Below are 57671 nucleotides of genomic sequence, written 5' to 3' on the forward strand. Positions count from 1 at the left end.
GCAGCGGCCGCGATCGGCATTGCGGTTCTTGGCCGCCGTGGGGACCGCACCCCCCGACCCTCAGACTTTACCCCGCAGGAACTTGCAAACCTTGTGAACGGTTTCAGCAAATGGCCGGAACAGGCAGAGTGTCAGGAGGTTATAGCCACGGTCGCCGGTGAGGTTCTGCGCCGTGCCGACAAGCTCCCTGGCTTTAATCTGCAGGAGATGTCGAACCTGGTGAACGGCTTTAGCAAGTGGCCGGAAGCGGCGGCTTGTCGCGAGGCTACAGCCACGATCGCTGGTGAGATGCTTCGCCGCGCCGACGGGCTATCTAATAATCTTATCCCTCAGGACTTAGGCAACTTGATGAATGGGTTCAGCAAGTGGCCGGAAGAAGGGGCGTGTCATCAGGCGACCATAGACCTCGCGCACCGACTCGGCTCGGCAAACCTCCGCTTCGGGGCCTTCACCACACCTTCGCTCAGCATGATCGCCAATGGTCTGGCGCGGGAATGCCAGAGGGGAGAGGAGGCCGGAGAGATCAACGAGACCGCTCTGCTGAAGGACCGGCTGCACAAGCTCGCCCACCACCTTCACTATGCCACTGATCGCCTGGAGCAGGCCAACGCTCTGACGATCGTCAACATTTTCAAGGCGCTGGCCAAAGCCCGGCTGTTTGACGATCTCGGATTGCTCGCACGCACGGGGTTGGATCGCCTTCAGGAACTGCATCGTGCGCCTGGATTTGCCGCCGAGAATAACCTGGAAACCGCGGGCAATCTGTGCGCCGCTCTGCTGCCGCTGGCGCGCAGCACGCACAAGCAGCTGCGCTGGCATCGCAGGCAGGCGCTCAACCTGCTCAACGATATCCAACCCGTCGTGGAACAAAAGATCCAGGCGCACCTCAACGCAAGCGATGCCGAGCGGCGCCGTGGACCGTGCTCGACCCGTTGTCCCGCCCTGTCGATCTATCAAGTGTTGAAGACCCGTGCGGTCCTCAAGAGGCTCTACAGACGCCCCTATGTCGAGGGCAACAGGTTCGGTTTGCGGAACAGGCAGCAGGAGTTGCAGCGGGAGACCAGAGGCATCCTGGAACGCACCCGCGATCTTATCGAGCGCGATCTTTCCAATATGAGCTGGAACGTGATCGCGGATATCGAGGCCGATAACCCGCTGGATGCGATAGATTCATTCCTGGAGCAGAATGCAGCAACCGTCCAAGCCCAACATCCTGCATCGGTATTCGACGTGCATCAGGTGCTGCGAACCATGGATCACGAGCCCAGACCGCCGCAGGGCGATGCCGGACTGATGCGGTTGCCGGTCGTTGATATGCGGGGGCAGCGCCTCGCCACGGAGGCCGAGACACGATATTCGGTTTTTCATCGCCTGACCTCGGGGGCGGTGAAGGTGGTGGCGGTGCAACTGCCGGGAAAGCCCAGCACCTTCTTGCTGACGCGCACGCTCACCGTCGAGGGTGTGCCGTACCGCATGGACCTGTTCGGCGGCAGCAAGTTGAAGCCGCCGAGATTGACACTGGCGCAGATCGCGTCACGTCCGCCAGGTGGGCGACTCGAGCCGTCCGGAGGGAAGCTGCTGGCCATTCCCTATAGTGACACGGCAGCGGGCACCGACTTCGAGAGGCTGTCGCGCGCCTGGGCTCCGTTCAAAGAGGCCTATTATTACACGCAGCGCCGGGGGTTCGCCGCGCCACCGGCCATTCAGGGTCTGGGGCCGCACGACTACGCCCTGGAAGGCGCCTTCAAACTGTTGCTGCTGCCGGACCGCCCGGTGGGCGAGGCGCATCCTTTCCAGCTGACTGGGCCGAAGGGACCGATCGCCCTGCAGCCGCATGACGGCTGCGGCTTCATCAAGGCCTCGCTGGCCGCGCTGATGCCGGCTGTTCGCCGGGCCGTTTCGCAAGACGGCCCCGATCGGATGACCGCCTTTGCCGAGGGAAGGAGGTCGTCCGTTCCGGCCTCGGCACTGCAACATTATCCGCGCAGCGAACTGGTGGCGGAGGAGACGTGCGAGAAGGCCAGGACCTGGCTTGAGAGCCAGCAAGGGCGCGCGTTGACGTCCGAAGAGCTGTTTCGAACCGTGACGACCGGACATATCGACGGTCCCGGTGCGGTTGCCGTACCGTCCAGTGATGGCCGCGTCCATGTGCCGAAGCTCAAGAGCGAGACGTTGACGGGCAGGGATGGCGTGCTGATCGGCCGCTCGCCCTATGACAAGCCCAACCTGCGCCCGTTTGCCGCCGGGCAAGTCAGGTCGGCGGCGGATGCGGACCCGACCGCGGCGTTCCTGGATCAGTGCGTGGCCATCCAATACAGTTTGAATGTCGCCGAGAAGCCCGGCAAGGACCTGACGGCCGACGCTCCGACCTTCTTTGCCAAGGGCATTCTGATCGTGGTGCCGGACGCGATGTGGCCGGCCGACTTCGCCGACCGTGGGCTGGTGATGTCTGCCGAGGACGTCAAGTGCCATTCGAACTGGACCACGGGCAAGGACCGCGCCAAGGCGGACACGCCGCTCGACTGCGTCGGCGTCCTGCAGGCGACGGAGGTGTTCGCTCCCGGCTCGCTGGTTGCCGTGCCGACCGGTGAACAGAAGAAGCTCGATGGCGATTTCGACGGCGACACGGTCATTATCGTCGGCGACCGGCCGCAGCTTTATGAGCATGTGCGTCAGTTCGATCAAAAGGAGCAAGCGCGCGGCGTGCGCTCACTCAAGCCGCCCAAGTCGCACACTCCTGCCATCGACGGCGAGCGTTACCAGTTCAGCCGCGCCAGCCAGATCCTCGCCGCCACGCAGAACGTCCTGGAAACCTATACCGGCCTGCAGCGAAGCTTTCTGGCTCAATCGCATGAAGGCCGACACTGGTTTGCCGAGCGGGCCATCTTTGGCGCCTACGAGGGCGTCAACCACGGGCTCAGGCTCGGCCTTCGTGGGCTGTTGGACCAGGACCAGGCGAGCCGGCAGGATATCCAGGACAAGCTCGACACTGCCAGGCACGAGATCGAGGTCGCCAGGCATCCGGTCGCCCGCGAAATGGCCGCTCTGCTCATTTCCGCCCTGGAGGCGTGGGCGGTCGAGCCGGATGCGCAACGCCGGCCCGAACCAGTCGAAAGCGTCAACGACGCTAACCCGGGGCTCAGCGCGGCACTGTGCGCGCTGTTCCCGGATCTGGCCGAGGCCTATGCGGCGACTGCCCAGCCACGCGAGCGCGTCCAGCTCTTGCTCAACCACTATCCCGCGCGCATCGATCCGCGCCCGGATGGTTACAATCCCGACGACCTCGTCGAAAGCGCAAACAATCTCCTGAGCCTCGGCGTCAAGGTCGGCACCGACGCCTATAAATCCGATACTGGCGCCCGCCTCTTCATGAAGAAGAGCGCAGAGCTGCAGCGGCTGCTGCATCAGACGCCGGGCTTGAGGGCCGTTCCCTACGTCAAGGGTCTGGCGGCAACCCTCAACCAGGGCTGGTTCGATGTCGATGCCACTTTGGGAGACCTGAAGGGCAATCCCACCCTGGCGGCTTCAATCATGGAAGCCTCCATCAAACTCGTTGCGCAGCAGGGCATCTTGCCCAAACCGTCTGCGCCGCACCTTGGCAGCGCGGACGGCGCGACGATGACGCTGAGCCGCGAGCAGGCATCGCAGCGCGCCACCATCGAGGCTGCCCGCGCCAGGGAGGAAGAAGAGGAAATCACCGCGGCAGCGCTCGCCGTGGCCGCCAGCCTGGCGACAGCCGGCATCCAGGTGAACATGCCTCATATGAAGCGCCGCTTGAAATCGGAAGCCTCCATGACAGATCATCTGACCGGCATGAGCGCCGCGAGCGGCAGCGATGTGCAGCTGCTCAGCAGCGCCGTGCGCCATGTCTTCGAAATCCCCGACAAGGATTTTACGCGCGCCTTCAAGACCGCCATGCTGGCCTTCGAGGAGCGCGGCTACACCGAGCTCCAGACAACCAACTGGTTCAGATTGCGCGATCCGAGCTTCGTCGGCATCCAGAGCGTGCTCAGCACGCCGGATGGGTACCGCTTCCAGCTGGAGTTCCACACGCCAGGCAGCTACAAGGCCAAGATCGACAATCACGACACCTACAAGGAGCTTTTCGAGCTGCAGCAGCAAGCCGGCGCCGATGGGCTGGAGAAGGCCAAGGAACTGGTCGAGCGCGTGCGGGGAACCTGCAGGCAAGTCGCGATCCCCGATGCTGTCATGGACATCCCCCACTGGGGAGGCGAAGAGGGGACAACGGGCAGAACCAGACTCGCCAGCTTTGGGGTGCGCAGCGTTGAACAGCGAAATCCCCAGACCGCCAGGTCACCGGTCGCAAAAGAGATCTTTGCCGCCCTCAATGGACGGCCGGTCGTGCTGGTTGGCATGCCGGGCGCCGGCAAATCAAGCATCGGTCCCATTTTCGCCAGGCGCCTGGGGCTACCCTTCGTCGATACCGACAAAATAATCCAGACCCAGGCTGGCAAATCGATCACGGAGATTTTTAAGACCGACGGCGAGGCGCGTTTCAGGGAGCTGGAGGCAAGTGTGATCGCGCGTCTGCTCGAGGCCGGCCCCGCCGTGATCGCCACCGGGGGCGGCTCGTTCAACGATGCGCAGAGCCGCAGCCTCATCAAGGAGAAAGCGGTCTCGATCTGGCTCAATACCAAACTCGAAGTGATCGAGGAACGCACCAGGAAAGATACCAGCCGCCCGCTGCTGCAAGGCCCCAACCCGCAGGATAAGATCGCCAGACTGTTGAGCGAGCGCCAGCAATTCTACAAAGAAGCCGATATCGAATTCATTCCACCCGAGAAACAGGATAGAAAGAACGCCAAGCCATGCGTGGAGAGTCTGCACGCCCACCTGTGCTCACAGGCGGGCGCCGCCCCTGGCCCTGGCGTAGAGGACGCCGATCGGCTGCCTGGGCCCGCAGCGCAACCCACCGCCCCGGCGGGACGGGAGCCGGACGGGCGCTTTCTCCCCACCCGTCACGCCCAGGTTGCGCAGACGCATGAAGCCGCTTCTGGCTCGGGCAGCGCACTGCAGGGTCGGCTGGCGCTTGGCCCCACAGATTGGCTGATCGACGACCATATCAACGCGGATTACAGGCTCCTGGACCAGGAGTTGCAGGCACGCTCTCCGGATCTGGCCGCGCGGACGCGTTTCGTGAATCCCATCGTAGCTCATCATCTGCGCTTGGCCGCTGACCGCGATGCGCCAGGCGCATTCCAAGGCATCGTCCACAATCACAATGGCGAGGATACCGCCGACTTCCTGTTCCTGCCAGTCAACGATGCCAATGCCGCCGATCCTGATAGCGGCAGGCACTGGTCGCTGCTGCTGGTTGATCGCCGCGAGCGGGCAAGGCTCGTCGCCTATCACTACGACTCCCTGGGAGAATACCACCGCGCCATTGCGACGCAGTTCGCGGCAAGGCTGGGCGCCGACCCGCAGCCGGTGCGCATGGCGCGGCAGCGCAACGGTTATGATTGCGGCGTCTATGTGGTGGCGGCCACGCGGGAACTGGCTCGGCGGTTGGCGCAAGAACCGCGGCGCGAGTCCCTGCACCTCGACAATCTGGTCGCCGATCGGCAGGCCCTCCAGGGGCGACTGCGGCAGGGCAAGAGGGTCATCAGCGAATCCAAACCTTGAATATGGGCCGATGTTTGCTCAAAAGAGAAAGAAAGCCGAACCAACGGGAGCCCCCGGCGTTTCGATCGCCGGGGAACTTGGTAAAGCTGGGAGGCGTTGTCACGTTGTTTACAATGTGGGCGCGTGAGACCGACACTTCACTTTTCAGGCAGGCCGTGCGCTTACTTTGGGACGGGGCGCGATCAAATTGCTGTATCTGGCTCCCGAGCGTTTTTTTGTCCGGAGCGAGGACGAGCGGGCACGGCTAAAGCAGACGAAGCCATCATGTCGTCGACGAAGCCCATTGCGTCGATCAGTTGGGCCGGGACTTCCGGCGCGAATGCGGCTGCCTCAAGGAAGTCCGCGAAAAGCTGGGCGGGCCGCCGGTCTTGGCATTCACTGCTACCGCGGTGCGGGAGATGCAGCAGCGCATCTTGGCATCGCTGGGCTCCTCTGCACGTTTTTCGACCGAGCATCGCCACCGGAGCAACGCGATATTCGGTCTGTCGACGTTCTAATACCGCGAAACCGACGCTCCGCTATTGAAAAGGCCTTGGAGGGAAGGGTGCCCCTCATCCGAGGTCCGGGGTAGCAACTGCAAGAGGGTGTTGGCGCGGGCGTTGGCGGAGCCGAGGCTCGGCCCTCTTGTTGGCGCGAGGGGCGGCTCCTCTTACTGATCCTGGCGTGGCGCAGGCGTCTGCCGCTTAGCTGTTCTCCGGAGCCTCTCTCGCAACATAGGGGTTTCCAGATTCCCGGAACTCGTAAGATAGGGTTTCCACTGTAAAAGGCTGGCAGCCCAATAGCTCGGCTACTCTGGTATCGAAAAAGGCGATGTTGTAGCCGTCCTCGCCGAATGAGCTTTTGTAAGCAATACCATCGTAACCCTCCGTGAGGGATGCAGGGCGTGATGCCGCGTTCGACGAGCGCCTGGCGGAAGGCAGCGGAACTGTAGGCCCGATCCGCAGGCCGCACTCAAAGGCCGAATACATGCCTGCGCCCGACCGACCTGTCATCAATGTCACAAAGCCCTTGCCACGCGGAGGCCGTCCATACATGCCACTGAACTGCCAGCGGCGATTAGAGCCCCGACCGCTACTGCGCAGACGCGGCGTGACCTTGGCTCGTCTATGCTTTTGCCAGCATGGCCTCTTCCTTATGTTGCATCGAAATTGTGGTGCTGTAATACGGCCAAATGTAAGGTCCACCCGCACCTTGATTCAGGTCTTGATTGATTGCCTCATATCCGGCGATAGCTGGCGGTGTGGACTGGTTGGTTACAAGCAGTTGGAGGGCTGTGACGGGCTGATTGCCTGTTTCGCCGTTTTTCCAGACCATGTAAATGTATTTCCCGCCTGCTCCTTGTTTGAGGTCTTGGCCGGTCCATTGCCAACCAGAAGGCGGATTCGATTGCGCTTCGTTGTATGCAACGAAGCTGATCGATGTCACTGGATTGCTGTTGCCAAGAATATAGCCGATGTAGATGTACTTTCCCCCGACGCCTGTATTTGTGTCGGTTGGCAGGAACTCCCAAGGCGGCTGGTATTTTGGTCCAGAATTGTCATCGACTTGATTCGTCAACTGCTGTATCGGCGTGGTCATTTTGGCACTCCATTTTGTTATGAATAACGACGCCATTTCACTCTTCCGCCAGAGCATCACGAGATCTTTTGTTCGCGCCAGAGCGGTAAGAGCGACTGTCGACCCGCAAGTCTCGCGCCAATTGAAACTATGATGCTGGGACAATGCGCTAACTCTGAGCGCGATGTATCTCGTTTCGGACATTGTCGAAGTTACGACAGCAAGCCTTTGCTGCCCGATCGATACGCTGCGCGCGCTCTAATCTCCTAGGAGTTGCAGACGTGGGATCGTGGGAGACAGCCACGGCGTCTTTCTCTGCGATCACCTGGCGCGCCGGCGATCGGCGTCGTAGGCCGCGTCGCCCATGACGACTTTGGCGGGCAAGCCGCCGCTCAGGGCATAGGCCTGGGGGCAATCACCCTGTTGGCCGGCTGTCAGGGTGAAGCGCACCGGGCAGCCAAGACCTCTGAAGGCCGCATGTTTCTTGGTGGGTCCGCCGCAGGAACGGCCAAGGGCCTGATCTCAGCCCCCTTTAGCGCCCGATGCATATTGATCGCGAGGATGATTGTGGAATCGACAATCAGCTACTCGAAGTCCGGGTCGCCCGACATCGACGCAAAGATGCGCCTTCATGGTTCCCCGGCGGAAGCGAGTTGTTGTTCATCGAAGCGCCCATCGTTCGCTCGCTGGACAAGGCTGAATGATAGTTCAGGCGCCATAATTGTACTCCGGTAGTTGAAGAACGGACCACTGCAAGACGAAGCCTTTGCAGAAGTACTTCCCGCGACGTTGAACCAATCAACAAAGAAGGATGTCCGACAGAGGTGCAACTTGCTGCAGCGGGCGCAGTCCGGATCAACGACCTTCGGGTTCGCGCGCGAAGGACAGCAAACGCCATTCGGTCAAGGAGGATTTTCCCGAAACCGACAGTGATTGAGAAGCCACGCGGGCTGCGCCTGTGATAACTGCAGAGTGAAAGGGTGCCAAGCGACTGCAACGGCCATCCCGACGGCGATGTATTTTATGAAAAAGTGCGCGCCGGGTCTATCGACCCAAGCATCAGTTTTTGGCCACTAGAACGCGCTGAACCTGGCACGCTTTACGATCGGCAGTCCCTTGTCTGTCTTGCCGACAATAAGGTGGGTGGCCCCCGGAGGCAAAGAGCCGTCGGGATTGGCCTCCACGGCTTCGCCTCGTTCGATCAAACCTCGCACGAACGCCGCTTTCTCCGCGTCGTCCGGGACTATTGGTTTGGCCTCCCTTTTAGATGCCACGTTCACTCTCTCAACCATTTTGCACTATCATATTGTCCAGTTTATCATTGGCATCCACAGTTGCAATCGAATAGCAGCCTATCCAAGCGCGCACCACCGGGGGTCGTTACCAGCCGATGTGACTTTAGCTTACGTCCGTGGTCCAGCCGAGCCTCAGGCAAGACAATATCGCCATAGTCCACACGACCTCGGCTAAATAGATCGTCGACGAACATCTGAGCCGCGGTCGCTGCGCCCAGAGGTTGTGCCGACGACAAGTCACCGGCGGCGCTTAATGCGACAAAATGGCGTCTCTGTGATGGCGTCCTGACGAAGAGCACCCCTTTGATGCCGTAGTCATCTGCCGGCAACGCTGTCTCAGACAGGTCTTCGTGTGAGTCAGCAGGGGCAGGGACAGCAGCTCGTTCCGGTGGGACAAAGGCAATACTCGCTGCGGAGTGCAGAGAGAGGATCAAGCGACGCACGTAGATTGCCTTGATGATCGGCGGATATCTGGCGTCCACCGAGCCAGCTGCGATCACCATATTCGCGGCCACTTGCGCGTACCAGTTGGACACCACCGGCGAAGCTTTGATCGCGCTTATGAGAATGCCGGCCAGATCGCTTGCAACTGATAGCAATTCAGCCTCCGTCGGCATCGCTGGATTTTGTGCCCTGGCGGAAAGGGCCGTACCGAGCGACTCGAAGAACGCGCCTGTGAAAACTCGCGAGAACGAGTGCGGCTCGGAGGAAAGGTGTGCTGCCGGAGCCGAAATGGGGAGCGTGCTCGGATCTTGGTAAGCAAAGGAATTTACTGCATTGCGCAGGCAGTCTGCATCTACAGCGTCTGGATGCTGCGCGCGGATGCCCGCACCGAGCTGCTCAGCGAGGCGTGAAAGCCGCGAGTTCCTGTACAGGCGACCGCCTGTATCCTCCAGTACGCTGGTGCGGAGCGACGGTAACTGGATGGCCGACAAGATGGCGCTGATGTCCGCGAAAGATTCATGGAATGCCGCGACTTCCTGGCTGCCTACGTCCCACAACTCCGGCTTGAAGGAGTCCAATACCGCGTGTCCCATCTCGTGGCAAACCACATCGGGGCTCTCTCCCGAATAGACGGTGCCTGTTGGAGAGGGGCCGTGGAAGAAGTTAAGGGCCGTGCGATCATAATAGGCGTTGAGATCGACTCCTTCGTCGAGATTGACCTTCAGGGTCGCGCCGACCTGCCACTTCGTCAGCGGAACGCACGCCGACCAGAAGTCTGCGCCCCTTCGCAATGCTTCCGCTGCAGTCCAATACCTGAAATCGGCCCCTCCGGGAGGGTATCCGCCAGGTTTTGGAGCAGGCTTGGGAAATCCAAAGGCAAGAGGCTTCTTGGAAAGGTCTGGAATGGGTCGGCTAACCAGTATCCCCGTTCCGGGATCGTCCTCCCATACGGAAACCGAATTGCTTGCCTCCGCTTTGGCGTTCTTCGCCGAACCTTTCGCCTTCGCCACTGTCGTCTCCTCTTTGGTTTCGATTGAATGGAACTTCGAACTGTTCGCCACTGGCGGCGCCAAATTAGGATTGCCCGCCTCGGGTGGCAAAGCGGACACGCTCTGGCAGCAATCTGGCTACAAGACGCGATGGAGCATCAACCGTGCCGAGCCTCGCGCGACGCCGATTTTCTTCATGACCATCCATGACATCAAACGCGCGGTTTGCTTCGTCGCCACCAGGCCGCAGGGCGTAACGGAGGGGGCAGCGCAAACCGAAACGGTTGCCGTACGGCTTCGGTCCTCGGGCTCTTGACTTAATCGGCGGCGATATACAGGGATTCGCGAGAGCTTGATGATAACCGCGCAAGGACCTGCTACGGCTGATGGGAGGGGAGGGCCTTTGGACGAGAACGATCCGAAGGAAGAGCTGATCGAGACGATTATCCGAACACCGTCGTGGAGATCTTGCTTGCCTTTTTCGCTCGGCTTCGTCACGCATTGGGCTGCCAACGCCATGCCATGGGGATTTTACGACCTGGTTGCCGTTGTGCCGATCCTGTTCGGCATCGCGTTGCAGATGCGGGCGCTGTCCATGCTGCTCGACATCAGTTCGCTGCGCCGGCCCATCTGCATGGTTAACTCGTCGCCGCGTCCGAAGCACATAGTGGGGCGTCGATGGTTCGCTCTTACCGGCGCCTGAAGCGGATACGGCACAGCAGACGGCCGCCAAAGGCCTTCCTATTCTCTGGAGCAGCAGCAAGGACTCCTTGCTGGCCGTTTCGACCGTATTCGCACGGTTCTGAGCGGCGTCGCCGAGCAGGGGCGGCTTACATCGGACGCCTCCGCTATTGCGATGAATGCCTGAGGCTATGTCGAAATCTCTTCTCATTCGTGGAGATAGGTGGTCAGCCCTTGAATTCGGCCCTGAAAGAACATATATTTTCATATACAGCCATTCATGAGAAACCTTACGTTTATGTCAAAGAGTTCCACATCGCTTGAAATCCTCACTGATGCAACGGTAGTCGCGCTGGAAACGCTTGGCTCTCATCTGCGCATCGCCCGCGAGCGTAGGGGGGACAGCCTGAAGACCATGGCCGCGAGGATGGGGACTTCGATCCCTACGCTGCGCAGGATGGAGGCGGGCGACGCAAAGGTGTCGATAGGTGTTTATGCCGCGGCGCTCTGGATATTTGGTAAGTCCGAAAATCTCGCTGAAATCCTCAAACCGGGAGAGGACGAGTACGCGACAATGCTCGATGTGAACCGAGCAAGCCGAAAGAGAGGGTAACATGGGCGACTTCCGGGGAAATTGGCTTGCGGTCTGGTATCTTGAAAACCCGCTCGAGCCGAGCTTGGTTGGGCGGGTAAAGCTCGAGACTAGCAATCGGAGATGCCTTCTTGAACTGGATGACGAGTGGAGGCGTTCGGGATTCCCTCTCTCTCCGGATCTCGCCCATGACAAGAAGGTGCATGCTCCCTTGAAGGACATGGTGGCTCCTGGCGCAATCGAAGACGCTATGCCGGATCGCTGGGGGGAACGTATGATCAGGGTCGTCTCTCGCCCCCCGCGCATGAGCCCACTCGACAAGCTCTGGTATGCGGGCGACCGCCGTTTCGGTGCGCTTGGGATGTCTTCCAGCTTCGATGAATATCGTCCCGTCGACGAACAGCCACTCATGAGTGTGGATTCACTTCAGGAAGCGGAGGCGCTGATTGCACGCGTCCTCGAGCGTGGACCTCTCAGCGAGCGAGAAAGACAGCTCATCGCCAGCGCCGGCAGCATGGGCGGCGCCCACCCCAAGATGCTGATCGAAGCTGACGGAGAAGAGTGGATCGCCAAGTTTCCGCGCGGCAGCAACGTGGATCAACTCCTTGTCGAGCATGCCTGCATGGAACTGGGGCGCCGAGCCGGATTATACGTCGCATCGTCACGGGTCATGCCCGGCGGTATCGATCATATTCTGACGGTCCGTCGTTTTGACCGTGTTGGGGGTCTGCGCGTCCACGCTGTTTCAGCACGCACGATGCTGGCCTCGGAGACCGACGACAGCTATGCCACCATCGCGGCGATTATCCGACGCCATGGAGTCGCCGACTGCATCCAGTCGATGCAACGAGAACTATTCCGCAGAATGGCGTTCAATATCATGATAGACAACACTGACGATCACACGAAGAACCACGCCTTTCTCCATACCGAGGACGGATGGCTGCTTTCGCCGGCTTTCGACATTCCGACTCAAATGAACGGTCTCGGACAACAGGCGATCCAAATCTCTCCGAGCCCCAGGTTTCTGAACGATTTCAGCATCACACACGCCATGGCGGCGGCGGCTCACTTCGGCATGTCAAAAGAGGATGCTCAGCACGAATGGAACCAGGTGGCCGGATGGATCGGAAGATGGCGGGACATCTTTTCAGAATGCGGTGTCGCTGCGGTCGACATCGACTACCTCGGCGACATCTTGGATTCGCCGGCGATGCTCGAGCATCGCCGGGAGGCTATAGGACCGTCTGATATCGGTTCACCTGACGCGCTGAACGGCAGATGTAGCCCCTAAGCTGGCACGTTCGCGGGGGGCTGAACTTGGTGTCAGTTGCAAACCTAACAATAATGCCGATGCGGAGCACGCCCTGGAGGCGGGCCTGCGCCTTCGCACGAAGACGGCCAGGCATCTCCAGTCGCTAAGCCAGAACCAGGGAATATTTCGTCACCCGTTACCGCCCGGAACTGGCGGCGACCGCCTCGCAGATAAACCGCCTCACCGCCACCCTTGAAGAGGTGGCGGCAAAGGTCACGGCATTGATCGCGCTGCCCGCCAGGTCGCAGCAGGCAGACCCAGCTGCCGCCGGCTAGGTTCAAGGCCGGGATTCAGCGGCCTCCTTGCAGGCGTTGCGGTAGAGCTCCTCGACCTGATTGACGTACATCTCTGCTCGGCACTCAATCTCGTTACCCATGCCGGAGTGAAAGGCCCAAAGGCAATGGTCCAGCGCGCTGCGCGCCACATAAGCTTGGCTGATGGCCTGATCCAGTTCGAAGTCGAATGTATGCATGAAAAGCGAGATCCGACGCGCGTGCAATTGCAGGCGACGTCTGGAGGAGACGCAATCGCAAGGAGTCTGGCTGCGTTAAGCGGCGATGACCGTACCAAATTGATGGCCGTTTCAGTTGTTCTGAACACTGAATGACAATGCGCTTCGCAGCGAAGACAATCGTTGCTCCTTGGCATGCCCCGCGAATGCGCGGACCCTTGGGTCGTTCGACTTCCTGAACCTTCGGCAGCGCACTATGTCCGCATTTCCGAACGTCGCGGACATCCGGCGATGGGTTCCTTTTTTCCAATGAAATCGGCGGTTTTTTCGGTTGGCACAGGCGTTGCAAGCCCTTTGCGACGAGATTCGCCAAATGGGAGGAACGCATGGATCGCTGCAACAAGTTGGCCGACGTCGGTCGCCGCCAAATTTCTGAGGGGAGGAGCGTTTGCCGCCGCAGGGATGGCCACAGCTGTGGCATTGCCAGTGCAGGCACAGGCCAAGGCTGCCCCCGGCTTGGCACTCGCGGAATATCCGTCGAACAGGCTGGCCAATGCCGCTGACAAGAGGGCCAACGAGCCCCTCGACGTCATCGTATGGAAAAAACGGAGAGTTCCCACATGAAATACCTGTTCGTCGGCGCCACAATGGTTTTGGCGTTACTGCCTCCGGCCGCCCAGGCCCAGGATATCGAGGCCGGAAAGACCGTCTTCAAAAAGTGTGCGGCCTGCCACAACGCTGATACCGACGCGAACAACTTCGGGCCAACCTTGAAAGGCGTTGTAGGCCGGACAGCGGGAACCGTCCCTCGCTATTGGTATTCGAAAGCCATGAAGGATGCCGGTGCTGCGGCACTCGTCTGGGATGAGCCGAACCTGACGGAATATCTGGCCAATCCCAAAGCGAAAGTGCCGAAGAATAGAATGGGGTTCCCTGGCCTCAAGAATCCCGACGACATCAAAAACGTCATCGTCTATCTCAAGAGTGTGTCAGGTTAGAAAAACCTTAGGCCGTTGCGTTTCGAGAACAACGCAAGGGAGGAGCGCTCGTGTTTCACGCCGCGAAGCCCGTTTTGAAAGCCGACTGTTCTGCCGGGCAGGGTGGCGAAGCTATCCCGTTCGAGACGGCGGTAGCCAAAGCCGTCGCGCTCGCCAAACCTGTTCGATACAGGGAAACAGTCTCGCTTGCCGGAGCATTGGGGCGGGTTTGCGCGGCCGATATACACTCGCCTATTTCGCTGCCTCCGTTCGACAATTCGGCGATGGACGGGTTTGCCGTTCGAACGGCGGATTTCGATGGGGAGGAGCCTTGGACCTTTCGCGTGGCTGGGCGGGTGGTCGCCGGCGATGTGCGCGCTCTCGAGAACCTCGACCCACGAAATGCACTTCGAATATTCACGGGAGCACCCGTTCCGTCGAGCTTCGATGCGGTGGTCATGCAAGAGCATTGCGAGCGAATTGGCGACACCGTGACGGTGTACGAGCGGCCCCGTCGTGGCCGTCACATTCGTCTCGCTGGCGAGGACGTCAGCGTCGACATGGAACTGGTAAGGCGGGGTAAGGGCCTGTCTGCCAGGGATCTAACCTTGTTGGCAGCGGTGGGGATCGTCGAAGTCCAGGTGCTTCGAAAGATCCGGATAGGGCTGCTCTCGACCGGAACCGAATTGAAGGAACGAGGTGAACCCCTCGAACACGGTCAGATTTACAATTCCAATCGGATCATGTTGCGCTCGTTGCTGGCGACTTGTCCATGGGCGGAAATCGTCGACTTCGGCATGGTCCCTGACAGCCTGGGTCTCCTCGCAGACGTTGTCGCTCGCGCCGTCGCGTCCTGTGACGCCTTGGTTACCACAGGCGGGGTCTCGGCAGGCGAGGAAGACCATATGGTGGCGGCTGTTCAATCTCATGGCGCCGACCTTGATGTCCTCATGGTCGCGATGCGGCCGGGCAAGCCGCTGAAAGTCGGAAGGATTAGGAACACGGTCTTTGCTGGGTTGCCGGGCAATCCCAACGCGGCCCTGATAGCGTTTCGGCAGATTGTCCTGCCTGCCTTGCGAAGGCTGGCCGGCCTTGCGGAGATTCAGCCGCAATGGTTCTCGGCGGTGGCTGGCTTCAACTGCAAAAAGCGGGAAGGCCGAACCGAGTTTGTGCCCGTCCGCATATCCGGCCGCACCGAAACGGGTGAACCTGTGCTGGCGATGCTTGAACGTGGATCCTCGGCCAATTTGATGGCCATTGCGTTGGCCGACGGCATTGCACTCTTGCCGCCTGAGGCTGCCGAGATCGCAGACGGTATGCAGCTGCGCTACGAACCGTTTGGGTCCTGAATTAGAAAGGTCAGCCTGCCCGGCGCAAACCTGCTGTGGCGGCCCTAGCTGATACGAGCAGGCTGGTCTCGTCCCTAAGTCCGTTCTGGAAAAGGCGCACTAGATCAGAGGCAACATTCTCGGCTTCTGGTGATCCCGGCTGGATATGGCCCTCTTGGCAAAGCTGGTCGAAAACCGCTTTCAAGCTTTCCAGGTCGGTCGGGTAGAGAGATGGATCAAGGTTGGGACGGTCAATCATCAAGACCTCCTGCAGGCTAAGAACTTGAACGACAGAAGGGCAGCGGCGGGTCTCCCCCGCTGACAACCGTTCGCGAAATCAAGACCCTCGTTTCCGGTGAAACCCAAAGCCTGAAAAGAGATCCTGCCGACACCGCCGGAGCCGAGGGGCCGAGGGCGCTGTCGCGGCAGAAGATCCTGCACGCGGTTCCGATCCTCGTCGAGCGGCTTCTGGGCATTCTGAAGGATATCCGGGAGGCGCTCGAGCCGCATTTCGAAGGCAAGAAGGTCGCCAAGGGAGCCCTCGTGGGGAAAGTGGAGCATCCGGCACGCCGAGCCGGAGCCGAGCTGCAGAGCCTCGCGGTCTTCGTCGAACTCCCAAAGCAGCAGCGATTGGATCGTTCATCCGGCGCGCTTACCGCATGGAAGCCAGTGGTGGAAGGGTTTCCCAGATTCTTTACAAACTCGGCGGACGCGAGGATTGGCCCGACGCCAGCGAACTGGGCGAGCAGCAGCCCAATGCGTACCTGGGATTGCGGCCAGCACCGACCACATCTCGGCGGGATTCTTCACCCAAATCGGCGAACTTCGGCTTCCCACCCTTTAATTGTCCGAGGGCGGCCGTTTAGCCGCTCCAGGTACACAACATTGGCTTTCAGGTACCAACTTTGGATGTGGCACCACCAAGCCGAACAGTCCCCGTGTCGCGGACGCGACAAAGCTGACCGCACGCGTCGGTTGCCAGACGTTCTCCTGGTAATAATGGGCAGGTAGCATCCACTGCACAGGTCCCAGTGCTGCTTGGCCATTGCTTGGTGAGGGCCATCTGGCACCAATCCGGCACGCAACTTGCTCAGATGATGCGAGGCGTGAGCATTGCGGCACGGAGCTCAGCGACGATTGATCAGTTTCTCAGCTTCAATGGGGATCACCAGCAGCTATGCTCTAGGGCGCGTAGCACGAAAGAGATGCCTTGCTGCTTGAATTGGCGACCGATCTCTTGCGCGCTAATGCGCACGTCGCCTGCATCGCACCGTAAGCAACGCGCCTGAGCTGGCACTTACCGGGCGCGGGCATCGACCTTTATGGCCGGTGGTGCAATCTCAATCGACGGCTGAGGTCAGGAGAACCAATGGGGAAAAATTCCGTTCCAGATCATATCCCACCCGAAATGGTGAGGGATTTCAGCCTGTTTACGTCGCCCGGGATGTCACCGACTCCCAACGGAGATCCGCACGCAGCAGTTGCTTGCGTCCATGCCGGGCTTCCAATTTTTTATTCGCCCCTCAACACGCGCGACGGCCAGGGTACCTGGGTAATCACGCGCGCCAGCGACCAGCGCCGGGTGCTGCAGGACACCGAAACTTTTTCCAGCCATCGCAGCATCTTTGCCTCCGCGCTCGGCGAAAACTGGCCGATGATCCCACTTGAACTCGATCCTCCGGCCCATGGCGCCTTTCGCGCATTGCTCAATCCGCTGCTTTCGCCAAAGCGGGTATCGGCATTGGAGCCAGCTGTCCGCGAAAGGGCAATCAGGCTCATCGACGGGATCGCAGCATTGGGCGCAAGCTGCGACGTCATGAACGATTTCGCATTTCCCTTCACGGTCAACATCTTCCTCCATCTCCTAGGGCTGCCCGATGACCGGATCGACATATTCGTCGGATGGGCGAGAGATCTTCTCCACGGCGACGATGTGAAACGGCCCGCCGCTGCCCGAACGATCGTGGCCTTCATTGACGAACTTGCGGCCGCCCGCCGCCAGGACCTGGTTGACGACTTCATGACCTTTATCGTGCAGGCACAGGTCGAGGGCCGCCGGCTGACGAAACAGGAAATCCGCGGCGTCGGCGTGCTGGTTTTCGTTGCCGGGCTCGATACGGTTGCAGCAGCTATAGGCTTTGACTTGGCTCATCTGGCGCGCAACGTCCAGGATCAGGAATTGTTGCGAAGCGAACCGGACCGGATCCCGCTTGCGGCCGAAGAATTGCTGCGCGCCTATTCGACCGTTCAGTTGATCCGTGTGGCAACGAAAGATATCGACTTCGAAGGCGCGCCGATCCGCAAGGGGGACTATGTTTCCTGCGCCACGATGATCGCCAATCGCGACCCGGCGGAATTCGAATGTCCAAACACGGTCGATCTGGCGCGGGAGGACAACCCCCATGCCACCTTTGGCTATGGGCCTCACCGTTGCCTTGGCTCACATCTTGCTCGGCGCGAGATCGTCATTGGCTTGGAGGAGTGGCTGACGCGCATCCCAACGTTCCGGATCAAGGAGGGTACGGCGCCCATCACTGTCGGCGGGCATGTGTTCGGGATCGAAAATCTGGTCTTGGACTGGTCCTAACCAACTCCCACAAACCGGGGCAATGACAATGGAGGCAGAGCCATGCGCATCATCGTCCATAACGACAAATGCCAAGGACACGCGCGATGCGCGGCGCAAGCGCCACGCATCTTCAAGCTTGATGACGCGGGTTACATCCTTCCCGGTGACATCGAAGTTGCGGAAGGGGAGGAAATCACTGCGTCGCGAGGCGTGCGATCCTGCCCCGAACGTGCACTTGAACTCAAACGTACACCCTGCAGCACGGGTTGAGCCGGACGTCATTTCGGCGGGCAAGAAAGGACCGCTCAGGTGGCCTGCATATGGTAACGGACGAACCCTCCCATCCACTATCTTACTCGTCCAACGTAGGCGCATCTGCGTGTCGGGACGCTCCCACTACTGCTAGGACGCCGCGGCTCGCAAAACACACTCTTCCAATCACAAAATTTGTGGCAAAGCTAATGGACCACCAGCCGAAAATTACCGAGCTCCTCGACCGTGAGGCGATCCGCGACTGCCTCTATCGGTACTGCCGCGGGATAGACCGTGCGGATGAGGCGGCGCTTAGCAGCGCATACTGGCCCGATGCACAGGACAATCACGGGGCCTATTGCGGCCCGGCAGAGGGCTTCATTCAGTTGGCGCTGGGTGTCTTCAAGACCGGACCGCGCAACATCCACCAGATCACCAACATCCTCATCGAATTCATTGGTCCGGTAGATGCCGCGGTCGAGAGCTATTTCACCGCGTTGCAACGCGGGCCGGACGAAGATGGAGAACCACGCCAGACGCTCCTGTGTGGCCGTTACTGCGACCTGTTTCAGAACAGGGAAGGGGAGTGGCGGATTGCCGAACGAACCGTGGTCTACGATTGGCTCGAGCAGCAGATCCCACCAGCGGTCGTTGAGGCGGAACGGTTCGGCCCGCGACGGCCGATCGGAGCACCGCATCCGCACGATCCGGTCTACAGGCTTGGAAAGCGTCGCGTTCCTTCCCCCCTGGCCCCCTCACAGGTTTCGAACGACAAAGCCGCGCGGTCAATGGAGGCTAAAGGCTATGAGAACTTTGCAATGCCACAGCGATCCCGGCGAAAGACTGTTCGGTGAGAAGGGGCATCGGATTGCCTTTCTGCCCCACGACGGCGTGAGCGGTCTGCTCTGCCCCACTAGCGGCTTGACGACGCTGGGGTGCACCGACTGGCTACCAAGGTAACCTGTCCTTGACGGGTCCCTTCGCAGGATCGGCTACCAATTCGGAAGTTGGACCGCAGCCGGATCGCTGCATCGTCTATTCAGGTCGTGGCCAGGACGCTGTTTTACCGAGACATCATTTTGCCACGCAAACTGATGGGCTGAGATCGTTGAAGGGAGCGCGGAGAGATTTTCATGAAGCAGGCAGGACGCACCGTCGTCATTACGGGCGCCGCGGGCGGGATCGGCCGCGCCCTGGTCGATATTCTTGTCAGGGACGGAGACACTGTTGTTGCGGTAGACCTCGCTGGCAGCGGGGTCGTTGAACTGGCCCGTGGGCTCGGCCATCCGCATCTCGGCCTCGAGTGCGACATCTCGCGAGAGGGGGATGTCCTCGCGCTCTACGGTCGAGTCGAAGCACAGTTCGAGCACATCGGCGTCCTCATCAACAACGCCGCGATAGGGCCCAGCATGGCTGCGAGTGTCGATACCAGTGTCGACGCTTTCCGTCTCGCCTTGGAAGTAAACTTGATTGGACCCCTCGTCATGGCCCGCGAAGCGGCGAGGCGCATGAAGCCGGGCGGTGCCATCGTCAACGTCGCTTCGATGGCGGGCGTCGTCGGCAATCCCAAGCGCAACGCCTACGCTGCCTCGAAGGCCGGCCTGATCTCATTGACGAAGTCGCTTGCATGCGAGTGGGCTTCTCGCGGCATTCGCGTGACGGCGGTAGCGCCGGGCTACGTGCGCACGCCGATGGTGATGGAACTGGAACGCGCAGGCAAAATGCATCTAGCGGCAGTGCGCCGCCGCGTGCCGCTGGGTCGCTTGGCACGCCCGGATGAGATCGCCCTCGTTGTGCGTTTTCTGACCAGCGCTCGGGCGCGCTACATTACCGGTTCGGTGCTGGCGGTCGACGGAGGCTGGATGTCATTCAACCAGCCGGGAGATGCGCACCAGCCGGTGGATGGGACCCCCCAGGCCGAACTCTGCCGTCCTGCCGAGGGTACGGGGGCGCGAGTCGTGCTTGTCACAGGTGGTGCGAACGGTATAGGCGCGGCCGTCGTTCGCCGCTTTGCCGAGAGCGGCGATACTGTTGTGATCGCTGACAAAGATGGTGCCGCAGCGGCAGAACTGGCTGCGTGGCTCCGCGGCAACAATCCGGCCAAATGTGTGGACGTGGCCGTCGAGAGCGAGGTGGTGGCGCTATTCGAGGACCTGCGGGGACGCTTCGGGCGTGTCGATGTGCTCGTCAACGGTGCTGCTGCCGACACGTCGTTGTTGGGAATCGAAGAAATACCCGAACACAGCAAACACGTCCTGGATGTCAATCTTACCGGCGCCTTCACTTGCGCACGCGAGGCGATCAAGGCGATGTGCCCTGGCGGCGTGATCCTCAATCTTGGATCGATCAATAGCTTTTTGCCGTTTGTGCCGCGCCATGTCTATGGCGCTGCCCAGGCTGGGTTGGACATTCTGACCCGATGCCTGGCGGCCGAACTCGGGCCTGTCGGCATTCGCACAGCCACGGTAGCTCCTGGTTATATCTGCGCGCCTGGCTCTGCTCAGTTAGCGAAGGTCCGTCGCATCGACGCCACATCGATCCAGCGGCGCATCCCGATGGGCAGGTTGGGAGAGCCGGAAGACGTCGCTGAGGCCGCGTTCTTCCTGGCTTCGTCTGCCGCCTCATACGTTAACGGTTCCACCTTGTACGTGGACGGCGGCTGGACCGCGTTCGGTGATGCGGGGAACGCCAGCGAACTCGATACAGAGTACTTTGCTGAGGCAGCGTGTTGACCGGCGACTTTTCGCCAGGCGCCGGGGCTGAGGATATCCAAGGCTTCAACTCCGCTGCGCCCGGCGCCCGCACTGCTTCGGCCGAAGATGTGAATTCGGGCGATGACGAAAACGTCCGTCCTCATCGTGGTCAAAGCAGTTCCAACCGCTCCGCGTGCCTAGCCACCCAATTGCGAGCGGTGCAGCAAAACCAAGCCGCCGGCAAGGCTGGCCGCAGCCAAGGCCTGTGCGCGTATTTGGCGCTTCTCCGACAGGCTAACTCACCTGTAAACAAGGAAACCTCATGGAATTCGCAACCTTCATCCTGGCCGCCCAGCGAGGCTATCATCAATCGTGCGACAGCGTCATCCGCAACTCCATCGAACAGGCCACCGTTTCGGAGCAAGCCGGCTTCGCTACCGCCTGGTTTGCCGAGCACCACTTCAACAATTACAGTCTGATACCCTCGCCCCTGATGATGGTGGCGCACTGCGCCGGCATGACGAGCACTATTCGCCTTGGCACTGCTGTGTGCGTGCTGCCGCTATATCAGCCGCAGCGCTTGCTTTCAGAAATCGGCTTCGCCGACATCGTGGCGAACGGCCGCCTCGAGCTTGGCGTCGGCTTGGGATACCAGAAATTCGAGTTCGAACGCTTCGGCGTCAATATCGATGAGGCGGCGGCCGTGTTTTCGGAATACTTGGACATCCTTCTGAAAGGCCTCAACCAAAACATCTTCGAGCACGACGGCAAGTATGTGAACATACCTCCGACGGCGATTGCGCTGCGTACGCTCCAGAAGCCGACCCCGCCGATCTGGATCGCTGGGGGAGCCGCGCGCATAAGGCGGGCTTATCGTGAGGGGCACAATTTCTTTGTCACGGCATTTCACAATGGCTTGGAGGGTTTGACCGCGCTGCGCGAAGCAATCGAGAAGTCGGCGGCTTCCGAAGGGAAGAATGTCACGGACGCCAAGATATGTCTGCTGCGTTGCTGCTATGCCAGCGATGATGAGGCAGAGATCAACAGTTATCTCGACAACGCCCGTTTTCAGCGCCGGCTGTCAGAAGCACTGCACCAGCGCCGTCAGCAGAGCCCGGACGGCTATCTGCTAAACGAGACGCCGACGCAGCAGGATTTATCATTCGAGAAGATGCGCCAGAACCTGCCGATCGGCAGCGTGAATCGCGTGATTGACCGCCTGCTGGAAGAGATCGACATCTTGAAACCCGACCAGGTCGCAATTCAGACGCAACTGGGCGATTTCGACCACAAAACGATGCTACGCCAGATCGAGCTCTGGGGAGACCAGATCATCCCAGCGGTCAGCAAGTCGCTCGCTCTTCAGGGCGATTGATGGGACGGGACCAGGAGCATGGCACCCATGCGGCGCAGCACCATGGCTGCCCCGGCACTGGCAAATCGCCGACCGAGTTGCAGTTTGACCGGCATGCGCTTGCCTGTGTGCTTTCGAGCGCGCTTGAGGAACTCGAGGCCGGCAAGGCGACGGCGACACAAGCAACCGGTCTTTCGCGAGCTGAGCTGCGCGATGTCCTGACCGGCAGCTTCCCCGCAGTCGCCGTCGACGCGTTCGCCTTGGAGGAGGCGGGCGAGCCCCAGCCGGACCCTGAGGAAGAACTTCTGCGCGAGTTGCTGCTCGCGCATGCCCGGCCCGGCGACCCGGCCAGCGCCCGGTTCGCCAAGATCATCGCCCGGCGTGCCATGCGCAACGACCATCTCTGGCAGGACCTTGGCCTTTTCAACCGAAACGAGCTCAGCCGCCTGCTTGCCACGCATTTCCCGACGCTTGCGGCCGGCAACACCCAAAACATGAAATGGAAGAAGTACTTTTATCGCAAGCTCTGCGAATCCGAAGGATTTTCACTATGCAGCTCGCCTAGCTGCCGTGAATGCAATGATTTCGAAAGCTGCTTCGGCCCGGAAGACGACGAAAGTCGCCTGGCACGGATCAAGAATGGCATCGCGTTGGACCAGGAGGCGCTCTTGCCGGCGTCCGAGGCGCCAATCTCGCGGGCGCCAATCTCACGCCGTTGAGCCAGAGCGGCTTCTTCCAGGCGCCCTTGCACGGGAGGAGAGGAAAATTCAATCGGCCCGATCAGGGTAAGCGGGCCGAGCACGGTTCGGGTAGCGACCTGAGTGCGGTCCGGACAGAATCTTGAGAGAACGAACAAACGGATCGCCGGGACCGAGGCCTTTCGTGCCAAAACACGCGGCTCTGGCTGGAATGTGGTATCCGACCGCGGCAACACGATCCGAGCCATTTCTTGTAAACCGGTCGCTACGGCGCTTTTGAGGGCGCGCTCCCTCGTTCCCTACCGTTTCAGCCTTTGTTCGACGCACGGCGGCCGCAAAGAACATCGCGCGCGGCGCTGACGCCCCTCGTCCCGACACGGCGGGCACACGACAAACCGTCGTAACGTGCGCGGAGCAGCCGCATCACTTTGGCGACGGCCTATTCCTGTCAATCACGGTTCGGCGGGCAAGTGCGACACCATCACTGCAGACCTCCATTTCAGCCAAGTGATCTATGACGGCATTTTGAAGGGCGCTTTAATCCCGAACTCGAAGAAATCTTGAACGTCGATGATTGCCGGGTCGTCTCCATCAACGATGGCTCTCTCGCGCTCATCATAAACGAGATGTGCATCCTTCGAGTGAGAAACGATGTGCAGCGGCTTCGTGAGAGGGTCAACAATGCACTGGCAACTGAACTGCGCACGTATTTCTCTGTGCGTGCGCTCTGAGGGTGTTTGCATCGGTAAATTCAATACCCAGAAATTCAACGAAAATGAACTGCTGATCAGAGAGGTCATTGTCGATATGGCCCTCATAGGGAAGAGCGCATGCCGCGCGCGCATTGATGAGAACCCTCTGTTTATATCAGCGTTGCGGTTTGACGTCAGCGGGATCAGACGGCAAAGCTTCATCTCCATTGAGCCATAGGCGCTTTTCCCTGCGACGTTGTACAGAGGAGGGGATGTTCATCGCCTCGCGATATTTTGTAACGGTGCGCCGGGCAACATTGATGCCGGTTTCCTTCAGCCGCGCGGCGATGTCATCGTCGGAAAGCACGTGCCCGGCGGATTCTTGAGCAACTATAGCTTTGATCCGATGACGGACAGCTTCGGCGGAGTGCGCGTCACCACCTTCACAGGAGGCAATCGCGACGGTGAAGAAATACTTCAGTTCAAACACCCCGCGTGGAGTAAGCATATACTTGTTCGAGGTCACCCGGCTCACCGTCGACTCATGCACGTTGATCGCTTCAGCGACAGTCCTCAGATTGAGGGGCCGCAGGTGGGCGACGCCGTGCCGGAGGAAGGCATCCTGTTGGCGCACGATTTCAGTGGCAACCTTCAGAATCGTCTGGGCTCGTTGGTCGAGGCTGCGAATTAACCAGTTCGCGTTTTGCAGGCATTCGTTCAGAAATGCCCGATCTTTCGAATTCTGGGCTGTGTGTCGCGAGACTTCAGCGAAATAGGTTTGATTGATCAAAACCTTGGGCAGCGCCTCTGGATCAAGTTCGATCTGCCACCCACCTCCGGGCGAGGGCGTGACCAAGACGTCGGGTATGATGGGTTCCGGCGCTCCGGATTGGAATCGGTTCCCGGGCTTGGGATCGAGCGCACGGATTTCATGCAACATCTCAAGGAGGTCGTCTTCATCAACGTGGCAATGCTGCTTCAGTGCCTGAAAATCGCGTCTCGCGACCAGGTCAAGGTGGGTGATCAAAGCGGCCATCGCCGGGTCGAACCGGTCTCGCTGGCGCAACTGGATCTCGAGACATTCGCTGAGGGTGCGAGCAAAAATTCCCGGTGGATCAAAGTGCTGCAAGGTTGCAAGAACACGTTCCACGTCCGGCTCGCCGACGTTCAGCATGCCGGCCAGTTCCAAAAGATTTGCCGGAATATAGCCGGTGTCTTCCAGATGGCCTGCAAGCTCGGCGGCAATCAGCCGTTCCTGTGGTGTGAAGGCGGTGAGCGCGATCTGACTAGCTACGTGATCGTGCAATGTTTCGGTGCAGGCGGCAAACTCTTCCAGCGCAGGGCGATCACTCGCCGGAAGGTTCGTCGTATTGCGCAGCGATTTCCATTCCCCCAGTCGCTCGGCGGACGCCGCGCTCGTCGGCCTGTCAATGTCTTTATCGGGTTCGCCGGTGGACTGCTCTGCCGAAATCGGAACGTCGCTAGGAGCCTCACCGTCGTTTGGAGCAGGCTCCAAAAGAGGATTTTTCTCGAGTTCCTGCTCCACGAATTGATGCAGTTCGACGCGAGCCAGTTGCAGCAGGCGGATCGACTCAATGAGCTGAGGCGATGCCACCATCGATTGCTTCTGGCGTTGAAGCAGCCTTGCCGAGGACAGCATGTTGAGCGCGAAACTCCGTTCGAGGAGACACTTGGCCGTGTGTTGGGGCTGCCAGACGTTCACTCGGTCATGCGGCTGCCTTCAGTGTTTCAAGAACGTTTTGCGGGGATGAAACCTCATAGGGATCGGTCTCGCAATTGTCGGAGAAGCCTTTTTCCTCAAACCACTGTTCCACCGCGCCGTCGTTGATCAAAGCCGCATAGCGCCAGGAGCGCATTCCGAAACCGAGATTGTCCTTGGCCACCAGCATGCCCATTTTGCGGGTGAACTCGCCTGAACCGTCCGGGATGAGCTCGACCTTCTGCAGCCCCAAAGCCTTGCCCCACGCATTCATGACGAAGGCATCGTTGACGGAGAGGCAGTAGATTGCATCAATTCCTTCCTTCTTGAACTCGTCGTAGAGCTTTTCGAAATTGGGCAGTTGGTAGGTCGAGCAGGTCGGGGTGAAGGCGCCAGGAAGCGAGAACAGGAGGACCCGCTTGCCACCAAAATAGTCGTCGGATGTCTTGTCTTCCCAGCGGTATGGATTCGGTCCCTCAATGGAATCATCGCGAACACGCGTGCGAAATGTTACGAAAGGAACTTTCTTCGTGATGGTCATCAATTAACTCCTGCTAGACGAAACCTGGCATGGCTTCTCGGTTTGGCCGACACAACGTCGACTCGGCAGACATGCCGGACGTGAGATGAAGGCCTTCGCGGCTTCCAAATCGCTTTTCCATCCGGTGGTACGGGAGGGCATTGGCCCACCCCTTCGTCATCCGAACGGCCGAACCGATATGAGTGATTTGGGCAGATCGAGCAACCGTTTTGCGGCAAGTAGCGATGGGCTGGCAGTGTTCGAGGAGAAACACGTGGCGATCAACAGTGCCGATGTCGAAGCAGACGTGTGGTGCCGCAACTTTGGCGTCGCGCAAGAGTCTCGCTTCGCGAAAGTGGCTCTGGCTATTGCAGATGGTTACCAGTGGCGCGCCGACGTCGGTTGGGGTGATCCTTTGATGCACTGCTTTGGGATCCGCATGCCGATGAGGATCGGCAAGCGGCAGTTGGTCCAACGCCATACGTTTGGATTTCGGGCCCCGCCCACACCTGCGCAGAAAAGCCAGCGAGCATGGACGCCTGGAGGCACCGACCTCTCGATGTTTATCCGCAACAGCCACCGTCAGCTTAAGCGGTTCTCTGCATTCACCCATGCCTCGCTCTCCGCTTTGTTTGTGGTTCGATGGCTCTGATGAGCTGGCGCAAATGCCGTGCCATCTAGCTTGCAGCAGGAAAGGAAGCGATCTTCACCTTGAGCAGAAAGAACTGCTCTCGGAGACGCGATGGAGAAAAGCCTTCCATCTGAGGCGGCGATCACATCGGAATCAACGTGTAACATTCAAAGCCGCCAGTGCTCGGGAAACATGAAAAGCGTTTCCAGCTGACGGATCGACGGAACCTTCTTGTGTCAGAAGGTGGACGCAAATGTCGGAAGCTCTACCAAGCCGACGGGCCGGGCTCCGGCTGCTTGATATTCAGGCTTATGGAGTGACCGCTCTTTCAGTCTAGCCGGCTGAGCCTACCGTAAGCACAAAGCCCGTTCAGGCCGAGACAATATGGCTGTCCTATTCAACACTGTCCGACATGTTTCGTTGGTGTTGTCAGGTCCGCGACATAGGCTGAGTTAGTCACGTCCCCGTATTTTGCTGAGGCCAAATAACTGAAAAGGAAGAACAAAAAACTTTCTTCGATGCGTCACTAAAATTGGCATGAGTTTTGAACCTTACGTTACGAGGCGGCGAAAGCTGCCGACCGGCATTCGTATCGCGGCAGCCGCGATGAATGGAACGAAGGAAGGAAAGCTACATGTCAGGTCTGCGTCAGATCGCCTTTTACGGCAAGGGCGGCATCGGCAAGTCCACCACCTCCCAAAATACGCTCGCCGCCCTTGTCGACTTGGGGCAGAGGATACTCATCGTCGGCTGCGATCCCAAGGCCGACTCCACCCGCCTTATCCTGAATTCGAAGGCGCAGGATACCGTGCTGCACCTTGCAGCAGCGGAAGGTTCGGTGGAAGACCTTGAACTCGAGGATGTGCTCAAGATCGGCTACAAAGGCATTAAGTGCGTGGAGTCGGGCGGCCCCGAGCCGGGCGTAGGCTGCGCCGGCCGCGGCGTCATCACCTCGATCAACTTTCTCGAGGAGAATGGCGCCTATGATGATGTCGACTATGTTTCCTACGACGTGCTCGGAGACGTGGTGTGCGGCGGTTTTGCAATGCCGATCCGCGAGAACAAAGCCCAGGAAATCTACATCGTCATGTCCGGCGAGATGATGGCGCTCTATGCCGCCAACAACATCGCCAAGGGTATTTTGAAATACGCCCATTCGGGCGGCGTGCGGCTTGGCGGCCTGATCTGCAACGAGCGCCAAACGGACCGCGAGCTTGACCTCGCCGAAGCGCTGGCTTCCAGGCTCAATTCCAAGCTCATCCATTTCGTGCCACGCGACAATATCGTTCAGCACGCCGAGCTCAGGAAGATGTCGGTGATCCAGTATGCGCCGGATTCAAACCAGGCCGGGGAATACCGCGCGCTGGCCGAGAAGATCCATGGCAATTCGGGCCAGGGCACCATCCCCACCCCAATCACCATGGAGGAGCTCGAGGACATGCTGCTCGACTTCGGCATCATGAAGACAGACGAGCAGATGCTTGCCGAGCTTCAAGCCAAGGAAACGGCAAAGGCGGCTGCACAGTAAACAAGCGATGTCGACTCGAGGTGCGGCCTTGACCTGGCGCGCCTTCGAAACAAAGGCGCCTCGCCGGTGAGGCGTCACGCGAACCTTGAAAGGGGTCCCATGAGCCTGGAATATGAAAATGACGGTGCTCTCCACGCGAAGCTTATCGAGGAGGTGTTGTCCCACTATCCCGACAAGACGGCGAAGCGCCGCAAAAAGCACCTCAACGTAGCAAAGAGCGGGGACGAGGCCGGCGAGGAAGGGGAGGTCCTTTCCGAATGTGACGTCAAATCAAACATCAAATCCATTCCCGGCGTGATGACCATTCGCGGCTGCGCCTATGCCGGCTCAAAAGGCGTGGTGTGGGGTCCGGTCAAGGACATGGTCCACATCTCGCACGGCCCGGTCGGCTGCGGGCAATACTCCTGGTCGCAGCGCCGCAATTACTACGTCGGCACGACGGGCATCGACACGTTCGGGACAATGCAGTTCACCTCCGATTTCCAGGAGAAAGACATTGTTTTCGGCGGCGACAAAAAGCTGGAGCAGATCATCGACGAAATCGAAGAGCTTTTTCCGCTGAACAAGGGCATCACCGTGCAGTCCGAGTGCCCGATCGGCCTGATAGGTGACGACACCGAAGCGGTTTCACGCAAGAAGGCCAAGGAGATCGAAAAGACGATCGTGCCGGTGCGTTGCGAGGGCTTCCGCGGCGTCTCGCAGTCGCTCGGCCACCACATCGCCAACGATGCTATCCGCGACTGGGTGTTCGAGAAGAGGGCCATCGAGTTCGAGGGTGGCCCCTACGACGTGAACGTGGTCGGCGACTACAATATCGGAGGCGACGCGTGGGCGTCGCGAATCCTGCTCGAGGAGATCGGCCTGCGTGTGGTCGGCAACTGGTCGGGCGACGCAACGCTCGCCGAGATTGAGCGCGCACCGAAGGCCAAGCTCAATCTCATCCATTGCTACAGGTCTATGAATTACATCTGCCGGCACATGGAGGAAAAATACGGCATCGCCTGGATGGAATACAATTTTTTCGGTCCCTCCCAGATCGAAGCCTCCCTGCGCAAGATTGCCAAGCACTTTGGGCCGGAAATCGAGGAGAGGACCGAAAAGGTCATCGCCAAGTACCGACCCTTCGTCGACGAGGTCATTGCCAAATACCGACCGCGCCTGGAAGGCAATACGGTGATGCTCTATGTCGGCGGCCTGCGCCCTCGCCACGTCATCACAGCATACGAGGACCTCGGCATGGTGATCGTCGGCACAGGCTACGAATTCGCCCACAACGACGATTATCAACGCACCGCCCACTACGTGAAAAACGGCACGCTGATCTATGACGACGTGACCGGTTACGAGTTGGAAAAGTTCATCGAGGGGGTTCGTCCTAATCTTGTAGGCTCGGGGATCAAGGAAAAGTACCCGGTGCAGAAGATGGGCATACCGTTCCGTCAGATGCACTCCTGGGATTATTCGGGGCCCTATCACGGCTATGACGGCTTTGCCGTTTTCGCCCGTGACGTTGATCTTGCCATCAACAACCCGGTTTGGGACCTATTCGAGGCGCCGTGGAAAAGACGGCCAAGCCGGGGGCAGGCAATGGCTGCCGAATAGAACCTGGTCCGAGCCTGGCCTCCCAGGGAGACGATAAACCCCGCGATCCGCGGAAGACCTGAAACGTTCAATGTCCCTGTCCCGCGCTGCAGCGCGGTCAGATTCAAGAAGGGTGACCACCATGCCGCAGTCGGCCGAAAAAGTTCTCGACCACGCGCCCCTCTTCCGCGAGCCGGAATACAGGCAGATGCTTGCCGAGAAGAAGCTGAATTTCGAATGTCCGCACCAGGATCAGGTCGTCGCCGATCAAGGCGAATTCACCAAGACGTGGGAATACCGCGAGAAAAACTTTGCGCGCGAAGCGCTTGTCATCAACCCCGCCAAGGCCTGCCAGCCGCTCGGCGCGGTATTCGCGGCCGCGGGCTTCGAGCGAACCATGCCCTTCGTCCACGGAAGCCAAGGCTGCGTGGCCTATTATCGCTCCCACCTGTCGCGCCATTTCAAGGAGCCTGCTTCGGCGGTTTCTTCCTCTATGACCGAGGACGCGGCAGTGTTCGGCGGACTGAAGAACATGGTCGACGGACTCGCCAACACGTATAAACTGTACGACCCGAAGATGATCGCCGTATCGACGACTTGTATGGCCGAGGTCATTGGCGACGACTTGCGCAGCTTCATCGAGAACGCCAAGGAAGAAGGCTCAGTCCCGCGCGACTTCGATGTGCCGTTCGCCCACACGCCAGCCTTCGTCGGCAGCCACGTCGACGGCTATGACGGTACGATCAAGGGCATTTTGGAACACTTCTGGAAAGGCCAGCAGCGAACGGAAGCCCAAGGAACGATCAACATCATTCCGGGCTTCGACGGCTTTTGCGTCGGCAACAACCGGGAACTCAAACGTCTGCTCGATCTGATGGGCGTGTCCTATACATTCATCCAGGATGCCTCTGACCAGTTCGACACACCATCGGACGGCGACTACCGCATGTATGACGGGGGCACGAAAATCCAAGATGTGAGGAACGCACTGAACGCCGAGGCGACACTTTCGCTGCAGCATTACAACACGCGAAAAACGTTGGAATATTGCGAGGCGGTCGGTCAGGCCTCGGCCTCGTTCCATTACCCGCTGGGCGTCCAGGCGACGGACGAATTCCTGATGGAGGTCTCCGCGATCTCCGGTAAGGAAATCCCCGAGGCAATCCGACTGGAGCGCGGGCGACTTGTTGATGCCATGGCGGACAGCCAGTCCTGGCTGCACGGCAAGAAATACGCGATCTACGGCGACCCGGACTTCGTCCACGCCATGGCCCGCTTCATCATGGAGACGGGCGGCGAGCCGACCCACTGCCTAGCCACCAATGGCACCCCGGCGTGGGCGGACGAGATGAAGGCTATGCTTGCATTCTCCCCTTTCGGCAGGGCGGCTCAAGTCTGGCCGGGCAAGGACCTGTGGGCGATGCGATCGCTGCTATTCACCGAGCCTGTGGATCTGTTGATCGGCAATTCCTATGGCAAGTATCTGGAGCGCGACACCGGAACGCCGCTCGTCCGGCTGACATTTCCGCTCTTCGACCGGCACCATCACCACCGCTTTGCGCTCATGGGCTACCAAGGCGGGCTGCGCGTACTGACGACCATCCTCGACAAGATCTTCGACAAGCTCGATCGCGAGACCAGCCAGACGGGAGTGACGGACTATTCTTATGATCTCACCCGCTAAGCATGTCTCCAGGAATGTGCGAACCAGTTTGCGGAGAAGTGATGCGTGAAACCCTGAGTGGGCGGAGCGGCACTGAAAGTCGCTATCGCTTTAGCAGTGGCGACCAACTCTTTCGGAGGGGCCGGTCGCTTCCCGACGGACTTTGGAGACCAGCGTAATGTCCTCGCTCAATGCCAAAATTCAGGACGTCTTCAATGAGCCTGCCTGCGAGAAGAACCGCGGCAAGGATGCCCAGGCGCGCAAAAAGGGCTGCACCAAACCGCTGACCCCAGGGGCGGCCGCCGGCGGCTGCGCCTTCGACGGGGCAAAAATCGTGCTGCAGCCCATCACCGATGTCGCGCATCTGGTCCATGCACCGCTCGGCTGCGAGGGCAATTCCTGGGACAACCGCGGCACGGCTTCGTCTGGGCCGACTCTATGGCGCACGAGCTTCACGACCGATCTCACCGAACTCGATGTGGTGATGGGGCAGGGGGAGCGCAAACTTTTCAAAGCGATCCGCGAGATCAAGGAAGCTCACGCGCCGCCCGCGATCTTCGTCTATTCGACCTGTGTTACGGCCCTAATCGGCGACGACATCGAGGCCGTGTGCAAACGCGCGGCGGAGAAGTTCGGCTTGCCGGTGGTGCCGGTCAAAGCGCCTGGGTTCGTGGGCTCGAAGAATCTCGGCAACAAGCTTGCCGGCGAAGCGTTGCTCGATCATGTGATAGGCACGGTGGAGCCTGACGATGCCGGTCCGCACGACGTCAATATTCTCGGCGAGTTCAACCTCTCGGGCGAATTCTGGCTGGTGAAGCCGCTCCTGGATCGGCTCGGCATCCGGGTTCGCGCCTCGATTCCCGGCGACGCGCGTTACCTTGACGTTGCATCAGCGCACCGCGCCCGGGCAACCATGGTGGTGTGCTCGACCGCACTCATCAACCTGGCCCGCAAGATGGAGCAGCGCTGGGATATCCCGTTTTTCGAAGGCTCTTTCTACGGCATCACCGAGACCTCTGAAGCGCTTCGGCAGATTGCCAGACTGCTGGTGAAGAAGGGCGCAGATCCCAAGATCCTCAGCCGCACCGAGGCCTTGATTGCTGAAGAGGAGGCGATTGCCTGGAAGAAGCTCGCGGCCTACCGACCGAGGCTCCAAGGCAAGCGCGTGCTTCTAAACACCGGAGGTGTGAAATCCTGGTCGGTTGTCCAGGCGCTGATGGAGATCGGCATTGAGATCGTCGGCACCTCGGTCAAGAAATCAACGGTCGAAGACAAGGAGCGGATCAAGAAAGTTCTCAGCCACGAGAACCACATGTTTGAGACCATGGCGCCGCGCGAGCTTTACGCAATGCTCTCAAAACGCCAGGCCGACATCATGCTGTCGGGCGGGCGCACGCAATTCATCGCGCTGAAGGCCAAGGTCCCCTGGCTCGACATCAACCAGGAGCGCCACCAGCCCTATGCCGGTTATGAAGGCATAGTGGAACTCGTCCGCCAAATCGACCTCGCCATCCACAACCCGATCTGGCGTCAGGTGCGGGAGCCATCACCGTGGGAGTGCCAGGCCGCTCAAGGCGACGAGCCGTCGGAGTCCGCGACCGTCCAGGCTTTCAAATTCGCCGGCACGACGGCCCACGATTTCGGCGAGCGTTGAGGAAGCCTATGGTCCGCATCCTCCCCCAGACAAAAGCCGCGGCGGTCAATCCGCTGAAGTCATCGCAGCCGTTGGGTGCAGCCTTGGCCTTTCTCGGGATCGACGGCGCCATTCCCTTGTTCCACGGCAGCCAGGGGTGCACCAGCTTCGCGCTCGTGCTCTTCGTGCGGCATTTCAAGGAAGCCATCCCCCTGCAGACCACTGCGATGGACGAGGTGGCGACGATCCTTGGTGGGGCGGATCATCTGGAAGAGGCGATTCTCAATCTCAAGACTCGTACAAATCCGAAGCTGATCGGAGTGTGCACGACCGCGCTGACGGAAACCCGCGGCGAGGATTTCGCAGGCGATATCGCTAATATCAGGCTCAAACGCGCCGAAGAACTCGCGGGTACGGAGGTCGTGCTGGCTAGCACGCCCGATTTCGACGGGGCGATCGAAGAGGGCTGGGCCAAGGCTGTCGCGTCGATGATCGAAAGGATTACGAGGCCCGGCGTGCAGGCGCGGCGATCGAAGAAGATCGCGGTCCTGCCCGCCTCGAGCCTTACTGTGGCCGATATCGAGCATTTGCGTGAGACGGTTGAAAGTTTCGGACTCGAGCCGGTGATTGTGCCGGACGTTTCCGGGTCGCTTGACGGTACGGTGCCGGACCGCTGGGTCTCGACCAGCTATGGCGGTGCCAGCATCGAGGACATCCGCGGGCTTGGCACGGCCGTGCAATGCATTGCCATCGGCGAGCATATGCGTCGCCCGGCCGAGCTGCTGCACAGGTTGACCGGTGTACCTTACGTGCTGTTCCAGTCGTTGACAGGATTGAAGGGCGCCGACCGTTTCATCTCGCTGCTGTCTGCGATTTCCGGTGCGCCGGTCCCCGCCGCGGTGCGCCGTCGCAGGGCGCAGTTGCAGGATGCGTTGCTCGATGGGCATTTCCATTTCGGAGGGAAGAAAATTGCGATCGCTGCCGAACCAGACCAGCTCTACCAACTCGCGACGTTCTTCGTCGGCATGGGTTCCGAAATCGCGGCGGCGGTCACCACGACCGATATGTCGGAAATTCTGGAGAAAGTACCGGCGGACTCAGTTCAGATTGGCGATCTCGGCGATTTGGAAACTCTTGGCGTCGGCACTGACCTTCTGGTCACCCATTCCCACGGCCGCCAGGCCGCGCAGCACCTCGGCATCCCGCTCATGCGCGTCGGGTTCCCGATCTTTGACAGGCTCGGCAGCCAACACAAGCTCACAATCCTCTATCGGGGGACCCGCGACCTGATCTTCGAGGCTGCCAACATCTTCCAAGCCAGTCGGCATGCGCCGACGCCTGAGGGGCTTGATCCATTCCGCTACCGAGAAATGCCAGATGAACTCAGTTCGTTGCCTCTCGCTCGTGCCTGACGAAGCTCACGCATCGATGCCGCTAAAGCAACCCGGCGCTTTGCGTGTGGCGATCGCCACGCAAGACATGAAGAATCTCAACGCTCATTTCGGGTCGGCAAGGCGCTTTGCAGTCTACGACATGACACGGGAGGAGTGGCAGCTTGTGGAAGCCGTGGTCTGCGACGACGTTTCCGATGAGACCGGCAAGCATCGCAGCGAGGGCGATGATCGCATCACGCCGAAGGTGGAGGCGCTGAAGGGCTGTCATCTCCTGTTTTGCCTGGCTATCGGCGGACCTTCGGCGGCCAAGGTCATTTCGGCGAAGATCCTTCCGATCAAGGTGCCGCAGCCCCAAAGCATTCAAGAGGTGCTTTTGCGCACGCAGATGATGCTGAGGACGTGTCCTCCGCCTTGGCTGCGCAAGGTGCTGGCGGAGGCAGGCGTTGCTGAAAAGAAAACATCCTTCGAGGATGAGGATTTCAAATGAGGAGCAGGCGAAATGTTCGATGCCGTTGTTAGCCCAGATATCGGCGAGATCGAAGCGGCCCTTGCCACCAAGTTCGTCAGATGCCTCGTGCGGCTGATCCGTGCCCAAGACTCCTTCGGATCGTGGGAAGGCAAATCGGACGCCGAGCTACTGGGAGACTTCGTCATCACAAAGCAACAGCGACGTGCGATCCCGATCATCGGCGATCCCGATCCTGATGTGCTGTGGAGGCTCAACATGTTTTACACGGCCGTCGGGCTTGCGATCGAAGAGCGCTCCGGCCTGATGGCATCGCCGATGATGGAGATCAGCCATGAGGGCTTCGGGCGCGTGATCTTCACGGCCGGGCGGTTGGTCGTTCTGTCGAAGACCCTTCGCGACGTCCATCGGTTCGGCTTCGAGACGTTGTGGAAACTCGCCGCGGCCGGAACGAAACTGGCCGGCGACGCCATCGCGGTCATTGAAGCCTATCCCGAGGTGGCGCGGGCATGATGGAACCGCTCTTTAAGCGCGATCATGCCGGGCCTTGAAGACGTGCCGTGGCCAGCCCACCCAACCGATGTGGTCGAGGCCGATTTGCTTGTTGGGATAGTGCCGATGAAGCCACTGGTCCTGATCTGTTCACAAGATACGGAGTTGTATCTGTTCCTCAGCCACATTCTGGAGGTGGATGGCTTCACGAGTGAACCGGCAGGCTGCATGCCGGAAGCACTTGCAGCGGCCGATGAGCGGGAACTCCAGGCGGTAGTACTGGATTGCGGGCCAGCAAGCGCCACAGGCCCCACAATCTGCGCCAGGCTCAAGAGGGAGCCCCGTACCGGCGGCCTTCCCATTGTTGCCCTCATCGCCCCCGGCGCTGAGAACCAGCACCTCGATTTGTTGAAGGCCGGCATAGACGAGAGCTTTGTGCGACCGATCGCGCCGGCCACGCTGCTCGACTGTCTACGGACGAAGCTGGCGCTGCCGAAGCCGGGTTCAAACGGAATTGAAAACAGCTGGCTCTGCTGCGGCAGCCTTGAGATGAAGCTCGATGCCTACCGAGTTCGTGGCAATGGCCACGACATCCATCTCGGACCGCTCGAGTTCAACCTGCTGCGGCATTTGCTCGAGGCTCCCGGAAAGGTCTTTAGCCGGGAAGAGCTGATCGACGCGGCCTGGCCGAACAATATCCACATCGGTGCACGCACCGTCGATGTGCATATCAGCCGGATCAGAAAGGCGCTGAAGGCGGCCTCCCCCGGCAGCGTGATTCGTACCGTCAGGTCGGCCGGTTATTCGCTGGAAAAGCCGGACGGCTGAATGGCGGCCGATGCGGTGCCACTTCCATTGCGGCCGCAAGTCTTGCGGCTTCGAAACGCGCCGGCAGGTACGATATGTTCAGAAAGAAACAATCAAATGGCTTTCAGAAGCGTACTCAGTGTGACGGGAGCTGACCACTCCGGTCAGGATGTCAAAACAGCTGCCAGCTTGTGTGCCGAAGTCGGCGCGTATCTTTCCGTACTGGTGATGTCGCCTCCGCCGCTCATTATGCCGTCTCCGCTACTCGGCGATGGCATCCCCGAGTGGCCTGGACAACGCGCACAGGCCATCGCCAGACTGGACAAACGGTTTAGGCAGATCGAGAGATTTTCCCAGGACATGGCCAGACTGGAAAAAACATCCAGGGAAATTCAGACACTGCTGAGAGCCATGTGGCTTTGCTATGACGTCGATACCGACTACTGCGATGAGGCCACCATCGGTGAGGTGGTGCGAAGACGGGCGCTCTGCGCCGACCTGACAATCATCGGCCCCTCGCTTCTCAACGACGATAGGCTCGGACCTTTTGCTATCAACGGCAGCTTGTTCGATACGGGAAAGCCGGTGCTTGTCGTCCCAAGGGGCGCTGAGGCGACGCTGTCGCCGCGGCGCGTGCTGGTCGGCTGGGATTCGCGAGTCGAGGCGTCCCGCGCGGTTCGGGAAGCGCTGGATCTCCTATGCGGTGCTGAGGACGTTCGTGTCACCCTGGTCGATCCTGAGGCTACGTGCAACGGAAACGGCGCCGATCCCGGAGACGACATCGCTGCCTACCTCGCCCGGCATGGCGCCCGGGTGGCGGTTGACCGACTGCCGAGCCATGGCAAACCGGCGGCCACGGTGCTCGCGCAGCACGCAATCGACACGTCTGCCGATATGATAGTCATGGGCGCTTATGGCAGCCGGCGGCTGCGCGACCGCCTCTTCGGAGGGGTGACGAGATGGCTGGACGGCAACCCGCCAATGCCGCTGTTTCTGGCTCGCTGACGGGTGTCTAAAAACCGTAGTTTTGATCTCTCCTGCGATCGCTATGCCCATCCGAGTTCGACTTCCAGGCAAAACGCCTAGTGGAACGTTAGCACCTTTGTCTGCGGGTGCAGGATGCTAGTGGCGATATCTACGTGGTAGGGTTCAGCGATAGTCGAAGCCGACCGCTATTGCGGTAAACTTTGGCCACGCTCGCCGGATAGCTGCGCCGGGCTGGGTTGCTGGGTGGCGGCCTCGTACCCTCCTTCGTGCCCGAGCCCCAGGCCGTAGGCGTGAGGTGCTCCAGTCTAAATCTAAGCTATCCCGCCATGGCGAAGCTTCAGCCCCTCAGTCGGTTTTGCAGTGCCTGCCTATCGGCACGGAGCCCGTCGAGGTCCAGCTGGACTGGCTGCCCTGGTTGCGCCAATCGCCTAACCAGCTCGCGTGTGCCGTCCACCACAAAGACGCCGCAATCATGACCGTTTCGCTGTTGGGGGAAGCGGGGTGACTCCAAGTGCGCGCCCAGCCTTGCTGCGAGTTGTCCTGCCGGCGCCTCGTTGTATCTCCCGTTCGAGTCGTAGTGATAGGCAACCGGCCGTTCCCGCTCGCGGCGATCAACGAACAGCAGCGACCAATGGCTGCCGCGGCGATTGGCACTGGCATCGTTCACTGGCAGGAACAGGAAGTCGGCCGTGTCGTCGCCATTGTGATCATGAACGATGCGCTGGAATGCGCGTAGCATGTCGCTCTCGGTGCCCAAGCGCAGGCTGCCAAGGGTTATGAGGGGATCCACGAACCGCGTCCGGGCGGCGAGACCCGGATTGTTCCCCTGCAACTCTTGCGTCAGGAGCTGGTAATCCCTCAGGACATGCTCGTCGCCCAGCCATTCCATGTCCTGGAGCACCAGCCCGCGGCCGTGAGACGGGGCTGTCGGACCCAAAGCCCCGATCTGAGCATCGGCGGACATGCTCGCAAACGCCGGCACGGAATTATCGTCGTCGCGTGATTCAGACGGCGTGGCCGCAGTCAGATCAACCAATGGAAAATCCCGGTAGGTGTCGGGGCGGGCGCTGGCAGCGGGCGCTGGCGCTGCTTCCAGGGTCGGCCACATACTCCAATCAAAGTTGAGCGGCATCTGTGGCCACCCGGTTGAGGCGAACCGGGCAGGTTCTTGCCGTCCGGCCTGGACGATGTCCTGCGCCTGCGATGGCAATGCACCCAGTTGATGGATGGGATCCGCCGACGACAGCAGGCGACCACCTGAATTGGCGATCTCGCTCAGCTGCCGCTCAATGGCAAGGCCGTCTGGATTGTCCAGGGTCCTCGGCCTCTTCGCTGGCCGCAACCCAGCTGTGTCACGCTCATTGTTGATGAGGACCTCCTCGCTTGGCGGGAGGTGGCTGCTGGCAAATGCACCCATCGGCTTGTCGGGGAACTGCTGGGGGTCGTGGCCCCAGTTCAAGTGACGAACGGACTCTCGGGGATCCGATGACTGGTCATGGCGCGCGGCTGGCTCGAGAGACAACGACGGGCCGGGTTTGTCGATCATCTCCCAAAGCAAATCCTGATCGTAGCCTTCCACGGGAGGCAGCTCCGCTGGCCATCTGCCCGCTTCCTGCCACGCGCTGTGCTGCGCAGCGGCGCTGCCGACGGGCATCGGCTCCATCCGGACCGCCTTTGCTGGATCAGGAACGGGAAGGTTATGGCGCTCGAGCTCCATCGCTTTAGCGCCTGCCTGCGATTTTCGCAGATCAGCCAGTGCGGCACCGACATTCCGATTGCCCCCGCTGTCCTTCCTATAGCGCTCGACATCGCCGTCCAATGACGTGCCGGAAAGCCGAGCAGCAATGCCTAGCTTGTTGCTTTTACGCAGGTAGTCACTGAAACTGCGAAGAACAGCTGCATACAACCTGCCAGTCGATGTCCCTGCTTCGCTTTTGTATTCTTTGATGAGAGCCACGTCCTGGGGGTGAGGATTTAGCTCAGCGCGGCCTGTGATCGGCACCACTCCGCCCGTCGACTGGAAGGTCCGCAGATGGTCCATTGCCGGAAGGACTAGTCTGTGATGACCCTTCTCGATGACCTCGCGCACATCATCGTTCAGCGACTGGTCGTTGAGCCGGGCAGCAAACGGATCTTTGTTCTTTGCGAAGAGCCATCGCCCGAAGCTGCGAAGAGAAGATACATAGGCGTTGGCAGTGGCATCGGCGGCATTGCCCTCGAAGAGGGCCTTCTCAAGTCCCGAAATGAGGCGAGCGTCCTCGGAATAAAGAGGCTGCTTTCTCCGCCCTATCAAAACCGGCTCGAGAGATGGCGACGGACCGGGTTCGCCCGTCAGCTCCCAAAGCAAATCCTGATCGTAGCCTTCCACAGGAGGCAGCTCCGCTGGCCATCTGTCCGCTTCCTGCGACACACTGTGCTGGACAGCGGCGCCGCTGACGGGCATCGGCTCCATCCGCGGCGCGTTTTCGGGATCAGGAACGGGGAGGTTATGGCGCTCGAGCTCCATCGCTTTAGCGCCTGCCTGCGATTTTCGCAGACCAGCCAGTGCGGCACCGATATTGCGATTGCCCCCGGCGTCCTTCCTATAGCGCTCGACATCGCTGTCCAACGACGTGCCGGAAAGCCGAGCAGCAATGCCCGGCTTGTTGTTCTCACGCAGGTAGTCACTGAAATTGCGAAGAACCGTTGCATACGCCTTGCGGGTCCCTGTTGCAGCTTCGTTTTTGTACTCTTTGATGAGAGCCACGTCTTGGGGGTGAGGATTTAGCTCAGCGCGGGCTGTGACCGGCACCACTCCGCCCGCCGACTGGAAGGTCCGAAGATGGTCCATTGCCGGACGGAGTTTCACGTTATGACCCGTTTCGATGGCCTCGCGCACATCATCGGTCAGCGATTGCTCGTTGAGCCGGGCGGCAAACGGATCTTTGTTCTTTGCGAGGAGCCAGCGCCCAAACCTGTGAAGAGAATATACATAGGCGTTGGCGGTGAGATTGGCGGCGTTGCCGTTGGGGAATGCCTTCTCAAATCCCGAAATAAGGCGAGCGTCCTCGGAATAAAGAGGTTGCTTGGTCCGCCCTATCCGAACTCCAGCTGGCTGAGCCGGCCGCAGTGTCGAGGACGCCGGTATTGCTCCACCTGAATTGGCGATCTCGCTCAGCTGCCGCTCAATGGCAAGACCGTCTGGATTGTCCAGGGGCTTCGGCCTCTTCGCTGGCCGCAACCCAGCTGTGTCACGCTCATCGTTGATGAGGACCTCCTCGCCTGGCAGGAGGTTGCTGCTGGCAAATGCACCCATCGGCTCGTCCGGGAACTGCTGGCGGTCGTAGCCCCAGTTCAAGGGGCGAATGGACGCTCGATCCGAAGACTGGTCATGGCGCGCCGCTGGCTCGGGAGATGACGGGCCGGGTTTGTCCATCATCTCCCAAAGCAAATCCTGGTCGTAGCTTTCTACAGGAGGCAGCTCATCTCGCCATCTGCCCGCTTCCTGCGACACGCTGCGCTGCGCAGCGGCGCCGCCGATGGATATCGGCTCCATCCGGACCGCTTTTTCGGAATCAGGAACGGGGAGAATATGGCGCTCGAGCTCCATCGCTTTAACGCCTGCCTGCGATTTTCGCAGATCAGCCAGTGCGGCACCGATATGCTCATCACCGCCGCCCTTCCTATAGCTCTTCACATCGCCGTCCAATGACGTGCCGGAAAGCCGAGCAGCAATGCCCGGCTTGTTGTTTTTACGCAGATAGTCACTGAAACTGCGAAGAACAGTTGCATACACCCTGCCGGTCGATGTCCCTGCTTCCTTTTTGTACTCTTTGATGAGAGCCCCGTCCTGGGGGTGAGGATTAAGCTCAGGGCGACCTGTGATCGGCACGACTCCGCCCGTCGACTGGAAGGTCCGGAGATGGTCCATTGTCGAAAGGAGTCGTTTGTGATGACCCTTTTCGATGGCTTCGCGGGCATCATCGGTCAGCGACTGGTCGTTGAGCCGAGCAGCAATCGGGTCTTTGTTATTTGCGAAGAGCCAGCGCCCGAAACTGCGAAGAGATTGTACATAGGCCTTGGCGGTGTTGACGGCATTGCTGTCGCGGAGGGCCTTCTCAAGTCCGGAAATAAGGCGAGCGTCTTCGGAATAAAGAGGCTTCTTGCTCCGCCCTGTCAAAACTCCAGCTGACTGAGCCGCCTCCAGTGTCGAGGAGGCCAGCATTGCTCCACTACCTCCACCTGAACTGGCGACACGCTCATCGTTGATGACGACTTCCCCGCTTGGCAAAAGGTTGCTGCTGGCAAATACACCCATCGGCTTGTCGGGGAACTGCTGGGGGTCGTGGCCCCAGTTCAAGTGACGAACGGACTCTCGGGGATCCGATGACTGGTCATCGCGCGCGGCTGGCTCGAGAGATAACGACGGACCGGGTTTGTCCATCATCTCCCAAAGCAAATCCTGGTCGTAGCTTTCTACAGGAGCCAGCAGCTCCGCTGGCCATCTGCCCGCGCCCTGAGACGCGCTGTGCTGAACGGCGGCGCTGCCGACGGACATTGGCTCCGTCCGCGGCGCGTTTTCGGCAGCAGGAACGGGGAGAATATGGCGCTCGCGCCCGATCGCTTTAGCGCCTGCCTGCGATTTTCGCAGATCAGCCAGTGCGGGACCGATATTCCGACTACCGCCGTCCTTCCTATAGCTCTTGACATCGCCGCCCAACGACGTGCCGGAAAGCCGACCAGCAATGTCCGGCTTGTTGCTCTTACGCAGGTAGTCACTGAAATTGCGAAGAACAGCTGCATACACCTTGCGGGTCGATGTCTCCGCGTCGTTTCTGTACTCTTCGATGAGGACCCCGTCCTGGGGGTGAGGATTTAGATCAGCGCAACCTTTGATCGGCACGATTCCGCCCGTCGACTGGAAGGTCCGGAGATGGTCTATTGCCGGAAGGAGTCGTCTGTCATGACCCTTTTCGATGGCTTCGCGGGCATCATCGGTCAGCGACTGGTCGTCGAGCCGCGCAGCAATCGTATCTTTGTTATTTGCGAAGAGCCGGCGGCTGAAGCTGCGAAGAGAGTATATATAGGCGTTGGCGGTGTGATTGGCGGCCTTGCCCTTGGGGAGCGCGTTCTCAAGCCCCGAAATAAGGCGAGCGTCCTCGGAATAAAGAGGCTCCTTGCTGTGCCCTATCAAAACTCCAGCTGACTGGACCGGCTGCAACGTCGAGGCCGCCGGCATTGCTCTGCCGCCACGGGAACTGGCGATCTCGCTCAGCTGCCGCTCAAACGTCGCTGCATCTGCGGATCGCACCGCGGGTGAACTCGCTTGCCGGCCCGCGCTGTCCGACTTTACCTGCTCCCACTTCGTCGAGGCGAAATCCATCCGTTCCTCCCTTCAAAAATAGGCATCGAAGCTGGGCTGGATTTGACGTGCCGGAAATCAGCAACAAACTACCCTTTAACAGCCCTCGCCAGGCATGCACCGTGAGCATCGGCAGCCGATGCTCGTCCAGTGCGACCAACCCTGTCTGTTTTGTTAAATGGGGAAGCTGTCGACAACCTGATCACGACAACGAGCCTCGAACATGGGCAGGTGCCGGCGCGCTTCGCCGGCACGAGCCGATAGACCGTCGATTTTTCGATTCATTGAACAATTTGCCGGCGCGTCGCCGAGCCGGCGAATCGGGTGGCTCTGTCGGCTTTCTCCGACACATCGGTTCGAGGACCTATGAACGCCAGCAGCGGCCCGATGTCATGAGCATCCGCCGCCTTCAGAGCCGCGATCTATGTGATGCGCCTCTCGTTGATTTTTTGAAGGTCTGCGCCTGCTGTCCAGTCGATTGGGCCGGCGCCGTATACCTTGTCGAGGACGACATCGGCCATGATACGCGCGTGACGCCCCGTTGCCGTTGGCAAACGGGTGAATGAAGACCAGCTTATGATGTAGGCGCACGGCGGCCTCGGTCGCCGCATAGGTGCGGTTGGCCGCCCAATATTGGGCGTCATCCATCAAGTCGCGTAGCTGCACTCCAATCTGGGTTGGATCAACGCCGATGTTTTTCCCGGTCTTCCGAAACACTCCTGCCCAGTCCCACACGTCGCCAAAGAGCCGCCGGTGAAGCTCGATTGCAAAATCGTCCGAGAGGATGTCCTTGCGACGCGTGCGGGCAAGCCAGCGCAGCCCGGAAGCGATGTTGGCCTGCTTGAGCTCGTCAAGCTCGCCCTGCGTGGTGATGTGCTTGTATTTAAGCCCACTGAGTTCATTTCATTAGGATCGAGGGGCGTAGCGCCCTCGGGATATTCCGAGCTTAATCGTCACTTATCCTCCCAGAAGTCGGGAGCCATTTCGTAGATCAACTCGCTCATGAGGCGAGAACTTCCTGCCGCGTCCGGCTGTCGGATACGGCATGACCCTCAGCGCCCGCTGTGTTGGTAATCGCCTGCGCCTTCAGCAGATGCGCTGGTCGCTGACGGCGCTCACATGCTGATGCAGGTCCGCGCGGCTGATCTGAATGACCAGCGCCGCCACCGATTGCGGGCACCGCTCCGTCAGCCAGAATCAAACGCGCCTTCTCTGTTCAAACCGAAACCCGCACTCCCGGCTGCCACCTGATCCCTGAGAAATTACCGGTCTCACCCGAGAGGGATAGGCCCCGCAATCCGTCTTGCCACACTCAAATTAGAGCCGTCGAACAACAGTCCTTCAGCACGAGCCCGGAATTCTGCTCGGTGCGGGGCACTTTGGGTCCATCCAAAGCATCAATGCATCGGATCAAAACAATAAATTTCACAGAAAGTCGGATAGAAGATATGAAGCCATAAGTGGCACCTGTTGCTGCAATGTGCGACGAGATAACCCGCGTCGCCTGATACGGTTCGGTCCGGCATCGGCTCAGACGCCCCAAGCCCCTCCCTTGGGTCAGTGCCGGACCGAGCCAGCTCAAAAGCCAGGTGCGATGGTCCAAAAGATAGACTGTCGCCGTCACAAGCAAGCTGACGCCGGTTTATAACTGGCTGACAGGTCCTCCAAAGCCGCGCTTCGGCTGAATCAATTCAGCCGAAGCGCCCTGCACAGGCATCCGGTGAGAAGGGAGGCCAGCTCCGTGCGATCAAGGGCGTGAGCCCCACTGCCTAGTTGGGGTGCTCGGCCACAGGTCGCCATCAGGTCCCACTGAGCGCGGCGGCTAATTGCTTTTAGTCTCGTCAGCTTCTCGAAAGCTCGACCGCTCAAGATGAGCAATGGAGAAGCCTGCGGCTTAGTGGGCTGCGATCCCAAACCGTATCGAATGGAGATCTGGACGGAGATGTAAAATGGATAGAATCACTGCTTTGGTAGCAGACTCAAGGCCCGCCGGTACGTCGCGCACGACATGGCAACCCATGCAACACGCAGCCTTCGACCAGCACCTGCGCGAGGCGGCGCAGTATTGGATGCAACAACCCCCTTCAGATCTTTCCCCTCGGATTGGTTCTGCCCACCAGAAGGATGATCTCTGTGAGGCAGGGCAGCAATCAAAGCTTGTCGTCATTTCAAACCGCGTTGCAGCCGCCGACCCGGGCCAACCGAAGACGGGCGGCCTTGCCGCAGCGCTCGAGCCCATCGTGGCGCGTTCAGGTGCCGTCTGGCTGGGCTCCTCAGGCAAGGTGAGCGAGGATGCTGTAGCGAGTGTGCAACTCGAGTCATATGGCGAGGGACATATATCGAGGCTTGATCTGCCGAGCGCACACTATCGTGGCTTCTATGCAGGTTTTGCGAATTCGACATTATGGCCGGCGTTTCACTCCTTGCCCGACCGAATTTCGAGCTCGCCGCAACATTACGACAGCTATCGCGAGATCAATGCCTTTATGGCGCGCGCGGCGTTCGACTTGAGGGATCGAGACGCATTCTGGGTGCATGATTATCACTTTCTTCCGCTCGCCGATGACCTCCACAGACTCGGCGTCGACCGGCCGATCGGCTTTTTCCTACATACGCCGTGGCCGGCACCCGATACCATCGCGCAAGTACCCAATCATCGTGAACTCATGAAATCGATGCTCGACTATGGCTTGCTCGGCTTTCAGACCAACAGGGACGTGGATAACTTCCTTGCATGCCTCCGTTCTCATCTTGGCCTAGAAAGTAAGGATGGCATCGTGATTTCGGAACGCGGGCGGACCCGCTGCCAAAAGTTTCCGATCGGTATCGATCCGAAGCAGTTTGCAGAATATGCGGCGGAGTCGCTTGCCAATCAGGAGGAATATATCTCCTCCGTGCAAAAGAAACTCGGGGGCGCGAAGCTTGCAATTGGCGTCGATCGACTCGATTACAGCAAGGGTATCGACAACCGGATCAAAGCTTTCGATCAGGTGTTCGCAGCCGAGCCGCGCAGCATTTCACTCTTGCAAATCGCCATACCTTCACGCACCGAAATTGAAGAGTATCAAGCGTACAAGCGCAATGTTGACAGCTTGGTCAGCCGGGTCAATGTCGAGCATGGTACGGACGAGTGGAGCCCCATCCTCTATGAGAATGACGCTTTCAGCCAGGCTCGACTCGCGGGTCTTTACCGCGCCGCGCGCGTCTGCGTGGTGACACCCTTGCGAGACGGCATGAATTTGGTAGCGAAGGAATATGTCGCTGCGCAAGACCCGAAAGATCCGGGCGTTTTGGTCTTGTCCAAGTTTGCAGGTGCGGCCGAGGACTTCAACAACAATGAGGCTCTGCTGGTGGATCCGACCCGCCCTGACGAGATCGCGTCCGCGATTTCCAGAGCGGCCAAGATGCCCTGCGAAGAGCGCATCCAACGCTGGCAGCCGATGAAGGATAAACTTGAAGCTTATACAATCCACGATTGGGCGGCGGACTTCGTTGGAGAATTGGACAAGAGCCGGATCACGGCGCCGGCGGACCACTTCCATTACCTCGGCTTCGGCTGGATCAACGAGGCGCAAATGCCCTCGCTCCGGACAGCCGCCGAGTTGGACGCATCGCTGAAGCGCTCAATGGATAGATACTGGATCCCGCCAGCGACAGGCGATGTCATGCCGAATGTGTCCCTGAACGATTGAATCATAATGAACGTGGGTTGGGCGGATGAGCGCAGAGGCTTCCTGCGCAAAGATCTGGAGCAAGCAAAGCCGTGATGATTTCGAGCGTCGCAACGCACTCTCCCCGTGACGCTCAACGACCAGGGAGTCATCGAATTGCTGACTCGTCGGTGGCATTTGGCGACAATCACGAAAGGCAATCGGTGGGAACGTCAGAGCATTCAATGCAGGAAGCCAAAAGCCCTTACGACGGACCCATGTAGAAGGTTTCAGCTATAGCTATACTTTGGTGAAAAATGGTGTCGGTGAATGGAAGCGCGAGCGGACCTCGACTGAATTCTTGCAAAACCTGAAAACTGCGAGTGCGGCGTGAATCAATCGACGCCGCTGCGCGTGGGGCTGCCCGTGACGATTGACGAGAAACCATGCGGCTGCTCGGGGACCCCATGCCCTATGCCCATCAGGGTACGCTTATATCCCCGCGTACGATGCGCTACGGCTAAGCGACATCCGCCCCAGCAGCATAGACAGCGCATTCTAAGCCTTCATCGGAGATGAAATATGACGGGCATTGGCCGACTTGACAGATCACGCATCGCCGATGATGCAGCCGAACCGGGCAGTTCGCGCTCCCCATCGAGTCGGGCGGCGGCGGAGGGTAGCCGGTCGTTCGGTTCCGTCGTGGATCGGATGCGCTCTGAGCCTGAAGGTAGAGGTTTACTCTCGGCTGGCATCGCGCACGGTGCTGATGACGACCTTGGTGGTAGATCTTCCGGCCCATCCGTTGGCGCACATCGAATCCCGGTTGCCGCGCCGCGTGTAGCCGCTACGCGGCGGCGCGGCGTTCCTTCTTTGTCGGAGGCTGACAGTACGACGCCGATCGCGGGCGCGCCGTCAACTTCAAGTGAGGCAATACCCGCTCCCTGGACAGAGGAAGAGAAAAACGACGCAAAGCAACGGATGCTCGGCCTGCTTGAGGAACTAGACGTTCGCCAAAAAAGCGGCCTGCAAAACATACGATCGATGGACGAACTGCAAGACAAATTCGATCGGGTCATCAATGCGGGTGCAAACGTTCTGGACTACTACACAAGCCTACCCGGCCCGGTAGCGCATCGCATTCTGCCCGACGATCAGGTGCGTCAAATCCGCGACCACGCGATCGATCGAGTGGACCATTGTGATCGTGTAGCCAAAACAATTATCGAGAAGTCAGAACGGGGCAGGCAGGCTGCCGACCGCATCCTCCGCGAGATGTACCGATCCAATGCCTCCCCCGACCAGGTGATCCGGTCGGTTTCCAGTGTGGCTAAACATTATGTCGCCTGCATGGAGTGGTGGGACAAGAAGGTACAGCGCGGCGAATGGGCGCGGTCCGTGTGCGCCGCGGCTTCCAATTTGCCAAGTTCAACGGTCGAAATGCGGCGGGGCGAAGAAGCCGCGCTGCGCCTGCGCACCGGCTGGCTAATGGCTACGAAGGTCATGCAGCTGCAATCCCGGACCGCTCTCGCGCAGCTCAAGATTGAGCCGCAGACAAGCACGTTCGAACCACCCGTCAGGGACATCCTCCACGAACAGGTGGCTCTGTTGGACGGCTTCATCGCCGATGTTTTTCCGGCATTCGTCTCGACGAAAGATGCTGTGATGAACAATCAAGGGCGTCCCCTCGACGCACAACACTGCGCCGTTTTGGAAGGAGTCATGGAGCGGCTTTCGGAATTTGCGTCGACGTCGTACTCCATGCTTGCCAAGCTAAGCGACCATGGAACAGGTGGCCGCCTCCCGTTGGAACTGCTTGGGCAAATCGTAGACGGCGCATGGATCACTGCCGACGAGGTCATGCGGCTCCTGGATCTCCAGCCAGAGCCTGCACGGAATTTATCGCCGGCCATCGCCAGCGCTGCGATATCGGCCGACAAGGCTGGCACGGCTGCCGTGCCCCAAGGAACTCTGACGCTGCAGACGCAGTCGTCGCCCATCACTGCACGGACAGCTGCCGCGGGCGCTACAATACTGGCCGAAACTGCCGGCGAGGCTGCGGTGGCCGAAGTCACCGCGGCGCGCAGCCGGCAGAGGAAAAGCAAGGGCAAGCTGGCTGCCGGTGGCGGGAGTTCGGCCGCGCCGCGGCCGGAACCGCAAGTCGTTGCAACCGTCAGCGACGACTCCGCGCCAGCAACCAAGGTTCTCATGCGTTCGGATCGAGGCACGAAGAAACTTGTGAGCGCGAGAGAGGCGCATGCGAGCGCGTCATCGGCGGCGGCACACTTGGCGATCTGGCAAACCCCGGCCCCAGCCTCGACGGAGACCCTTAGGCCGCTACTCACGCGGCTGGACGAACTTTTGCAGTTCGATACGGCTGGTCAGCAAAGGACCGTCTCTCAGGCGCGCCAGCTGAAACCCGAAGACGCCGACCACGCCGTCGAAACTGTAATCGCGCGCCTCCAGGCACAGACCACTGAGATGCAGGCCTGTCTGGTCGCGTTGGAGGATCCTCGGCGACGCGTCCTGCTCTCGCCCGCGCAAGTGGTCGAAGTGCACGACAAAACCGTCCGGCTCAAGGTGATATTGTCCGAGGCGAGGGGACTGGCTAAGGCTTTGAACGAGACAAGGGCCATCGCCAAGATCGAGTGCATGAAGACCTACGCCTTTCCGTCCCAGAAGCACCTTGAACACTTGCTGGAGGCCAAGGAGTTGACGCCCGCGGATCTGCCACGTGCGTTGAAGGGCGAGCCGGGGGCGCTGTTTGAGATCAGGCTGCAGCCGAAGGCGCTGCGCAACGGCGTCATGCCGGGTCCCATGTGGGTGCACATCCATACGAAGCGGCCGGTACATGCAGGGGAGTTGGCAACACTGGAAGAAGCCGATTTCGCCGCTTGCCACGTCAAGTCGAATGAGCAGCGCGGCCATAATCGGCAGTGGCAGGACGCCCGCGCCAAGATCGGTCACGAGAACATCGTGATCCACCGTGGCAAGCTCACCCCCGCGTTCTGCAAGTCCTTGTTGGTCGCCGGATCTAGCAGTCATGCACGCCATTCCTTTGCTGAAGCGAAGCATCAGTCGACGCAGGCTGTCGGTCATGGGGTGTAGTTGTAGAGCGATGCCCGACGCCAGCAAACTACGTTTCGCGACAACCGAGTTGCCGAAGTCCAGCCGCCATAGCCCAATGAGCCTAGGCGAGGCCTCCACCGGCTGCAGCGGGAGGGCAAAGCGTGTTTGGAACGCGAGACCGCCTCTTCGACTTCGGTCCGAGCTCCCGACCCCCTGCTTCACCGGACCGGCGGTACATGCCATTGGCGACTTTCCGATGCGGCCCAGCGGCGAACCGATCGCGGCGGCGAGCCGGATCGTGCGAGGTGCGGGTCAGGTCAATCTCAGATAGTGCGACAGCGCCCACAACTGGTGCTCTGCCGGAGACGCTACAATCGCCGGGTCTCGTTCTCACCCTGGTGACTTGGAAGACCTTACGCAGTCCCTTCAACATCAGCGCCCCAAACGGTCCTGACGCGTGCTCGTACATAGCGCCCGATCTGCGGCCACTTCTGACAAACCATGCAAGTCCAGTGGCAGCTATTGCGACGGTGCCAACGCCTTCCGTTCGGACTTGCCGTTAAGCGCAACCGACAGGTTAAGATTGTGGAGCAACATCTGATTTTCTGGCTCTGTTTGGAGGGCCTGCCGATATAACGCTTGTGCCGCGTCATGCCTGCCTTGAATGTCCAAGACAGCTCCCTTCGCATTCAACGCGCGCAAGTCGCCTGGAACTGCAACCAGGACGCTGTCGAGGACCCCAACGGCGTCATCAAGGCGTTTCTGCGCCACCAAAACCTTCGTAAGACGGATTGCCATATCAACATTGCCTGGATGTTGCCTCAGCTCATCTCGCAAAGCTCGCTCTTGAGAATCCTGACCGACTTCGCGCAAAATGCGTTCGCGCATAGCCGGATCGATGTGATTGGCGCCGAGCAAGTCCGGGGGCGACGTCTCCTTTACTGAAAGAGCTGGCTTATTCCAACTAGCGCAACCGGCAAGAGGCAGGATGGCGAATGCTGCGAAGAGAACCGGTTTCAGATGAAACGAAAGTAACGGTGAAGCGACATGCTCATGTGAACTCATAGTTGGTTATCACCTATCTTAGATGGCAAAGCGGAGATTGCGCGGTTCTCCTGGCGTCCCACTTTTGGTTCCAGGCGGATCCTGACCGATCCGGCGGGCTGAATCGTGAAGTCTGACGCGAGGTCCTGATAGGACAGTACAGCAAGATCGATCCCATTTCGGGTGAGAAAGCCGCGGACGAAGCGTCGAACATCCATTGAAGTCAATACGACAGGACGGGCTTGATCCGGCGTTGCGGCGGAAATGATCTGACGCATCTGTGATAGCAGAGCTTCGCTTTGCTGATCCTCAAGCAAGAGGGAGGGACCAGCGGCCGAATCCCGAGCCGCGTTGCGTACCACATCCTCGGTCTCACGATCTATGATTAAGGCGGGCAGGACACCGTGTCCGTTGGCATAGCGATGGCAGATCTGCCGCTTCATGGCAGAACGGACGTACTCCGTGAGAAGGGCGACGTTTTGCTCACGTTCGCTCCATTCGGCCAATGCCTCCAAAATGAGGCGAGTATTGCGGATCGGGATACCTTCATTCAGCAGGCGGCGCAGCACATCTGCAATCCGTGGGATCGGTGTCGTGCGCAGCACCTCCTTTACCAGATCGGCATATTCTTGCTCCATCCGGCCCAGCAACTGGCTCGTCTCTTGGATGCCGACCAAGCGAGGTGCGTAGCGAGTCAACATAGCCTGGACACGCAACGCGAGGAGTTCGCTAGGCGAGTAATGTGCGATACCGGCCGCTTTGAGACCCGCCAAATGGCTTTTTTCGATCCAGATTGTGTCCGTTTCTAAATCATGCCGAAACGGGATGTTGCTCGATTCTATTTTCGCCACATCATCTTTGAGCTTCAGCTGTGTGGGATCAATCAAACCTTGTTCGACCGGGACGCCCTCGATATCTGTTCTGAATTGGGACTCGGGCAGCTGTTGATCGATCGAGGCAGGAATGCTGGGAACAACGATGCCGAGATCGACTGAAACCAGTTGCGAAACACCTGCAATGTGCTGTTGCAATTCGGCTTGGTCGATCGCATGCATAAGGTTCGGCGAAAGGAATAAGGCGATCGGACCGGCTTGGGAAGGCGGGGGCTGGTTTGCGGACTCCCCTGACGCTGCCGTTGTAGCATCGGCGCTGCTGGCGGCCAGCACATCACCCTTGACCATGCTTGCCGCGGCGAAGATTGCGGCCAATGCGAGAAAGACCGGCAGGGGGAAGCCAGGAACGAACCCCATTGCAATCAAGACAGAGGCCGCCAACCGCAATGCTCGCCTACTGGCCGTGAGTTGATCGACGATGTCGGTCCCAAGGTTCAGGCTCTCAGCTCCGGTTACGCGAGTGACGATGGTGGCCGCGGTAATTGAGAGCAGCAGGGCCGGAATCTGCGAGATGAGCGCATCACCGATGGTCAGCAGAGTATAGTGACGCAGCACCTCGGCGAAGGGCATTCCCTTCGAAAGCACGCCGATCGAAATCCCACCCAGCATGTTGATGAAGATAACGACCAACCCGGCGATGGCGTCGCCCTTCACGAACTTCATCGCACCATCCATAGCGCCGTAAAGTCGGCTCTCCTTCTCCAATGCGGCGCGACGCTTGCGAGATTCGTTGCCATCGATGTGGCCGTTCCGCAACTCCGCGTCGACCGCCATTTGCTTGCCCGGCAGCGCATCAAGCGTGAAGCGCGCCGCCACTTCTGCTACGCGTTCGGCGCCCTTCGCAAGGACCATGAATTGAACCATGGTGACGACCAGAAATATGACAATACCTACGACGATATTACCCGCGATCACGAAATCGCCGAACGTGTGGATGATGCTGCCTGCCTCCCCCTCGGCCAGGATCAGTCGGGTTGTTGCGATGGTGAGCGCCAGACGGAACACCGTGGAAATCAAAATGACGCCGGGCAAGGAGGAAAAATCAAGCGGCGTGCTGATATGCAGGGCGACCATCAGCAGCAGGATGGCTAAACCCATATTGAATCCGATCAGCGCGTCAATTACAGCGATCGGTACTGGCATGACCATCATAGCTATGGCCAGAAGCAGCATCAACGCGACCATTAAGTCCGGGTTGGCCGGCGCGCGCTCGATGAAGTTACGCAGGATGTTGGCCATGGAGGCCCCTTTGTGATGGTTTGAGAGTTGCTCTGCTGCTACGCAGATTTCGAAGACCCACCAGCGCATGGCTAAGCTTGAGGCTGGGAGACAGGCGCGAAAATGGATGGCGGCCGGGTGGATCCGGTCTGTTCAGGACCGCCAGTGTTTGACCGAAAGCTTGCCAGTTAAGCGGATAAGCGCGGCGCCGCCGTAGGCGGACATCCCGAAAACTAGCGTGGTCAACGAGACACAGCAGGGGCAAGTCTCGTGCGCTCTGCTCGTATTCAAACTCCTTGCCGGACGGGGTGGGGAATTTGCGCTCTTGCTTGTGGCTCGGGACGACATCACCGGCTTTGGGAGACGCTCGTTGGTTGCAATGCAGCGTCGCGGTTGACGCAGGGTCGCCATGGGCAAGCCTTTGAGAAGGCTGGTTGCGGCTCTGCCGCAACATGACCATCCGCCGCAACTGGTTCCGCAGGACGCCACCTTCACGCAACTTATGAAATCGAGCGCAACAGGATAGGTGGGGCTGCTTGACCATGGGAGTTCTCGTGAACGTGGCCTGCCGCCGCGAGCCTTTAGTATGGGAGAGAAGCAAGGCGGCCATTTCGGCTCAGCAGCACGCGGCCGTCCTCGATCCGATCGACCGTCCATCCATTGTCCAAAAGGGCGCCGACGAAATACTTCTCGCCACTAATGACAACATACGGCGAAGACCCACGCCAAACCGCTTCAACCGCGATTGCGGACGGCCCTTTGTCCTCTTTGATGACAACTCCATTAACCAGAGTCACTGCGCCCTTCGTGCGATGATCAAACCACTGCTGAACCTTCTGCCAACTGGTGGCCGATGCAGACGCGACGGTACCTTCAGCAGTCACAACACCCTTTTCGGAGCCGATCTTGATGTTGAGCAGGCCCGCTCTGGCGACTTCGTTTTGCAAATCTTTGGCCGCGGCCTCGGTGTTCTGATTATCAGCACGGTCATTGGTCAGCTTGGATTCAAGTTTGGCACTAGACGAATTGGTGCCCGATCCACCGGCGCTGTCGTAGTAGGAGAAAATGGCTGAGAGCGCGCCGATCCCGACGGAACCGAGTAGCACGAAGGCTAGCACTGGGATCGATAGCCGTGGTGGACCGTTCGACACAGCTGGCGCTGCACCCTTTGCCGACCAGAGAATGGACATGGCGCCTATTTGAACAACGACAGGAAGAGCAACCACAACACGCTGGCCTGCGGCTACATTCCCGTTGCCCTCCACGCTAACTCCGGCTGCCAGGGCATCGAGCTCGATCGAATCTTCAACAACATTGATACGAAGATGATGCGGCGCGAGTCCTTGCTCGACGAAGATTATATCGGCATCGAGGCCGCTGCCGATTAAGCTGGCTTCTGGAGCCACCTCGCCGGTCAGTCCGCAATAGAGACCTGACAAAACTTCGAAATGAAGGGAAACGGCGTCATTCAATGATGATCTTCCCAAAAAGGAGAGAAGCCGCACGGCAATTGCCGTGCGGCTCATTTCGATTCCACATCGCGCCAGCTGGACGCGATCGAGGCTACCTGAGCCGCGCTTCAGACATTAGTTAACGCGTTCGTCGGCCGCCTTCTTGACTGTCTGGAGCTGCATCGAAACAGTGCGCAGCTCCATACTCCTAGCCGTAGCCTCCGCGCTAACCGCCGCTAGATCCGCGACCTGGGCCTGGAAGGCAACAGCTCCAGCGCCTCTGGCAGCAGTCGTTCCAAGCGTCGCAGCGGCTGTACCAAAGGTGTTGGTAAAGGCTTGAATAGGATTAGCCATATAGTTTCCCTTTCAGTTCGAATTGTGCCTTCATTGACGGCACACCACATCCTGACGAGGACCATCCAACGTCAGGCATCCTCTTCTTCCGTTTCTGCCATAGCGTCCTCGGAATCAGCCATGACATCCATCATGATGGTTTGCGCAACGGCACAGAGAACCTGCTCGAAGGCTTCTTGTTCAGCCACAGATTGCAAGCCGCCGCTAGAATTGTTCGGGATATCCGCCCGATCGCGACCGTTAACAGGCCTGTTGTACGTAGGCGGCCTGCTTTGATCCGGCCTGCTATGATCAGAAGGTCCGCCGGGCGCGTGCGGCGTTTGTCCACTCGAATGTCCATGCCCCCCCGTACGGGCCAAGGAAAAACCCATGCTGCCAGATCCACTTCCAATTGCTGCGACCATCAGGTACTCCGGCTTTAATCATCAATTTCGTTGGCGGACGGCGAGGGCCGCGTTGGTATCCATATCCCCAACCTATAGCCGCCACCTTTCGACAAGCTGACGAGCTTCCGTAAAAACGGCGCTGCCGCAAATCACGGTTGCGGCGATCTGACCTCTGCTATTGTGGCAGATTTCTTCCAGCACGATTTGGCCGCGAGGTATGGGTCAACTGCTTTGCGGTGCCGTCTACTACTTCCCCGGTTTCCACTTAATGTCAGCTGTGCTGTTGTACTGACGGTACTTTTCTGGGAGCAATGGGTATGCTGACGGACGCCACCCTTTGAAAACCAAAAGAGAAAATCTACAAAGTCGTGGACCGTGACGGTATGTATGTCAAAGTCATGCCGGGCAGCGCGATGCCGTCTCTGCTGGACTACAGGCTCAATGGGCACCAGGAGACGGTGCATCTGGGCAGATATGGACGTGACGGAATCTCGCTAGCGCTCGCACGAGAGAAGTGCCTGGACGCCAGGAACCTCATCCGCGTGGGACGATCGCCAGCGATCGAGAAGCAGCGGGCGAAGCGCCACCTGAAAGAGGCGAAGAGTTTTGGCGAATTCGGCGAGAATTGGCTCACGGCCGCGCCAATGGCCGACAGCACGCGGGCCACGCGGCGCGCCATCTTTGAGCGAGCGCTTCTTCCGGTCTGGCGCAATCGGCTCCTGCCGGAAATTACGCCGGACGAGCTAAGGGCCCTATGCGCCAGCATCGTTAAACGTGGTGCTCCGGTGACAGCAATTCACGTACGAGATATAAGCAGATTTACGGCTTCATCACGGAAATTCACGAAAAAGCAGCCCGGTTCCCTCGGTTCTGTTTCACCCATCCGCGAATGCGGCGCACAATCTCGGACGTCGAGATCCCGTAGCGATCATGAAGCGTCGGAAGCGCGCCGGCATCGAGAAACTCGTCGGGCAGTGCGATCTGGCGAAACGTGGGAGTCACACCGTCTCGCAAAAGGAGGGTGGCAACGCCTTCACCCAGCCCGCCTATAATCGTGTGGTTCTCGGCCACGACCACCAACCTGCCGGGCTGGCGCGCAGCGGCAAGTATTGCCTCTGTGTCGAGCGGCTTGATCGTCGGCACGTGCAGCACCGCGCAGCCGATACGGTCAGCTTCGAGAGCCTTTGCCGCCTCCAGCACGCGCATGGTCATCAGGCCGCTGGAAATGAACAGTACGTCCGCACCGTGGCGCAGCAATCGCGCCTTGCCGATCTCGAATTTGTAGTTGTAATCGTCGAGCACGACAGGGACCTTGCCGCGCAAAAGCCGCATGTAGACCGGCCCCTTGTAGTCCGCGATCGCCTCCGTGGCCTGTTCGTTGTCGAGCGCGTCGCAAGGATCGATGATCGTTAGGCTCGGCATGCCACGGAAGATCGCGATGTCCTCCGTCGCCTGGTGGCTGGGACCGTAGCCGGTGGTCAGTCCCGGCAGAGCGCAGACGATCTTGACGTCGAGATTGTCCTCGGCAATCGCCATGCAGATGAAATCGTAGGCACGTCGGGAGGCAAAGACGGCGTAGGTGGTGGCGAAGGGCGTGAAACCCTCCCGCGCCAGGCCAGCGGCAGCGCTCATCAGTACCTGCTCCGCCATGCCCATTTGATAGAAGCGATCCGGATGCTCCTGCGCGAAGACATGTAGGTCGGTGTATTTCGCAAGATCAGCCGTCAAACCCACGATCCCGGGCCGCTGATGGGCTAGCCTTGCAAGTGCGTGTCCGAACGGCGCGTTGCGCGTGGGAACGCCATCGGGCGCGATCGAGGCGATCATCGCCGAGGTGGTCTTGCGCTCGTCCGCGTTGACGGCGTGGCGCGGCGCGAATTTTGACAGCCTCACTGCGGACGTCCCTTCTCCAAAGCTTCGAGCGCCAGCGCCCACTCATAGGGCTCGACGCGGATGAAATGCGTGACGTCGCGAGCCTCCAGGAACGGCACTCCCTTACCCATGCGGGTGTCGCAGACGATGATACGCGGACGCCGATCCTTGAGACCCCGCGCGTTGTCGAACGCAGCGCGGACGGCCTCGATGTCGTTACCGTCAACGCGCTGCGCGTGCCAGCCGAAGGCCTCGAACTTGTCGGTCACCGGCTCCGAAGACAGCATGGCTGTGGACGGGCCGTCGGCCTGCTGGTTGTTGAAGTCGACGATGGCGATGAGGTTGTCGAGCTTGTGATGGGCGGCAGACATCGCTGCTTCCCAGGTCGAACCCTCGCCGAGCTCACCGTCGGACAAGAGATTGTAGACGAAACAATCGCTCTGCTTGCGTTTCAGTCCCAGGCACATGCCGACGGCGATGCCGAGCCCGTGGCCGAGCGATCCGCCGGTGATTTCCATTCCAGGCGTGTACGCCGCCATGCCGGACATCGGCATGCGGCTGTCGTCGGTACCGTAGGTCTCAAGCTCTTCCTCGGGCAGCACGCCTGCTTCGATCAATGCCGCGTAAAGCGCGATCGCATAATGTCCGATCGACAGCAGAAAGCGGTCGCGCTCCTCCCATTGTGTGTCATCCGGCCGGTAGCGAAGCGCATGGAAATAGGCGACCGCAAGCACATCGGCGACGCCGAGCGCCTGCCCGACATAGCCCTGGCCCTGGACTTCGCCCATGCGCACGGTATGTCGACGGATGCGATAGGCGCGTTCGGCAAGGCTGACATTGCTGCCCGCACGTGGCATCTCGAATTCCGTTGTTCCGTCAGCCATGGATCAACATCCCTCCATTGACGTCGATCACGGCGCCGGTGATGTAGCTGGCCAGATCGGAGGCGAGGAAGAGGTAGGCGCCCGCCACATCACGCGCCTCGCCCAGGCGACTGAGCGGGATACCCTTGATGATGTCGGCGCGCACGGAATCAGTCAGCTTGCCGCCGGTGATGTCGGTCTGGATCAGGCCAGGCGTGACGCAGTTGACGCGGATGCCGTCAGGCCCGAATTCGCGTGCCATGGCCTTGGCAAGGCCGAGCACGCCAGCCTTGGCGGCTGAGTAATGCGGGCCACCGAAGATGCCGCCGCCGCGTTGCGCGGAAACCGACGACATGCAGATGATCGAGCCGCCGCCATTTTCACGCATATGCGGGATGAAGGCCTGGCTGAGATGGAGCACGCCGCGCAGATTGACATCGAGGATGCGGTCCCAGTCGGCCGGGCCGATGTCCAGTGTCTTTAGGGGCTGCGTGATCCCGGCAATATTGCACAACACCTCGACCCTTCCAAACGCTTCGGTCACTTCTGCGGCAGCCCTCTTGCAGGCATCGAGGTCG

40 protein-coding genes and 2 pseudogenes (1 of these 42 running past the window's edge) are annotated in these 57671 nt (G+C 59.8%); 26 read left to right on the forward strand and 16 right to left on the reverse strand.

Translation table 11 applies throughout. The annotated features are described in order from the left end of the window. Window positions 1-5643: shikimate kinase (locus AC0ZT5_RS30365; RefSeq protein ID WP_488499439.1), on the forward strand; the 5643-nt coding region annotated here is incomplete at its 5' end. 1104 nt (window positions 5644-6747) lie between these two features. Here the strand turns inward: AC0ZT5_RS30365 and AC0ZT5_RS30370 are convergent. From AC0ZT5_RS30370 to AC0ZT5_RS30380, 3 genes and pseudogenes are all read right to left on the reverse strand, one after another. After that, a complete protein-coding gene (locus tag AC0ZT5_RS30370) occupies window positions 6748-7221 on the reverse strand; it encodes a hypothetical protein (protein WP_488499440.1) in 474 nt (157 codons plus the stop codon). Between the two features lie 196 nt (window positions 7222-7417). Further along, window positions 7418-7826, reverse strand: a pseudogene (locus AC0ZT5_RS30375) (IS5/IS1182 family transposase); the annotation flags it as partial. Window positions 7827-8518: 692 nt separating this feature from the next. Next, window positions 8519-9949: a gluzincin family metallopeptidase gene (locus tag AC0ZT5_RS30380; RefSeq protein WP_488499441.1), complete on the reverse strand. Its 1431-nt coding sequence runs from the start codon at window positions 9947-9949 to the stop codon at window positions 8519-8521. On the opposite strand from AC0ZT5_RS30380, the gene AC0ZT5_RS30385 reads away from it, so the two are divergent. From AC0ZT5_RS30385 to AC0ZT5_RS30400, 4 genes are all read left to right on the forward strand, one after another. After that, window positions 9900-10244, forward strand: a complete 345-nt coding sequence (locus AC0ZT5_RS30385) for a hypothetical protein (protein ID WP_488499442.1) — start codon at window positions 9900-9902, stop codon at window positions 10242-10244. The two genes, AC0ZT5_RS30380 and AC0ZT5_RS30385, sit on opposite strands and share 50 nt — an antisense overlap. 87 nt (window positions 10245-10331) lie before the next feature. Continuing rightward, window positions 10332-10631, forward strand: a complete 300-nt coding sequence (locus tag AC0ZT5_RS30390; RefSeq protein ID WP_488499443.1) for a hypothetical protein — start codon at window positions 10332-10334, stop codon at window positions 10629-10631. A 276-nt stretch (window positions 10632-10907) separates the two neighbouring features. Continuing rightward, window positions 10908-11222, forward strand: a complete 315-nt coding sequence (locus tag AC0ZT5_RS30395; RefSeq protein ID WP_488481695.1) for a helix-turn-helix domain-containing protein — start codon at window positions 10908-10910, stop codon at window positions 11220-11222. 1 nt (window position 11223) lies between these two features. Continuing rightward, window positions 11224-12495, forward strand: coding sequence for a type II toxin-antitoxin system HipA family toxin (locus AC0ZT5_RS30400; RefSeq protein ID WP_488499444.1), 1272 nt, complete (start codon window positions 11224-11226; stop codon window positions 12493-12495). A 298-nt stretch (window positions 12496-12793) separates the two neighbouring features. Here the strand turns inward: AC0ZT5_RS30400 and AC0ZT5_RS30405 are convergent, their stop codons facing one another. Then, complete coding sequence (locus AC0ZT5_RS30405) at window positions 12794-12988, reverse strand: hypothetical protein (protein WP_488499445.1); 195 nt, start codon at window positions 12986-12988, stop codon at window positions 12794-12796. A 599-nt stretch (window positions 12989-13587) separates the two neighbouring features. Between AC0ZT5_RS30405 and AC0ZT5_RS30410 the strand changes: the two genes are divergently transcribed. Together AC0ZT5_RS30410 and AC0ZT5_RS30415 are read left to right on the forward strand one after the other, a co-directional pair. Next, window positions 13588-13965, forward strand: a complete 378-nt coding sequence (locus tag AC0ZT5_RS30410; RefSeq protein WP_488481692.1) for a c-type cytochrome — start codon at window positions 13588-13590, stop codon at window positions 13963-13965. Window positions 13966-14015: 50 nt separating this feature from the next. After that, window positions 14016-15293 carry a molybdopterin molybdotransferase MoeA gene (locus tag AC0ZT5_RS30415; protein ID WP_488481691.1) on the forward strand — a complete coding sequence of 426 codons (1278 nt, stop codon included), beginning with the start codon at window positions 14016-14018 and terminating at the stop codon, window positions 15291-15293. 10 nt (window positions 15294-15303) lie between these two features. Here AC0ZT5_RS30415 and AC0ZT5_RS30420 read toward each other — a convergent pair whose 3' ends face one another. Next, window positions 15304-15531 carry a hypothetical protein gene (locus AC0ZT5_RS30420; RefSeq protein ID WP_488499446.1) on the reverse strand — a complete coding sequence of 76 codons (228 nt, stop codon included), beginning with the start codon at window positions 15529-15531 and terminating at the stop codon, window positions 15304-15306. A 1110-nt stretch (window positions 15532-16641) separates the two neighbouring features. Between AC0ZT5_RS30420 and AC0ZT5_RS30425 the strand changes: the two genes are divergently transcribed. The 6 genes from AC0ZT5_RS30425 (at window position 16642) to AC0ZT5_RS30450 (ending at window position 22859) form a co-directional block, all read left to right on the forward strand. Beyond that, window positions 16642-17859 (forward strand): cytochrome P450, encoded by a 1218-nt coding sequence (locus tag AC0ZT5_RS30425; RefSeq protein ID WP_488499447.1) that lies wholly within the window; start codon window positions 16642-16644, stop codon window positions 17857-17859. Window positions 17860-17901: 42 nt separating this feature from the next. After that, window positions 17902-18111: a ferredoxin gene (locus AC0ZT5_RS30430; RefSeq protein ID WP_488481688.1), complete on the forward strand. Its 210-nt coding sequence runs from the start codon at window positions 17902-17904 to the stop codon at window positions 18109-18111. 191 nt (window positions 18112-18302) lie between these two features. Beyond that, on the forward strand, window positions 18303-18947 hold the full coding sequence (locus AC0ZT5_RS30435) for a nuclear transport factor 2 family protein (protein WP_488481687.1): 645 nt from the start codon (window positions 18303-18305) through the stop codon (window positions 18945-18947). A 279-nt stretch (window positions 18948-19226) separates the two neighbouring features. Further along, window positions 19227-20825: an SDR family oxidoreductase gene (locus AC0ZT5_RS30440; protein WP_488481686.1), complete on the forward strand. Its 1599-nt coding sequence runs from the start codon at window positions 19227-19229 to the stop codon at window positions 20823-20825. Window positions 20826-21108: 283 nt separating this feature from the next. Beyond that, window positions 21109-22161 (forward strand): LLM class flavin-dependent oxidoreductase, encoded by a 1053-nt coding sequence (locus tag AC0ZT5_RS30445; RefSeq protein WP_488499448.1) that lies wholly within the window; start codon window positions 21109-21111, stop codon window positions 22159-22161. Beyond that, the gene (locus AC0ZT5_RS30450; RefSeq protein WP_488499449.1) at window positions 22161-22859 is read left to right on the forward strand and encodes a nitrogen fixation protein NifQ; all 699 of its coding nucleotides are present in this window, start codon (window positions 22161-22163) and stop codon (window positions 22857-22859) included. Before AC0ZT5_RS30445 ends, AC0ZT5_RS30450 begins: the two co-directional genes overlap by 1 nt. Before the next feature lie 491 nt (window positions 22860-23350). On the opposite strand, the gene AC0ZT5_RS30455 is transcribed toward AC0ZT5_RS30450, so the two are convergent. The 3 genes from AC0ZT5_RS30455 to AC0ZT5_RS30465 all read right to left on the reverse strand — a co-directional run bounded on the left by AC0ZT5_RS30455 (window position 23351) and on the right by AC0ZT5_RS30465 (window position 25791). Further along, window positions 23351-23638 carry a hypothetical protein gene (locus tag AC0ZT5_RS30455; protein ID WP_488499450.1) on the reverse strand — a complete coding sequence of 96 codons (288 nt, stop codon included), beginning with the start codon at window positions 23636-23638 and terminating at the stop codon, window positions 23351-23353. A gap of 67 nt (window positions 23639-23705) precedes the next feature. Beyond that, the gene (gene rpoN, locus AC0ZT5_RS30460) at window positions 23706-25190 is read right to left on the reverse strand and encodes an RNA polymerase factor sigma-54 (protein ID WP_488499501.1); all 1485 of its coding nucleotides are present in this window, start codon (window positions 25188-25190) and stop codon (window positions 23706-23708) included. Between the two features lie 67 nt (window positions 25191-25257). Next, on the reverse strand, window positions 25258-25791 hold the full coding sequence (locus AC0ZT5_RS30465; protein ID WP_488499451.1) for a redoxin family protein: 534 nt from the start codon (window positions 25789-25791) through the stop codon (window positions 25258-25260). An 85-nt stretch (window positions 25792-25876) separates the two neighbouring features. Between AC0ZT5_RS30465 and AC0ZT5_RS30470 the strand changes: the two genes are divergently transcribed. The 10 genes from AC0ZT5_RS30470 to AC0ZT5_RS30515 all read left to right on the forward strand — a co-directional run bounded on the left by AC0ZT5_RS30470 (window position 25877) and on the right by AC0ZT5_RS30515 (window position 36970). Beyond that, window positions 25877-26422, forward strand: a complete 546-nt coding sequence (locus AC0ZT5_RS30470; protein WP_488499452.1) for a hypothetical protein — start codon at window positions 25877-25879, stop codon at window positions 26420-26422. Between the two features lie 613 nt (window positions 26423-27035). Beyond that, complete coding sequence (gene nifH / locus AC0ZT5_RS30475) at window positions 27036-27929, forward strand: nitrogenase iron protein (RefSeq protein ID WP_488481681.1); 894 nt, start codon at window positions 27036-27038, stop codon at window positions 27927-27929. Between the two features lie 99 nt (window positions 27930-28028). After that, the gene (gene nifD / locus AC0ZT5_RS30480) at window positions 28029-29531 is read left to right on the forward strand and encodes a nitrogenase molybdenum-iron protein alpha chain (RefSeq protein ID WP_488481680.1); all 1503 of its coding nucleotides are present in this window, start codon (window positions 28029-28031) and stop codon (window positions 29529-29531) included. Window positions 29532-29652: 121 nt separating this feature from the next. Then, window positions 29653-31194, forward strand: a complete 1542-nt coding sequence (gene nifK / locus AC0ZT5_RS30485) for a nitrogenase molybdenum-iron protein subunit beta (protein ID WP_488499453.1) — start codon at window positions 29653-29655, stop codon at window positions 31192-31194. 157 nt (window positions 31195-31351) lie between these two features. Continuing rightward, window positions 31352-32827: a nitrogenase iron-molybdenum cofactor biosynthesis protein NifE gene (gene nifE, locus AC0ZT5_RS30490; protein ID WP_488499454.1), complete on the forward strand. Its 1476-nt coding sequence runs from the start codon at window positions 31352-31354 to the stop codon at window positions 32825-32827. An 8-nt stretch (window positions 32828-32835) separates the two neighbouring features. Then, window positions 32836-34218: a nitrogenase iron-molybdenum cofactor biosynthesis protein NifN gene (gene nifN, locus AC0ZT5_RS30495; RefSeq protein ID WP_488499455.1), complete on the forward strand. Its 1383-nt coding sequence runs from the start codon at window positions 32836-32838 to the stop codon at window positions 34216-34218. Next, complete coding sequence (nifX, locus tag AC0ZT5_RS30500) at window positions 34184-34687, forward strand: nitrogen fixation protein NifX (protein ID WP_488499456.1); 504 nt, start codon at window positions 34184-34186, stop codon at window positions 34685-34687. The genes nifN and nifX overlap by 35 nt, the downstream gene beginning before the upstream one ends. 12 nt (window positions 34688-34699) lie before the next feature. Next, entirely contained in the window at window positions 34700-35179 is a 480-nt protein-coding gene (locus AC0ZT5_RS30505) for a NifX-associated nitrogen fixation protein (protein WP_488481675.1), read from the forward strand. Window positions 35180-35203: 24 nt separating this feature from the next. Beyond that, complete coding sequence (locus tag AC0ZT5_RS30510; RefSeq protein ID WP_488481674.1) at window positions 35204-35986, forward strand: response regulator transcription factor; 783 nt, start codon at window positions 35204-35206, stop codon at window positions 35984-35986. Window positions 35987-36082: 96 nt separating this feature from the next. After that, window positions 36083-36970, forward strand: coding sequence for a universal stress protein (locus AC0ZT5_RS30515; RefSeq protein ID WP_488481673.1), 888 nt, complete (start codon window positions 36083-36085; stop codon window positions 36968-36970). Window positions 36971-37289: 319 nt separating this feature from the next. On the opposite strand, the gene AC0ZT5_RS30520 is transcribed toward AC0ZT5_RS30515, so the two are convergent. After that, a complete protein-coding gene (locus AC0ZT5_RS30520) occupies window positions 37290-42314 on the reverse strand; it encodes a Ulp1 family isopeptidase (protein WP_488499457.1) in 5025 nt (1674 codons plus the stop codon). Window positions 42315-42683: 369 nt separating this feature from the next. Next, window positions 42684-43166, reverse strand: a complete 483-nt coding sequence (locus AC0ZT5_RS30525; RefSeq protein WP_488499502.1) for a mobile mystery protein B — start codon at window positions 43164-43166, stop codon at window positions 42684-42686. A 1076-nt stretch (window positions 43167-44242) separates the two neighbouring features. On the opposite strand from AC0ZT5_RS30525, the gene AC0ZT5_RS30530 reads away from it, so the two are divergent. Further along, complete coding sequence (locus AC0ZT5_RS30530) at window positions 44243-45985, forward strand: alpha,alpha-trehalose-phosphate synthase (UDP-forming) (RefSeq protein ID WP_488499458.1); 1743 nt, start codon at window positions 44243-44245, stop codon at window positions 45983-45985. A 939-nt stretch (window positions 45986-46924) separates the two neighbouring features. Beyond that, entirely contained in the window at window positions 46925-49051 is a 2127-nt protein-coding gene (locus AC0ZT5_RS30535) for a hypothetical protein (RefSeq protein ID WP_488499459.1), read from the forward strand. Window positions 49052-49531: 480 nt separating this feature from the next. Here AC0ZT5_RS30535 and AC0ZT5_RS30540 read toward each other — a convergent pair whose 3' ends face one another. The 3 genes from AC0ZT5_RS30540 to AC0ZT5_RS30550 all read right to left on the reverse strand — a co-directional run bounded on the left by AC0ZT5_RS30540 (window position 49532) and on the right by AC0ZT5_RS30550 (window position 53639). Beyond that, complete coding sequence (locus tag AC0ZT5_RS30540; RefSeq protein ID WP_488499460.1) at window positions 49532-50077, reverse strand: tetratricopeptide repeat protein; 546 nt, start codon at window positions 50075-50077, stop codon at window positions 49532-49534. Then, window positions 50074-52188, reverse strand: coding sequence for a type III secretion system export apparatus subunit SctV (gene sctV, locus AC0ZT5_RS30545; RefSeq protein ID WP_488499461.1), 2115 nt, complete (start codon window positions 52186-52188; stop codon window positions 50074-50076). The genes AC0ZT5_RS30540 and sctV overlap by 4 nt, the downstream gene beginning before the upstream one ends. A 560-nt stretch (window positions 52189-52748) precedes the next feature. After that, window positions 52749-53639 (reverse strand): SctD/MshK family protein, encoded by an 891-nt coding sequence (locus AC0ZT5_RS30550; RefSeq protein WP_488499503.1) that lies wholly within the window; start codon window positions 53637-53639, stop codon window positions 52749-52751. A gap of 1075 nt (window positions 53640-54714) precedes the next feature. On the opposite strand from AC0ZT5_RS30550, the pseudogene AC0ZT5_RS30555 reads away from it, so the two are divergent. Then, window positions 54715-55170 (forward strand): annotated as a pseudogene (locus AC0ZT5_RS30555) (integrase arm-type DNA-binding domain-containing protein); the annotation flags it as partial. Between the two features lie 28 nt (window positions 55171-55198). Here AC0ZT5_RS30555 and AC0ZT5_RS30560 read toward each other — a convergent pair. The 3 genes in view from AC0ZT5_RS30560 to AC0ZT5_RS30570 are tightly spaced (at most 19 nt apart) and all read right to left on the reverse strand, a layout consistent with a single transcriptional unit that may run on beyond the window. After that, on the reverse strand, window positions 55199-56251 hold the full coding sequence (locus AC0ZT5_RS30560; RefSeq protein WP_488499462.1) for a transketolase family protein: 1053 nt from the start codon (window positions 56249-56251) through the stop codon (window positions 55199-55201). Then, window positions 56248-57087, reverse strand: coding sequence for a transketolase (locus AC0ZT5_RS30565; protein ID WP_488499504.1), 840 nt, complete (start codon window positions 57085-57087; stop codon window positions 56248-56250). Before AC0ZT5_RS30565 ends, AC0ZT5_RS30560 begins: the two co-directional genes overlap by 4 nt. Window positions 57088-57106: 19 nt before the next feature. Continuing rightward, a protein-coding gene (locus tag AC0ZT5_RS30570; protein ID WP_488499463.1) for an SDR family NAD(P)-dependent oxidoreductase crosses the window boundary here: on the reverse strand, window positions 57107-57671 show its 3' portion. Its footprint extends 188 nt past the window's final position; 565 of the gene's 753 nt are visible here — the last part of the coding sequence; its start codon lies beyond the right edge, outside the window; it ends in the stop codon at window positions 57107-57109.

It is taken from the genome of Mesorhizobium sp. CNPSo 4670, assembly GCF_057784235.1.

Excerpts from the sequence above, each read along its gene's own strand:
- AC0ZT5_RS30420 (WP_488499446.1), bottom strand. The coding sequence starts at position 15,531 with ATGATTGACCGTCCCAACCTTGATCCATCTCTCTACCCGACCGACCTG.
- nifN (WP_488499455.1), top strand. The coding sequence starts at position 32,836 with ATGGTCCGCATCCTCCCCCAGACAAAAGCCGCGGCGGTCAATCCGCTG.
- nifH (WP_488481681.1), top strand. The coding sequence starts at position 27,036 with ATGTCAGGTCTGCGTCAGATCGCCTTTTACGGCAAGGGCGGCATCGGC.
- sctV (WP_488499461.1), bottom strand. The coding sequence starts at position 52,188 with ATGGCCAACATCCTGCGTAACTTCATCGAGCGCGCGCCGGCCAACCCG.
- AC0ZT5_RS30370 (WP_488499440.1), bottom strand. The coding sequence starts at position 7,221 with ATGACCACGCCGATACAGCAGTTGACGAATCAAGTCGATGACAATTCT.
- AC0ZT5_RS30425 (WP_488499447.1), top strand. The coding sequence starts at position 16,642 with ATGGGGAAAAATTCCGTTCCAGATCATATCCCACCCGAAATGGTGAGG.
- AC0ZT5_RS30470 (WP_488499452.1), top strand. The coding sequence starts at position 25,877 with ATGAAGGCCTTCGCGGCTTCCAAATCGCTTTTCCATCCGGTGGTACGG.
- nifX (WP_488499456.1), top strand. The coding sequence starts at position 34,184 with ATGAACTCAGTTCGTTGCCTCTCGCTCGTGCCTGACGAAGCTCACGCA.
- AC0ZT5_RS30450 (WP_488499449.1), top strand. The coding sequence starts at position 22,161 with ATGGGACGGGACCAGGAGCATGGCACCCATGCGGCGCAGCACCATGGC.
- AC0ZT5_RS30435 (WP_488481687.1), top strand. The coding sequence starts at position 18,303 with ATGGACCACCAGCCGAAAATTACCGAGCTCCTCGACCGTGAGGCGATC.
- AC0ZT5_RS30510 (WP_488481674.1), top strand. The coding sequence starts at position 35,204 with ATGCCGGGCCTTGAAGACGTGCCGTGGCCAGCCCACCCAACCGATGTG.
- AC0ZT5_RS30445 (WP_488499448.1), top strand. The coding sequence starts at position 21,109 with ATGGAATTCGCAACCTTCATCCTGGCCGCCCAGCGAGGCTATCATCAA.
- AC0ZT5_RS30535 (WP_488499459.1), top strand. The coding sequence starts at position 46,925 with ATGCTCGGCCTGCTTGAGGAACTAGACGTTCGCCAAAAAAGCGGCCTG.
- AC0ZT5_RS30565 (WP_488499504.1), bottom strand. The coding sequence starts at position 57,087 with ATGCCACGTGCGGGCAGCAATGTCAGCCTTGCCGAACGCGCCTATCGC.
- AC0ZT5_RS30410 (WP_488481692.1), top strand. The coding sequence starts at position 13,588 with ATGAAATACCTGTTCGTCGGCGCCACAATGGTTTTGGCGTTACTGCCT.
- AC0ZT5_RS30530 (WP_488499458.1), top strand. The coding sequence starts at position 44,243 with ATGGATAGAATCACTGCTTTGGTAGCAGACTCAAGGCCCGCCGGTACG.
- AC0ZT5_RS30505 (WP_488481675.1), top strand. The coding sequence starts at position 34,700 with ATGTTCGATGCCGTTGTTAGCCCAGATATCGGCGAGATCGAAGCGGCC.
- AC0ZT5_RS30455 (WP_488499450.1), bottom strand. The coding sequence starts at position 23,638 with ATGACCTCTCTGATCAGCAGTTCATTTTCGTTGAATTTCTGGGTATTG.
- nifD (WP_488481680.1), top strand. The coding sequence starts at position 28,029 with ATGAGCCTGGAATATGAAAATGACGGTGCTCTCCACGCGAAGCTTATC.
- AC0ZT5_RS30395 (WP_488481695.1), top strand. The coding sequence starts at position 10,908 with ATGTCAAAGAGTTCCACATCGCTTGAAATCCTCACTGATGCAACGGTA.
- AC0ZT5_RS30520 (WP_488499457.1), bottom strand. The coding sequence starts at position 42,314 with ATGGATTTCGCCTCGACGAAGTGGGAGCAGGTAAAGTCGGACAGCGCG.
- AC0ZT5_RS30440 (WP_488481686.1), top strand. The coding sequence starts at position 19,227 with ATGAAGCAGGCAGGACGCACCGTCGTCATTACGGGCGCCGCGGGCGGG.
- AC0ZT5_RS30540 (WP_488499460.1), bottom strand. The coding sequence starts at position 50,077 with ATGAGTTCACATGAGCATGTCGCTTCACCGTTACTTTCGTTTCATCTG.
- AC0ZT5_RS30515 (WP_488481673.1), top strand. The coding sequence starts at position 36,083 with ATGGCTTTCAGAAGCGTACTCAGTGTGACGGGAGCTGACCACTCCGGT.
- nifK (WP_488499453.1), top strand. The coding sequence starts at position 29,653 with ATGCCGCAGTCGGCCGAAAAAGTTCTCGACCACGCGCCCCTCTTCCGC.
- AC0ZT5_RS30430 (WP_488481688.1), top strand. The coding sequence starts at position 17,902 with ATGCGCATCATCGTCCATAACGACAAATGCCAAGGACACGCGCGATGC.
- AC0ZT5_RS30400 (WP_488499444.1), top strand. The coding sequence starts at position 11,224 with ATGGGCGACTTCCGGGGAAATTGGCTTGCGGTCTGGTATCTTGAAAAC.
- AC0ZT5_RS30465 (WP_488499451.1), bottom strand. The coding sequence starts at position 25,791 with ATGACCATCACGAAGAAAGTTCCTTTCGTAACATTTCGCACGCGTGTT.
- AC0ZT5_RS30405 (WP_488499445.1), bottom strand. The coding sequence starts at position 12,988 with ATGCATACATTCGACTTCGAACTGGATCAGGCCATCAGCCAAGCTTAT.
- nifE (WP_488499454.1), top strand. The coding sequence starts at position 31,352 with ATGTCCTCGCTCAATGCCAAAATTCAGGACGTCTTCAATGAGCCTGCC.
- rpoN (WP_488499501.1), bottom strand. The coding sequence starts at position 25,190 with ATGCTGTCCTCGGCAAGGCTGCTTCAACGCCAGAAGCAATCGATGGTG.